This window comes from Candidatus Sodalis pierantonius str. SOPE (assembly GCF_000517405.1).
In the GTDB taxonomy this organism is placed as follows: domain Bacteria; phylum Pseudomonadota; class Gammaproteobacteria; order Enterobacterales; family Enterobacteriaceae; genus Sodalis_C; species Sodalis_C pierantonii.
Map to the genome: position 1 here is coordinate 4,259,995 of NZ_CP006568.1, position 57,671 is coordinate 4,317,665.

Annotated in this window: 39 protein-coding genes, 1 tRNA gene and 21 pseudogenes (2 of these 61 only partly in view); 35 read left to right on the plus strand and 26 right to left on the minus strand. The window is 56.1% G+C overall.

Annotation, left to right across the window (positions count from 1 at the left end):
• The 5 genes and pseudogenes from SOPEG_RS21100 to SOPEG_RS25620 form a co-directional block, all read left to right on the plus strand.
• A protein-coding gene (locus SOPEG_RS21100; protein WP_200867844.1) for a mandelate racemase/muconate lactonizing enzyme family protein crosses the window boundary here: on the plus strand, positions 1 to 15 show its end. 1,158 nt of this gene lie to the left of the window's left edge; the window shows 15 of its 1,173 coding nt (coding positions 1,159–1,173); its start codon lies beyond the left edge, outside the window; the stop codon is at positions 13 to 15.
• A gap of 47 nt (positions 16 to 62) precedes the next feature.
• A complete protein-coding gene (locus SOPEG_RS21105) occupies positions 63 to 962 on the plus strand; it encodes an aldo/keto reductase (RefSeq protein ID WP_071882273.1) in 900 nt (299 codons plus the stop codon).
• 210 nt (positions 963 to 1,172) lie between these two features.
• A pseudogene (locus tag SOPEG_RS30120) lies at positions 1,173 to 2,282 on the plus strand (MFS transporter).
• Between the two features lie 60 nt (positions 2,283 to 2,342).
• Positions 2,343 to 3,170, plus strand: a pseudogene (locus SOPEG_RS21115) (IS5 family transposase); the annotation flags it as partial.
• Positions 3,160 to 3,587: pseudogene (locus SOPEG_RS25620) on the plus strand (transposase); the annotation flags it as partial. The pseudogenes SOPEG_RS21115 and SOPEG_RS25620, both read left to right, overlap by 11 nt.
• A gap of 33 nt (positions 3,588 to 3,620) precedes the next feature.
• Here the strand turns inward: SOPEG_RS25620 and SOPEG_RS21120 are convergent.
• Both SOPEG_RS21120 and SOPEG_RS21125 read right to left on the minus strand, forming a co-directional pair.
• Positions 3,621 to 4,502 (minus strand): annotated as a pseudogene (locus SOPEG_RS21120) (IS5 family transposase); the annotation flags it as partial.
• Between the two features lie 47 nt (positions 4,503 to 4,549).
• Positions 4,550 to 5,239: pseudogene (locus SOPEG_RS21125) on the minus strand (IS5 family transposase); the annotation flags it as partial.
• Positions 5,240 to 5,380: 141 nt separating this feature from the next.
• Here SOPEG_RS21125 and istA point away from each other — a divergent pair.
• Both istA and istB read left to right on the plus strand, forming a co-directional pair.
• Positions 5,381 to 6,931, plus strand: a complete 1,551-nt coding sequence (istA, locus tag SOPEG_RS21135) for an IS21-like element ISSoEn3 family transposase (RefSeq protein WP_081743087.1) — start codon at positions 5,381 to 5,383, stop codon at positions 6,929 to 6,931.
• An 11-nt stretch (positions 6,932 to 6,942) separates the two neighbouring features.
• Complete coding sequence (istB, locus tag SOPEG_RS21140; RefSeq protein WP_025246831.1) at positions 6,943 to 7,698, plus strand: IS21-like element ISSoEn3 family helper ATPase IstB; 756 nt, start codon at positions 6,943 to 6,945, stop codon at positions 7,696 to 7,698.
• A 97-nt stretch (positions 7,699 to 7,795) separates the two neighbouring features.
• Here istB and SOPEG_RS21145 read toward each other — a convergent pair.
• Positions 7,796 to 7,942: pseudogene (locus tag SOPEG_RS21145) on the minus strand (transposase); the annotation flags it as partial.
• A gap of 73 nt (positions 7,943 to 8,015) precedes the next feature.
• Here SOPEG_RS21145 and SOPEG_RS21150 point away from each other — a divergent pair.
• The gene (locus SOPEG_RS21150) at positions 8,016 to 9,224 is read left to right on the plus strand and encodes an IS256-like element ISSoEn2 family transposase (RefSeq protein WP_025244292.1); all 1,209 of its coding nucleotides are present in this window, start codon (positions 8,016 to 8,018) and stop codon (positions 9,222 to 9,224) included.
• 35 nt (positions 9,225 to 9,259) lie between these two features.
• On the opposite strand, the pseudogene SOPEG_RS21155 reads toward SOPEG_RS21150, so the two are convergent.
• Positions 9,260 to 9,709, minus strand: a pseudogene (locus SOPEG_RS21155) (IS256 family transposase); the annotation flags it as partial.
• A 592-nt stretch (positions 9,710 to 10,301) separates the two neighbouring features.
• Here SOPEG_RS21155 and SOPEG_RS21160 point away from each other — a divergent pair.
• The gene (locus tag SOPEG_RS21160) at positions 10,302 to 10,982 is read left to right on the plus strand and encodes a hypothetical protein (protein WP_148297157.1); all 681 of its coding nucleotides are present in this window, start codon (positions 10,302 to 10,304) and stop codon (positions 10,980 to 10,982) included.
• Positions 10,983 to 11,002: 20 nt separating this feature from the next.
• Positions 11,003 to 11,578, plus strand: coding sequence for a hypothetical protein (locus tag SOPEG_RS21165; RefSeq protein WP_025246836.1), 576 nt, complete (start codon positions 11,003 to 11,005; stop codon positions 11,576 to 11,578).
• Positions 11,579 to 11,797: 219 nt separating this feature from the next.
• On the opposite strand, the gene SOPEG_RS21170 is transcribed toward SOPEG_RS21165, so the two are convergent.
• Positions 11,798 to 12,097, minus strand: coding sequence for a hypothetical protein (locus SOPEG_RS21170; protein ID WP_025244882.1), 300 nt, complete (start codon positions 12,095 to 12,097; stop codon positions 11,798 to 11,800).
• An 81-nt stretch (positions 12,098 to 12,178) separates the two neighbouring features.
• Positions 12,179 to 13,316: pseudogene (locus SOPEG_RS21175) on the minus strand (methyltransferase).
• Between the two features lie 147 nt (positions 13,317 to 13,463).
• On the opposite strand from SOPEG_RS21175, the gene SOPEG_RS21180 reads away from it, so the two are divergent.
• The 3 genes and pseudogenes from SOPEG_RS21180 (at position 13,464) to SOPEG_RS21190 (ending at position 16,383) form a co-directional block, all read left to right on the plus strand.
• Entirely contained in the window at positions 13,464 to 14,462 is a 999-nt protein-coding gene (locus tag SOPEG_RS21180; protein ID WP_025246837.1) for a Gfo/Idh/MocA family protein, read from the plus strand.
• Positions 14,462 to 15,199: a glutamine amidotransferase gene (locus SOPEG_RS21185; RefSeq protein WP_025246838.1), complete on the plus strand. Its 738-nt coding sequence runs from the start codon at positions 14,462 to 14,464 to the stop codon at positions 15,197 to 15,199. The genes SOPEG_RS21180 and SOPEG_RS21185 overlap by 1 nt, the downstream gene beginning before the upstream one ends.
• A gap of 237 nt (positions 15,200 to 15,436) precedes the next feature.
• Positions 15,437 to 16,383: pseudogene (locus SOPEG_RS21190) on the plus strand (TerC family protein).
• Between the two features lie 146 nt (positions 16,384 to 16,529).
• Here the strand turns inward: SOPEG_RS21190 and SOPEG_RS21195 are convergent.
• From SOPEG_RS21195 to SOPEG_RS25625, 6 genes and pseudogenes are all read right to left on the minus strand, one after another.
• Positions 16,530 to 17,084 (minus strand): YgjV family protein, encoded by a 555-nt coding sequence (locus SOPEG_RS21195; RefSeq protein ID WP_025246839.1) that lies wholly within the window; start codon positions 17,082 to 17,084, stop codon positions 16,530 to 16,532.
• A 100-nt stretch (positions 17,085 to 17,184) separates the two neighbouring features.
• A pseudogene (locus SOPEG_RS21200) lies at positions 17,185 to 18,604 on the minus strand (UxaA family hydrolase).
• 13 nt (positions 18,605 to 18,617) lie between these two features.
• A complete protein-coding gene (locus tag SOPEG_RS21205) occupies positions 18,618 to 20,069 on the minus strand; it encodes a tagaturonate reductase (protein ID WP_025246840.1) in 1,452 nt (483 codons plus the stop codon).
• A 60-nt stretch (positions 20,070 to 20,129) separates the two neighbouring features.
• Positions 20,130 to 21,098, minus strand: a pseudogene (uxaC, locus tag SOPEG_RS21210) (glucuronate isomerase); the annotation flags it as partial.
• Between the two features lie 106 nt (positions 21,099 to 21,204).
• Positions 21,205 to 21,771, minus strand: a pseudogene (locus tag SOPEG_RS30125) (DNA adenine methylase); the annotation flags it as partial.
• A 332-nt stretch (positions 21,772 to 22,103) separates the two neighbouring features.
• Entirely contained in the window at positions 22,104 to 22,352 is a 249-nt protein-coding gene (locus SOPEG_RS25625) for a DNA adenine methylase (RefSeq protein ID WP_071882274.1), read from the minus strand.
• Positions 22,353 to 22,859: 507 nt separating this feature from the next.
• Between SOPEG_RS25625 and SOPEG_RS21220 the strand changes: the two are divergent.
• Together SOPEG_RS21220 and SOPEG_RS28060 are read left to right on the plus strand one after the other, a co-directional pair.
• A pseudogene (locus tag SOPEG_RS21220) lies at positions 22,860 to 23,784 on the plus strand (IS5-like element ISSoEn1 family transposase).
• Between the two features lie 208 nt (positions 23,785 to 23,992).
• Complete coding sequence (locus SOPEG_RS28060; RefSeq protein WP_148297159.1) at positions 23,993 to 24,310, plus strand: acyltransferase family protein; 318 nt, start codon at positions 23,993 to 23,995, stop codon at positions 24,308 to 24,310.
• 45 nt (positions 24,311 to 24,355) lie between these two features.
• On the opposite strand, the gene SOPEG_RS21225 is transcribed toward SOPEG_RS28060, so the two are convergent.
• The gene (locus SOPEG_RS21225) at positions 24,356 to 25,279 is read right to left on the minus strand and encodes an IS5-like element ISSoEn1 family transposase (protein ID WP_025243865.1); all 924 of its coding nucleotides are present in this window, start codon (positions 25,277 to 25,279) and stop codon (positions 24,356 to 24,358) included.
• Between the two features lie 26 nt (positions 25,280 to 25,305).
• Between SOPEG_RS21225 and SOPEG_RS28460 the strand changes: the two genes are divergently transcribed.
• The 4 genes and pseudogenes from SOPEG_RS28460 to SOPEG_RS28080 all read left to right on the plus strand — a co-directional run.
• Complete coding sequence (locus SOPEG_RS28460; protein ID WP_158382507.1) at positions 25,306 to 26,085, plus strand: acyltransferase family protein; 780 nt, start codon at positions 25,306 to 25,308, stop codon at positions 26,083 to 26,085.
• Positions 26,086 to 26,145: 60 nt separating this feature from the next.
• Positions 26,146 to 27,069 carry an IS5-like element ISSoEn1 family transposase gene (locus SOPEG_RS21230; protein WP_025246842.1) on the plus strand — a complete coding sequence of 308 codons (924 nt, stop codon included), beginning with the start codon at positions 26,146 to 26,148 and terminating at the stop codon, positions 27,067 to 27,069.
• Positions 27,070 to 27,101: 32 nt separating this feature from the next.
• On the plus strand, positions 27,102 to 27,623 hold the full coding sequence (locus SOPEG_RS21235) for an SGNH hydrolase domain-containing protein (RefSeq protein WP_257720398.1): 522 nt from the start codon (positions 27,102 to 27,104) through the stop codon (positions 27,621 to 27,623).
• Between the two features lie 113 nt (positions 27,624 to 27,736).
• Positions 27,737 to 27,877, plus strand: a pseudogene (locus SOPEG_RS28080) (IS5/IS1182 family transposase); the annotation flags it as partial.
• Positions 27,878 to 27,912: 35 nt separating this feature from the next.
• On the opposite strand, the gene SOPEG_RS21240 reads toward SOPEG_RS28080, so the two are convergent.
• Positions 27,913 to 29,121: an IS256-like element ISSoEn2 family transposase gene (locus SOPEG_RS21240; protein ID WP_025246844.1), complete on the minus strand. Its 1,209-nt coding sequence runs from the start codon at positions 29,119 to 29,121 to the stop codon at positions 27,913 to 27,915.
• Positions 29,122 to 29,204: 83 nt separating this feature from the next.
• Between SOPEG_RS21240 and SOPEG_RS21245 the strand changes: the two are divergent.
• Positions 29,205 to 29,963 (plus strand): annotated as a pseudogene (locus tag SOPEG_RS21245) (site-specific integrase); the annotation flags it as partial.
• A 15-nt stretch (positions 29,964 to 29,978) separates the two neighbouring features.
• On the opposite strand, the gene SOPEG_RS21250 reads toward SOPEG_RS21245, so the two are convergent.
• Positions 29,979 to 30,055 (minus strand) — tRNA-Arg (locus SOPEG_RS21250).
• Between the two features lie 183 nt (positions 30,056 to 30,238).
• On the opposite strand from SOPEG_RS21250, the gene folD reads away from it, so the two are divergent.
• Together folD and ybcJ are read left to right on the plus strand one after the other, a co-directional pair.
• Positions 30,239 to 31,111: a bifunctional methylenetetrahydrofolate dehydrogenase/methenyltetrahydrofolate cyclohydrolase FolD gene (folD, locus tag SOPEG_RS21255; RefSeq protein WP_025246846.1), complete on the plus strand. Its 873-nt coding sequence runs from the start codon at positions 30,239 to 30,241 to the stop codon at positions 31,109 to 31,111.
• A gap of 2 nt (positions 31,112 to 31,113) precedes the next feature.
• A complete protein-coding gene (gene ybcJ, locus SOPEG_RS21260; protein ID WP_025246847.1) occupies positions 31,114 to 31,326 on the plus strand; it encodes a ribosome-associated protein YbcJ in 213 nt (70 codons plus the stop codon).
• A gap of 86 nt (positions 31,327 to 31,412) precedes the next feature.
• Here ybcJ and cysS read toward each other — a convergent pair whose 3' ends face one another.
• On the minus strand, positions 31,413 to 32,798 hold the full coding sequence (gene cysS / locus SOPEG_RS21265) for a cysteine--tRNA ligase (RefSeq protein ID WP_025246848.1): 1,386 nt from the start codon (positions 32,796 to 32,798) through the stop codon (positions 31,413 to 31,415).
• A gap of 264 nt (positions 32,799 to 33,062) precedes the next feature.
• On the opposite strand from cysS, the gene ppiB reads away from it, so the two are divergent.
• The gene (gene ppiB / locus SOPEG_RS21270; protein ID WP_025246849.1) at positions 33,063 to 33,557 is read left to right on the plus strand and encodes a peptidylprolyl isomerase B; all 495 of its coding nucleotides are present in this window, start codon (positions 33,063 to 33,065) and stop codon (positions 33,555 to 33,557) included.
• Between the two features lie 10 nt (positions 33,558 to 33,567).
• Entirely contained in the window at positions 33,568 to 34,287 is a 720-nt protein-coding gene (locus tag SOPEG_RS21275) for a UDP-2,3-diacylglucosamine diphosphatase (protein ID WP_025246850.1), read from the plus strand.
• A 139-nt stretch (positions 34,288 to 34,426) separates the two neighbouring features.
• Here the strand turns inward: SOPEG_RS21275 and SOPEG_RS21280 are convergent, their stop codons facing one another.
• On the minus strand, positions 34,427 to 34,849 hold the full coding sequence (locus SOPEG_RS21280; RefSeq protein ID WP_025246851.1) for an ASCH domain-containing protein: 423 nt from the start codon (positions 34,847 to 34,849) through the stop codon (positions 34,427 to 34,429).
• Positions 34,850 to 35,082: 233 nt separating this feature from the next.
• On the opposite strand from SOPEG_RS21280, the gene purE reads away from it, so the two are divergent.
• Positions 35,083 to 35,592: a 5-(carboxyamino)imidazole ribonucleotide mutase gene (gene purE, locus SOPEG_RS21285; protein ID WP_025246852.1), complete on the plus strand. Its 510-nt coding sequence runs from the start codon at positions 35,083 to 35,085 to the stop codon at positions 35,590 to 35,592.
• Positions 35,589 to 36,659: a 5-(carboxyamino)imidazole ribonucleotide synthase gene (gene purK, locus SOPEG_RS21290; protein ID WP_025246853.1), complete on the plus strand. Its 1,071-nt coding sequence runs from the start codon at positions 35,589 to 35,591 to the stop codon at positions 36,657 to 36,659. Before purE ends, purK begins: the two co-directional genes overlap by 4 nt.
• A 111-nt stretch (positions 36,660 to 36,770) precedes the next feature.
• Here purK and SOPEG_RS21295 read toward each other — a convergent pair whose 3' ends face one another.
• The 3 genes and pseudogenes from SOPEG_RS21295 to SOPEG_RS21305 form a co-directional block, all read right to left on the minus strand.
• Positions 36,771 to 39,005 (minus strand): NADP-dependent isocitrate dehydrogenase, encoded by a 2,235-nt coding sequence (locus SOPEG_RS21295; RefSeq protein WP_025246854.1) that lies wholly within the window; start codon positions 39,003 to 39,005, stop codon positions 36,771 to 36,773.
• Positions 39,006 to 39,305: 300 nt separating this feature from the next.
• A pseudogene (ybbP, locus tag SOPEG_RS21300) lies at positions 39,306 to 41,757 on the minus strand (putative ABC transporter permease subunit YbbP).
• Positions 41,754 to 42,355: pseudogene (locus tag SOPEG_RS21305) on the minus strand (ATP-binding cassette domain-containing protein). Before SOPEG_RS21305 ends, ybbP begins: the two co-directional pseudogenes overlap by 4 nt.
• Between SOPEG_RS21305 and SOPEG_RS21310 the strand changes: the two are divergent.
• The 9 genes and pseudogenes from SOPEG_RS21310 to ybaL all read left to right on the plus strand — a co-directional run bounded on the left by SOPEG_RS21310 (position 42,326) and on the right by ybaL (position 51,867).
• Positions 42,326 to 42,859: a GDSL-type esterase/lipase family protein gene (locus tag SOPEG_RS21310; RefSeq protein ID WP_148297204.1), complete on the plus strand. Its 534-nt coding sequence runs from the start codon at positions 42,326 to 42,328 to the stop codon at positions 42,857 to 42,859. The pseudogene SOPEG_RS21305 and the gene SOPEG_RS21310 overlap by 30 nt on opposite strands.
• A gap of 28 nt (positions 42,860 to 42,887) precedes the next feature.
• On the plus strand, positions 42,888 to 43,664 hold the full coding sequence (locus tag SOPEG_RS21315) for an SDR family oxidoreductase (protein WP_025246858.1): 777 nt from the start codon (positions 42,888 to 42,890) through the stop codon (positions 43,662 to 43,664).
• Positions 43,665 to 43,715: 51 nt separating this feature from the next.
• Positions 43,716 to 44,570 carry a co-chaperone YbbN gene (locus SOPEG_RS21320; RefSeq protein ID WP_025246859.1) on the plus strand — a complete coding sequence of 285 codons (855 nt, stop codon included), beginning with the start codon at positions 43,716 to 43,718 and terminating at the stop codon, positions 44,568 to 44,570.
• A 256-nt stretch (positions 44,571 to 44,826) separates the two neighbouring features.
• A pseudogene (locus tag SOPEG_RS21325) lies at positions 44,827 to 45,746 on the plus strand (SPFH domain-containing protein).
• Positions 45,746 to 46,165 (plus strand): annotated as a pseudogene (locus SOPEG_RS31240) (NfeD family protein); the annotation flags it as partial. The pseudogenes SOPEG_RS21325 and SOPEG_RS31240, both read left to right, overlap by 1 nt.
• 93 nt (positions 46,166 to 46,258) lie before the next feature.
• Positions 46,259 to 48,378 (plus strand): annotated as a pseudogene (locus tag SOPEG_RS21335) (HAD-IC family P-type ATPase); the annotation flags it as partial.
• Positions 48,379 to 48,437: 59 nt separating this feature from the next.
• Positions 48,438 to 49,238, plus strand: a complete 801-nt coding sequence (locus SOPEG_RS21340; protein WP_025246861.1) for a TraB/GumN family protein — start codon at positions 48,438 to 48,440, stop codon at positions 49,236 to 49,238.
• 78 nt (positions 49,239 to 49,316) lie between these two features.
• A pseudogene (gene ybaK, locus SOPEG_RS21345) lies at positions 49,317 to 49,798 on the plus strand (Cys-tRNA(Pro)/Cys-tRNA(Cys) deacylase YbaK).
• 380 nt (positions 49,799 to 50,178) lie between these two features.
• A complete protein-coding gene (gene ybaL, locus SOPEG_RS21350) occupies positions 50,179 to 51,867 on the plus strand; it encodes a YbaL family putative K(+) efflux transporter (RefSeq protein WP_025246862.1) in 1,689 nt (562 codons plus the stop codon).
• A gap of 125 nt (positions 51,868 to 51,992) precedes the next feature.
• Here ybaL and hemH read toward each other — a convergent pair whose 3' ends face one another.
• The 6 genes from hemH to dnaX all read right to left on the minus strand — a co-directional run.
• On the minus strand, positions 51,993 to 52,958 hold the full coding sequence (gene hemH, locus SOPEG_RS21355; protein WP_025246863.1) for a ferrochelatase: 966 nt from the start codon (positions 52,956 to 52,958) through the stop codon (positions 51,993 to 51,995).
• A gap of 629 nt (positions 52,959 to 53,587) precedes the next feature.
• Positions 53,588 to 54,232, minus strand: coding sequence for an adenylate kinase (gene adk, locus SOPEG_RS21365; protein WP_025246864.1), 645 nt, complete (start codon positions 54,230 to 54,232; stop codon positions 53,588 to 53,590).
• A gap of 367 nt (positions 54,233 to 54,599) precedes the next feature.
• Positions 54,600 to 56,501 carry a molecular chaperone HtpG gene (gene htpG / locus SOPEG_RS21370; RefSeq protein WP_200867845.1) on the minus strand — a complete coding sequence of 634 codons (1,902 nt, stop codon included), beginning with the start codon at positions 56,499 to 56,501 and terminating at the stop codon, positions 54,600 to 54,602.
• Positions 56,502 to 56,643: 142 nt separating this feature from the next.
• Positions 56,644 to 57,210 carry a recombination mediator RecR gene (recR, locus tag SOPEG_RS21375; protein ID WP_025246866.1) on the minus strand — a complete coding sequence of 189 codons (567 nt, stop codon included), beginning with the start codon at positions 57,208 to 57,210 and terminating at the stop codon, positions 56,644 to 56,646.
• Positions 57,210 to 57,539 (minus strand): YbaB/EbfC family nucleoid-associated protein, encoded by a 330-nt coding sequence (locus SOPEG_RS21380; protein ID WP_025246867.1) that lies wholly within the window; start codon positions 57,537 to 57,539, stop codon positions 57,210 to 57,212. The genes recR and SOPEG_RS21380 overlap by 1 nt, the downstream gene beginning before the upstream one ends.
• A gap of 59 nt (positions 57,540 to 57,598) precedes the next feature.
• Positions 57,599 to 57,671 carry the 3' end of a DNA polymerase III subunit gamma/tau gene (gene dnaX, locus SOPEG_RS21385; RefSeq protein WP_025246868.1) on the minus strand. 2,336 nt of this gene lie beyond the right edge of the window, so the window shows 73 of its 2,409 coding nt (coding positions 2,337–2,409); the start codon falls outside the window, past its right edge; it ends in the stop codon at positions 57,599 to 57,601.

Here is a 57,671-nt window from a genome sequence, read left to right on the forward strand (position 1 = left end):
AGGATAACAACATGAAAATGGTAACGTTGGGAGGCACGGGAATTTAGGTTCCCCTGCTGGCGATGGGCGCCGCGTCACTTGGCAGCATCTATCACCCGGTTTCGCAACGCCAGGCCGATGAAACGGTCGCGGCGGCGCTGGCTCACGGCGTCAATTATTTCGATGTTGCCCCCTATTATGGTTTAATCAAAGCGGAAACCGCACTGGGTATCGCACTACAAGGCGTAGTGCGACGCGACTATACGCTCGCCACCAAAGTGGGACGCTACGGCTACAGCCTATGGGACTTTTCCCGTGCGGCGACCCTGCAAAGCGTTGAGCAAAGCTTGGCGCGCCTGAAGGTCGACTATATCGACGTGATCCAATGCCACGATGTCGAATACGGCAATCAACATCAATTGCGGGAGGAAGCGTTACCCACGCTGCGCGAATTACGCGCCAGCGGCGTGGTGCGCCACATCGGTATCACCGGCTACCGGCTGGATCTGCTGGAGCGGCTGGCCGTTGACCAAAATGTCGATACTGTTATGGCCGATTGTACTTGGACGCTGCAAGATCGCCGGCTGGGCGCTGTCGCCCGCCGCCTACAACAGGCGGGCATCGGCGTATTGAACGCCTCACCGCTGTCGATGGGGCTGTTAACGCGAACGGGGGCGCCTGACTGGCGCCCGGCGCATCTGGATGTACAACATGTCTGTCACGCGGTATCCGCTCTTTGCGATCGACAAGGGATCAATCTCGCCCAGGTCGCGTTGCAGTTCGCCCTGACGACGGCGGCGGAGCAGGGCATTGCCACCACCGTCATCGGCACCGCCAGCGCTGAAAATATGCTGGAAAACATACACTGGAGTGAACAACCGATGGATGCAGCGTTATTACGGGAAATCGAAGCCATCATGGCGCCAGTGCTGAATATCGGCTGGGACGTGCTCCCCGGCAACGGCGGCAAGACGCAAAAATGAACTAGCCCGGCGATCTTCGTTCCCCGCGTAAAGAACGGACAGCGCCCTTATGACGCACTCGCGACGCCCAGGGCGCCTGGGGCAGTTGGGTCTGCCCTCTGCCCCCAGCGTTTGCAGCGCTAGCGCCAGGAACAAGAGCTCTTCATAACGAAGCGGGATGTCGTTTATTTCAACCTACCCTACTGCATTACAATAATAGAGGAAATAAGCATGTCTGATAACAGTAATACCCTATACCCGGCAAACCCGACGGGAGATGACAGCGCGAGCCACGTCGATCATGTCCTGACCGTCACCGGCGGCAAAAAAAGCCTGTTGCTGGCGTCGTTGTTTACCAATTTCTTTGTCTTATTGGCGCTCTATTGCGGTGTCATTTCCGTTTTATTGCCCAACCACATCGCGCAAATCGACCCGGCGAATAAAGCCAACAACCTGGCGATCGTCATGACCTCCGCGCTGCTGTTCACCATTTTCGCGCAGCCGATTGCCGGCGCGCTTTCCGACCGTTGCCGTTCTACCTGGGGCCGCCGTTCGCCGTGGATCGTCGGCGGAGCGTTGATCGGCGGTCTGGCCATATTCGGTATTTCCATGATGACGACCGTAGCAGGGATTGCCGTATTCTGGTTGATGGCGGCGGTGTCGCTCAACTGTATGAATGGTCCGTTAGCCACGGTGGTGGCCGATCGTTTTCTACCTGAAAACCGCGGTATCGCTTCAGGTTTTGTGGGGGCTGGCTCCACGGCCGGCGGCACCGTCGGCATTATCGTCGCCGGCTATCTCGCCTAGAACTTACAGCTCGGTTACCTGGTCTTCGGACTGGCTATCGCCGCCTGCTGCCTGGCTTTCGTACTGTTAAATCGCGAACCCTCCACCCGGTCGCTGGCGATGGAGCCGTTTAAATGGGGCCGTTTTTTCAAAAACTTTTGGGTAAGCCCGCGCCAGTATCCCGATTTTGGCTGGGCCTTCTTCGGACGTTCCGCCATGTTCCTAGGCTACCAAGGCGTGGTGACCTACCAATTGTATATTTTGCAGGACTATATCGGCTTGAGCGTTGCGCAATCCAATCATGCCATCGGGACCATCTCTGTTATCACTCTCGCCACGCTGCTGTTCTTCGGTCTGGTTTCAGGCTATTTATCGGACAAACTTCAGCGACGGAAAATATTTGTCTTTACCTCCAGCGTATTAATGGCCATCGGACTGATAATCCCGCTCTTTATGCCTACGCTTACGGGAATGTATCTGTATGCGGCGGTTCTGGGCCTCGGTTATGGCGCCTTCACATCCATTGATATGGCGTTAATGGGCTTTGTTGAATAAATCGAACTTTTAGGTGACTGGCGGCTCTGATCACTACATTCGTTTCAACATCAGGTCCCCATGGCAAAGCAAAAGTTTAAAATCACCCACTGGCCCGCATACAACAATGCGCTCAGGCAGCGGGGGGACCTGACAGTATGGCTTGATGAGTCAGCCATTGCTGCATGGACTGAGAGTACGCCACCTGAACATCGTGGCCGGCCGCTTCACTACACCGATATGGCCATTGCCACGGTTCTGATGATAAAGCGCGTGTTTAACCTTTTGCTCCGGGCGTTACAGGGTTTCGTTGACGCGATTTTTAAACTGATGGGGCTGTCGCTGCGCTGCCCAGATTACTCTCTGGTCAGCCGGCGAGCAAAAACCGTCGACATCAGCATAAAAACGCCAACCCGCGGCGAAATCTCACACCTGGTCATCGATGGCACCGGCCTGAAAATCTTCGGCGAAGGCGAATGGAAAGTCAGGTAGCATGGGGCTGAGAGGTGCAGAGTATGGCGCAAGCTTCATCTGGCAGTAGATAGCGCGACACATGAAATTATCTGTGCCGATTTATCGCTAAGCGGTACGACAGATGCGCAGGCGCTGCCCGGGCTGATTAACCAAACGCACCGGAAAATCAGGGAAGCGTCGGCTGACAGTGCTTACGATACGCGTTACTGTCATGATGCTCTGCTGAGGAAAAAAATAAAGCCGCTTATCCCACCGCGAAGTGGTGCGCAATATTGGCCAGCTCGATACCATGAGCGTAACCATGCGGTGGCAAATCAGCATCTGAGCGGCAATAACGATACCTGGAAAAAGAAAGTAGGTTATCACCGGCGTTCACTGGCTGAAACGGCCATGTTCCGGTTTAAAACACTTCTGGGTGGTCATCCTGCGGTTCGTCTCCTGGAAGGACTACAAGGCCGTCACCCGCGACCTGAAAGCTATCTATCAGGCCCCTACGGAAGAAGCCGGCTTGCAGGCGCTGGAAGCGTTCTCCAGTGCCTGGGACATCCGCTACCCGCAAATAAGTCGAAGCTGGCAGGCAAACTGGGCCAATCTGGCCACGTTCTTTGCCTACCCAACGGACATCCGCAAGGTGATCTACACGACCAACGCCATCGAGTCGTTAAACAGCGTGATCCGGCATGCCATCAAAAAGCGCAAGGTGTTCCCGACCGACGACGCAGTGAAAAAGGTGGTGTGGCTGGGGCGATACAGGCGGCCTCACAGAAATGGACAATGCCTTTGAGGGACTGGCGCATGGCAATGAGCCGCTTTATTATCGAGTTCGGTGACCGCCTGGACGGTCACTTCTGAGAAAAGGCATTTACACAGAATCGTGTACAGGGTCCGGTTAAGTGCTTTAACCATTGCCATTGCCTCACCTACCTGCGCGTCATAGTCATGCAGACTCAGATGACCACCCAGAAGTGTTTTAAACCGGAACATGGCCGTTTCAGCCAGTGAACGCCGGTGATAACCTACTTTCTTTTTCCAGGTATCGTTATTGCCGCTCAGATGCTGATTTGCCACCGCATGGTTACGCTCATAGTATCGAGCTGGCCAATATTGCGCACCACTTCGCGGTGGGATAAGCGGCTTTATTTTTTTCCTCAGCAGAGCATCATGACAGTAACGCGTATCGTAAGCACTGTCAGCCGACGCTTCCCTGATTTTCCGGTGGGTTTGGTTAATCAGCCCGGGCAGCGCCTGCGCATCTGTCGTACCGCTTAGCGATAAATCGGCACAGATAATTTCATGTGTCACGCTATCTACTGCCAGATGAAGCTTGCGCCATACTCTGCGCCTCTCAGCCCCATGCTGCCTGACTTTCCATTCGCCTTCGCCGAAGACTTTCAGGCCGGTGCCATCGATGACCAGGTGTGAGATTTCGCCGCGGGTTGGCGTTTTTATGCTGATGTCGACGGTTTTTGCTCGCCGGCTGACCAGAGAGTAATCTGGGCAGCGCAGTGACAGCCCCATCAGTTTAAAAATTGAGTCAACGAAACCCTGTAACGCCCGGAGCGAAAGGTTAAACACGCGCTTTATCATCAGAACCGTGGTAATGGCCATATCAGTGTAGTGAAGCGGCCGGCCACGATGTTCAGGTGGTGTACTCTCAGTCCATGCAGCAATGGCTGACTCATCAAGCCATACTGTCAGGTCCCCCCGCTGCCTGAGCGCATTGTTGTATGCGGGCCAGTTGGTAATTTTAAACTTTTGCTTTGCCATGGGGACCTGATGTTGAAACGAATGTAGTGATCAGAGCCGCCAGTCACCTAAAAGTTCGATTTATTCAACAAAGCCATGCGGACGCTGTTTGGCATTCCTAACAGCGTGATCCGGTTAAGCGCTTTGACCATTGCCATAGCCTCACCTACCTGCGCGTCATAGTCATGCAGACTCAGATGACCACCCAGAAGTGTTTTAAACCGGAGCATGGCCGTTTCAGCCAGTGAACGCCGGTGATAACCTACTTTCTTTTTCCAGGTATCGTTATTGCCGCTCAGATGCTGATTTGCCACCGCATGGTTACGCTCATGGTATCGAGCTGGCCAATATTGCGCACCACTTCGCGGTGGGATAAGCGGCTTTATTTTTTTCCTCAGCAGAGCATCATGACAGTAACGCGTATCGTAAGCACTGTCAGCCGACGCTTCCCTGATTTTCCGGTGCGTTTGGTTAATCAGCCCGGGCAGCGCCTGCGCATCTGTCGTACCGCTTAGCGATAAATCGGCACAGATAATTTCATGTGTCGCGCTATCTACTGCCAGATGAAGCTTGCGCCATACTCTGCACCTCTCAGCCCCATGCTACCTGACTTTCCATTCGCCTTCGCCGAAGATTTTCAGGCCGGTGCCATCGATGACCAGGTGTGAGATTTCGCCGCGGGTTGGCGTTTTTATGCTGATGTCGACGGTTTTTGCTCGCCGGCTGACCAGAGAGTAATCTGGGCAGCGCAGCGACAGCTGCTGGTTCCGGTCACATCCGATCACTGATTCCGATTTCACCCGATCACTGATTCCGGTCGCCCGATCAGCGATTCCGATTCTGTCCGATCGCTCATCTTCTGTTCCGCCATACTCTGGAGACTTTTAGCTTCCGGGGGCATGGCACGTAAAAAGAAGAAAGCGAGAACGGAAATGTGCATCTATATTAATGTGTTACGTATGAAATTCGAGCAGCGTCGCTCGAATCGCACTATCGCAGCAGCGCTCGGCATAGGCTGTACTACCGTGCACGATATCCTCGGCCGATTCACGGTAGCTAACCTGGTCTGGCCATTGCCGGCGGAACTGTCCCCCGTCGACCTCGACCGCCTGCTCTATCCCGGCAAATCCGGAAAAGTTATCAATACCTTACCCAGCTGGCTTGATATCGATACCGAGTTAAGCCGCAAGGGCATGACCAAGCAGCTGCTCTGGATGGAATATCAGTCCGCCGTGGGCGGTGATGCCCTCGGTTACTCACAGTTTTGTGCACTGTTCCGTGACTGGAAAAAGAAGCAGCGGCGTTCCATGCGCATGGAGCACAAGGCTGGCGAAAAGCTCTTCATCGACTTCTGTGGCCCCACCGTACCTATCGTCAACCCTGCGACCGGTAGCGTACGCCAGGTCGCTATCTTCGTCGCTGCCATGGGCGTGTCAGGCTATGCGTATATCGAAGCCTGCGAAGGCCAGGACATGGCATCGTGGCTCAACGCCAATAGCCGCTGCCTGCACTTCATGGGTGGGGTTCCGGAGCTGATGATACCTGATAATCTGCGCAGCGCTGTCAGCACCCCTGACCGCTATGAGCCGGTCATAAACCAGAGCTACCAGGCGCTGGCAAATCACTATGAGACAGTGGTGCTACCGGCGCGCCCGAGAAAACCGAAAGACAAGGCGAAGGCAGAATCAACTGTGCAGCTGGTAGAACACTGGGTTTTGGCCCGGTTGCGTAAACGTAGGTTCTACTCGCTGGCCGAACTCAACCAGGTGATACGAGAACTCAATCATGAGTTGAATTTGCGCCCGATGCGTCATTACGGCGGACAAAGTCGCCTTGAACGCTTCGAGCAGCTGGACAAACCGGCTCTTGGGCCTCTACCGCCCACACAATGGGAATACAGTGAGTATCTCGTTGCTCGAGTGGGACCTGATTACCACATAGACTACGGCAAAAACTGGTACTCGGTGCCGCATCCGCTGGTTGGCGAGCGCGTTGACGTCATCGCCACCCAACGGCTGGTGCAAATCCACCATAAGGGCGTCTGCGTGGCTACGCACCCTCGCAGCGATAACGCCTATAGGCACACGACTCAGGCGGCGCACATGCCGGCTAACCATAAGGGGCAGAGTCAGTGGACGCCGGAAAGGCTGTGCAGTTGGGCGCTGTCGGTGGGTGTGTGCACACTGAAAGTGGTCGAGTCCATCCAAAAGAGCAAAGCCCATCCGGAGCAGGCTTACCGCTCCGTGCTGGGGCTACTCAATCTGCAACGGCGCTATGAGACGACGCGACTGGAGAAGGCCTGCGCGCTGGCGTTGGAGAAAGGGTGCATTAACCGCTCTTTCATAGCCAACGTATTGAAACACGGTCGTGAAAGTGAGGTCACCCAGGACGGAGCCGGCGTATCAATGCTGGTTCACGAAAACCTCCGAGGTCCGGACAGTTATCACTAAGGAGAATAAATATGGATACACTGTTAATGGCTCTGCGAGAGCTGAAGTTGTCGGCAATGGTCCAGGCGTTGGAGACGCAACGCGAACTCCCGGGGAGTTATGGGGAGCTGGGGTTCGAGGAGCGGTTGTCGCTGATGGTAGAAGCGGAGAATTTGCATAGAAAAAACAATCACATATGCCGTCTGCGACGGCAATCGCAAATGCGCTTGCAGGCAAAACCGGAAGATATCCGCTATATCCCTAGCCCTAGCCGAGGAGTGACACCGGAACAGATGCGAGATCTGCTAGGGGGACAATATCTGAAATATCAGAAAAGCATACTCATCACGGGGCCAACAGGTACGGGCAAAACCTGGCTCAGTTGTGCGCTTGGTGAGCAGGCATGCCGGCAGCAATATAGCGTGCGTTACTGGCGAGTGGGTCGGTTGCTGGCCCATCTTCACCAGTGCCAGGTAGACGGGACCTATCTAAAACAGCTTAAGCAGTTAGAAAAAATAGAGTTACTGATCTTGGACGACGTGGGCCTAGAATCAATAAGTCCGATGCAGGCAACGATGCTGTTGGAGGTGATGGAAGATCGCTACGACAAAAGCAGCAGCATCCTGATCAGTCAACTGCCGGTGAAAAAATGGTATGGACTGATAGAAAACCCCACGACAGCTGACGCGTTACTCGATCGGTTAGTACACCCCAGCTATAGACTGGAACTTAAAGGCGAATCACTACGCAAAGAGCAAGGAGTAGCCAGCACAGGAAAAATAGACTAAACCCGAGTCAGAAGATGAGCGAACACGTGAACGAATATCACTGGAATGGGTGATCGGAAAATATCGGAATAACTGATCGGATGTCGCCGGAACAGCTGATCGGATACGTCGGAATCTGCAACAGCCCCATCAGTTTAAAAATCGCGTCAACGAAACCCTGTAACGCCCGGAGCGAAAGGTTAAACACGCGCTTTATCATCAGAACCGTGGTAATGGCCATATCGGTGTAGTGAAGCGGCCGGCCAGAGCCTGTTTAGAAATTTGTGTATTTGCCTGATTTTGATATGTTCAATCCAACATCAAAAACAGATTAATTTATGGACGAAAAACAGTTGCAGGCTCTGGCTAACGAACTGGCCAAAAATCTCAAAACCCCTGAAGATCTCAGTCACTTCGATCGACTGCTGAAAAAAATCAGCGTCGAAGCAGCTCTCAATGCCGAAATGACCCATCACCTCGGCTACGATAAAAATCAGCCTAAACCGGGGACCAACGCCCGCAACGGCTATTCCACAAAAACCGTTACCACTGGCGATGGCCCGCTGGCGCTGCGTACTCCGCGCGATCGTGACGGTTCCTTTGAACCGCAACTGGTGAAGAAGAACCAGACCCGGATTACCGGGATGGATAACCAGATTTTATCGTTGTACGCCAAAGGGATGACCACCCGCGAGATCGCCACCGCGTTCAAAGAGCTGTATGACGCCGATGTCTCGCCGGCGCTGGTCTCAAAGGTCACCGATGCGGTCATGGAGCAGGTTGTCGAATGGCAAAACCGGCCTCTGGATGCAGTCTATCCCATTGTTTATCTTGACTGTATCGTTCTAAAAGTCCGGCAGGACAGCCGCATCATCAACAAATCTGTGTTCCTGGCGCTGGGCATCAACATCGAAGGCCAGAAAGAGTTGCTAGGTATGTGGCTGGCCGAAAATGAAGGCGCAAAGTTCTGGCTGAACGTGCTGACAGAGCTGAAAAACCGCGGCCTGAACGATATCCTTATCGCCTGCGTAGACGGGCTGAAAGGTTTCCCTGACGCTATTAACGCGGTGTATCCGGAGGCGCGGCTCCAGCTGTGTATCGTGCATATGGTGCGCAACAGCCTGCGGTTCGTCTCCTGGAAGGACTACAAGGCCGTCACCCGCGACCTGAAAGCTATCTATCAGGCCCCTACGGAAGAAGCCGGCTTGCAGGCGCTGGAAGCGTTCTCCAGTGCCTGGGACATCCGCTACCCGCAAATAAGTCGAAGCTGGCAGGCAAACTGGGCCAATCTGGCCACGTTCTTTGCCTACCCAACGGACATCCGCAAGGTGATCTACACGACCAACGCCATCGAGTCGTTAAACAGCGTGATCCGGCATGCCATCAAAAAGCGCAAGGTGTTCCCGACCGACGACGCAGTGAAAAAGGTGGTGTGGCTGGCGATACAGGCAGCCTCACAGAAATGGACAATGCCTTTGAGGGACTGGCGCATGGCAATGAGCCGCTTTATTATCGAGTTCGGTGACCGCCTGGACGGTCACTTCTGAGAAAAGGCATTTACACAGAATCGTGTACAGGGTCATTCGACAACCTGCTCCATGACCGCATCGGTGACCTTTGAGACCAGCGCCGGCGAGACATCGGCGTCATACAGCTCTTTGAACGCGGCGGCGATCTCGCGGGTGGTCATCCCTTTGGCGTACAACGATAAAATCTGGTTATCCATCCCGGTAATCCGGGTCTGGTTCTTCTTCACCAGTTGCGGTTCAAAGGAACCGTCACGATCGCGCGGCGTACGCAGCGCCAGCGGGCCATCGCCAGTGGTAACGGTTTTTGTGGAATAGCCGTTGCGGGCGTTGGTCCCCGGTTTAGGCTGATTTTTATCGTAGCCGAGGTGATGGGTCATTTCGGCATTTAGAGCTGCTTCGACGCTGATTTTTTTCAGCAGCCGATCGAAGTGACTGAGATCTTCAGGGGTTTTGAGATTTTTGGCCAGTTCGTTAGCCAGAGCCTGCAACTGTTTTTCGTCCATAAATTAACCTGTTTTTGATGTTGGATTGAATATATCAAAATCAGGCAAATACACAAATTTCTAAACAGGCTCCTTTTGACTGCGACTTACAAGATATCCGCATCCTTGCCCGAGTGATAACAAGTTGCATATAACCGCTAAAGGGCCCCTGCCAGTCTCAGATCCTGATTCTTCCACTACCGATGGGTAAGCCGCGATAGTTTAACGTATCGACCATACACCTAAAAATTTTTACCCTCAAGACATTTCGTTGGAAGTGCCACTTTCATCGTTTCTCCTTTACGCATCTTGAGCCGGTTTGCGGTAAATGACCATCCGCGTTAATTTTCACCCTCATTTTTGTTTATCGCGACAATAGTCGCGGTAAAAAATAAGCCACGTTAAAGATGAGAAAAACAGGCGTGACAGGGGCCAATCGGTATCAAATACGTTATTAACTCAATATAAATTGCGTAGAAAGTTATTCACTGCATGCGAAAAGACAAATCTCTTTTTTTGCTTATTATGTTTGCTTTCTCTGTTAAAGGGTTGCCAAGCGAAACACATAAACACCGCCAGGATTCACCCGTAATCAGGTGGGACGGGTTTTGCATTGGCTTATTCATCCATTCAATCAGGGCCGCGTTTTATGCAACCCACTCTTTTCGCTCCCACTATTATCACCGCTAAAATTTTTCCGCCGCCCCCCTACGAGGAGCAGGCGCTGCAACGCCGTTTGGAGGACTATTTCAACCGATTTACCCCCGCCGACAAAGCGGATGTCATTGCTCAACTGTGGGCCACGCCACCTGAACCCGGCGGCGCGCTCAAGGGCCTAGCACTGTGCGATCGCATGGCGCAAGACAGGGAATACACGACGGTACAGCACCATCTGGCGTACGCGGCCCATAAAGTTCTTTTCTCCATCGCCTCGGGCGCGATGCCGGTGCCGCACCCGCCGCTGAAACACTTGGCGCGTTTGTGTCATATGGCGTTGAAATGGCAAATAATACAACCGACGGTGGCCGGCGAAGCCGCACTTAACTATGTGTGGCAAAATTTCTGTCAATTGGCCCAGTTGCCGGCGGAATTTAGCGCCATCGCGCTGGCGAGGGAACAGGTCGATTGGCATGTGCTGCATCAGAGCATTTCGCTGCTGTGCGCGCCCCATGACAATGTGGTGGTGAGCCCAACCGTGCTCTACAATCCGATACACCAGGACAGCATCAAGGATGTTGCGCGCTACCTGCGCGATGAATTGACGCTGGGCCTCACCTGTCGCGGGAGAAGTTAAAACAGCAGCTGGAGGGGCAGATGCTGCTGTTGCCGATGATGTCCGTCCCCATTTGTCCTTATGAAGGAACCGTGCTAACCGGGCATTTCAGCGCGGTCGTCGCGGTGAAAAAAGATGAGTATTGGCATTTCGCCATTTTCGACAGTCTTGACGACAGCGACACTGAGCCGCTAAAAGAAGCGGTACTCGCTCAGTTAGTGCCCAAAAAGCGCGGGCGCTATTATTTTTTCCAGCAACATTTTCAGCAGCGCAACGACTGTGCCATTCATGCCTTTAATTTCTTCAGCCGCTGTCTCACCTTGAAGGAAACGTATTGGAGCGGACCGGAGCAATGGGGGCAGCTCTTTGATGATTATTGCCAAGAGACCGCGGACTTGACGCTAATGCTGGGCGAAGATAGCACCTTAAGCAGCACGATGTTGCGCCGCTATTTTATGCTGGAGTACCTAATAAACGACTATCGTCCCGACGAATGGGCAATGGTGCAAAATGAACCGGTTTTGCGGCGCGAGCCTAGACGCGGTCTGAGTTTGTCGCACTCTTTCCGTCATTTGTTGGACTGTACCGGCCACTATCGGCGGCTGGAAGACAATTAAGCGTAGTGCGCCGAGGCAAAATCTCGGGCGTTAAGGGAGGGCGTCGACGCCAGTTTGTGGGTGCGCCACCCGGGATATCACAAAACGCACCACCGCGGCTGGCATGGCATGCCAGGGTTCACTGTAGCGCGGCGCCGCGGGTGAAATGAATAACGCTGCACGCGGCACGGCACAGGTGCGCCACCGGTCGGGAATCGGACAAAGCGCCTATCCCGCCCCTCAGTGCTGGCATGACTGGCGAAACGCCGCGGCCTCTTTCGCTAACGCATCAATATGCGCGCTGATAATTTTTATCTTGTGAAGCAGGGGATTGCGATCCGGCGAGCTGTCCAGGCTATTTAGTTTGCCCACCAGCATAGCGTTATGCTCCCGCAGCCGCGCCTCACGCGCCAGGCATTGCTCTAACTGGTGCTGCAACGACTGGTACTCCTGCCGCCACACATGCTGGCGCTGTATTACACTGTTTTCCAGCAGTGAAAAGGCCGCATTTAAACGCGTCTCTAACTCTTGCAACAACATGACTGTTCCTTTCCTCGGTCTTTGGCGCAGTATAATGATTGTCCAGCGCGGCAACAAACCCATTATGGCGCGGGCCGCCTGTCAGCGCCCCTGGCGCGTCTTTACGCTTTTTAGCACCACAAATTTCTGATTGGCGCCCAGGGCCTGGCAGTTGCCAAACAAACGTTTAAGTTGACGAAAATAATCCAAATGACGATTGGCCACGATGCGCAGCTCGCCGCCCTGCTGCAGGCTGCGCCGAGCATCGCGGAACATTTGCCGGGCGATGTGATCCGTTATCGCCTGCTGTTGGTGAAAAGGCGGATTGCAGACAATGGCCTGTACACTGTCCGCCGCGACGCCCGCCAAGCCGTTGTCAACCTGAAACCGGCAGCGCGGCAGATCCGCCGGCCGGTTTTCGCTTATATTAAGCCGGCTGGAGGCGATTGCCATATAGGACTCATCGACAAAATGTATCTCGGCCCGCGGGTTGGCCGTCAGCGCCATCAACCCCAGGATACCGTTGCCACACCCCAGATCCACCAGCGTACCCTCAACCTCTTGCGGCAAATAGGACAGAAAAAAACGCGCGCCGATATCCAGCGATGTGCGGGAGAAGACGTTGGCGTGGTTGTGGATCCGATACGGCGTGTGCTCCAGCAGCCAGATGCAGGGCGTTGGCGGCAATGACGGCGCCTGCTCGGCCAAGGTGCTGTAGATGAGCCGCGCCTTTTTTTTGCGCCAGCGAGGTGTGGGTCGGGCCGATAATGTCGCTAAACAGCGCCAGCGTGGAACGATGGATCTCGCGTACCCTGCCGGCGGCAAGGAAAAGGGTGTCAGGGCCCGCCACCTGACGCACGGCGTGCAGTTGATGTTCAAGCAGTGCGAGGGTTTTGGGCACTTTTAACAGCACCAACCCGGGCGACGGCGGCAAAGGCGCCAGACTGTCCAGCAGGGTGACCTGTTCCACCTGTGTATTTTGCGCCAGGTTATGACGGGTGGCGAGCTGGCTCAGGTACGAATCGCTGACGCAAAACGGCGCGCGCCCTTGCAGCGCGCAGGCCAGCGCGCCGAAGGCGTCATTGAAAATCAACGTCGGTCCGGTTATCGCCTGCGCCGACGGGCACGCCTGTAGCAAATATTCATCCGCGGCGTCCCAGGCCTGTAGGGTGTCATTGGCCGCGCCGGGCGGATAACGTTCCAGCCGCATTGCGCCGAACGGGTGCTCAAAAAGGCTCATACGCCCTACCTGATGATTAAATGATGCGGTTAAGCGGTAATAAGGGCGGCAGTATACTGTTTTTTTACCCGGTGCAGGAGACTTGCCTTGCCGGATGGGCATGTTACTCTGCTGTTATCCTCCCTTACCTGCAGGTTGTCGGTTCAGATGATTCGTTTCGCAGTCATAGGTACCAATTGGATCACCCGTCAGTTTATCGATGCCGCTCATGAAAGCGGTAAGCTAAAACTGACCGCCATTTATTCGCGCCAGCTGACCCAGGCCGGCGCCCTGGCGGCAGATTATCCGGTCGAACAGTGTTTTGATTCTCTGGAGCAGCTTTCCACCTCCGACCTGATTGACGCGGTGTATATCGCCAGCCCCAACGCCCTGCATTGTCAGCAGAGCCTGCTGTTTATGCGCCAGGGTAAACACGTGATCTGTGAAAAACCGCTCGCTTCCACGCTAGCTGAGGCGGAACAGATGATTGCCTGTGCCCTTGAGCATCAGGTGGTGCTGTTCGAGACGTTCAAAACCGCCTATCTGCCCAATTTCCAGGCGCTCCAACGGGCACTCCCGAGCGTCGGGCGACTGCGTAAAGGGCTTCTGAATTACTGCCAGTACTCTTCGCGCTACGACAAATATCTTGCCGGCGAGAATCCCAACACCTTTAATCCCCATTTCTCCAACGGCTCGATCATGGATATTGGCTTTTATCCGCTGGCGACCGCGGTGACCCTATGGGGGGAACCGGAACGGGTGCAGGCCAGAGCGTCGCTGTTGCCCAGCGGCGTGGACGGCCACGGCACGGTCATTCTCGATTACGGCGATTTTGACATTACCCTGCTGCACTCCAAAGTGAGCCAGTCCGCGCTGCCGAGCGAGATCCAGGGCGAGACCGGGTCGCTGCTTATTGAGAAAATAGGCGAATGCCAGCGCCTGACGCTGGTTGCCCGCAACGGCAATCAGCAAGATCTGAGCCAACTGCAGCATATCAACAGTATGCTGTATGAGGCGCATGCGTTCGCCGATCGGATAGCGCAACGGCAAAGCGAACATCCCGCGCTGGCGATAACCCGCAGCACGGCGCGGCTACTCACCGAAATCCGGCGGCAAACCGGGGTCGTTTTCCCTGCCGACACGTCAGCGCAAGGTGAGACAAGCTAATGCAAAATAGTAATCACTTACTTATCTTGCAGACCGGCGATGCCCCCGAATCGGTCAGGCGCGAGCACGGCAACTTTGACCGCATGTTCATACTGGCCGGTGAAGTCAATGAGGCGCGCGTTCAGGTGGTTTATCTGCCCGGTGGCGAGCGGCCTGAAGCGCCAGAAACCTATGCTGGCGTCATGATTACCGGCTCCGAGGCGATGGTGACGGACAAACTGCCCTGGAGCGAGTACGCCGCCGATTGGCTACGCCGGGCGGTGGCGGGGAACACGCCCGTTTTCGGCGCCTGTTATGGTCATCAGTTGCTGGCCTATGCGCTGGGCGGTAAGGTGGATTATCACCCCGACGGCATGGAGCTGGGCACTCAGGCCATCGAACTGCTGCCGGCGGCGGCGGATGACGTGCTGCTGACGGCGCTACCCCGGCGTTTCGGCGCCAATTTGGTGCACTCGCAGTCAGTGCTTACTTTGCCTTCAGGCGCTACGGTGCTTGGCCGTTCCGCTCATGATCCCCACCAGATCCTGCGCTATGGGCTCAACGTTATCACTACCCAGTTTCATCCTGAGTTCACCGCAGCCATCATGCGCAGCTATTTGGTGCGCATGATGGCGCAAGAGCCGAAACGGCGCGACAATTACCAGCATCTGGAGGGTCAAATCGTCGCTACGCCCCACAGCCAGGGTCTACTGGTGCGCTTCGTGCGCCGCTGTTTGCGCGGTGATGTTACGGTTTGATATTGACGGTTGCATTTTTTTACATTAGCATGGTTCACAGCAAAGGGGAGTAACTTTCCGCCGGCCAGCCGTCAATACGATGCCAAAGCATCCGGTAGCCGGGCAACTGCAGAATTTTCATGCGGGTTGTAAGTGAGACCTTGCCGGAAGGCGAGACTCGCTTATAGCTCAGACCGTGAACAACGGTCTGGCGCCTTCTGACGGCAGCCGTTGTTCGTTGTGGAAGGACTATCTCAGATGCATACCGTCGGAAATCCCTTGCTGTGGGGCAGCTTTGCTGTCGTGGTGATAATCATGCTGGCCGTGGATTTATTAATGCAGGGCCGCGCGGGGGACAAACCCCCGTCGATGAAACAGGCGGCGCTATGGTCGCTGCTGTGGGTCGCGCTGGCGCTGGTGTTTAACGCCCTGTTCTGGGCCTATTTGCTCCAGACCGAAAGCCGGGCGGTGGCCGATGTTCCTTACCGACTACCTGCTGGAAAAAACCCTGGCGGCCGATAATGTGTTCATCTGGCTGATGCTGTTTAGCTATTTTGCCGTACCGTTTTCGCTACAGCGCCGCCTACTGACCTGGGGCATTCTGGGCGCCATCGGGCTGCGTGCCGTCATGGTGTTCGCCGGAAGTTGGCTTATCAGCGAATTCCAGTGGCTGTTGTATGTCTTCGGCGCGTTTTTGCTGTTCACCGGCATCAAGATGGCCCTGCCCGGCCATAACGAACAGGATATCGGTAACCGCCCGCTGGTCCGCTGGCTCTACCGCCATTTGCGGGTGACGAATGAACTGCACGGCGAGCGTTTTTTCATCCGCCGCAATGGTCTGCTGTTCGCCACCGCCGCTCTTGCTGGCGCTGTTCATGGTGGAATTCAGCGACGCCATTTTCTCTCTCGACAGCATACCGGCGATCTTCGCCGTCACGACCGATCCATTTATCGTGTTGACCTCCAATTTGTTTGCCATCCTGGGGCTACGGGCAATGTATTTTCTGTTGGCCAATGTGGCCGAACGTTTCTCGCTGCTGAAATACGGGCTGGCGGTGATTTTGGTCTTTATCGGTATCAAAATGCTCATTGTGGATATCATCCATATTCCGGTCGCCGTATCGCTGGCCATGGTCGCGCTCACGGTGACGCTGATGCTCAACGCCTGGGTCAATCGGCGGCAACGCCGAGTCAGGCAACGGTAGCGGCGGCGGAGCTAGCGCGCCGGTGCGCGTGGGACGGGGTCATTCCGTCGGGGTTATGCGCCAGCGGCGCGCTTAAATAGGCAGGTCAGCGGCGGTGCGCCGCAATAGCACCAGGATCATGCCGGCGGGAGCACCAAAGGCGTCGCTCAACGGCCGGGGACCTGAACCGGCAGCGCGCGGTTTTCCGTGACGAAGGGGTCAATACCCTGCTTGATAAGCCGGTGAAAACGCACAATCGCCAGGCCATTCATGATAAGAAAGCTGCCCTCTATCAATGAACCGCCGATGGAGCCGAGCCAGATATTGTGGGTAACCCAACATGCGGTCGAGCACCACATCACGCAGCGTGTGGTCAGGCCGCTACAGCGAAACAGCGCCCAGGTACTGGCCACCGTGCCAACGATCGGCAGTAATTCGACCCCATAGCGGACTTTCGGCAAACCGAGCCCCAGCGTTAAAGCGATAAATACCAGCATGGCCCAGACACTGCGGGTGCGCGTGGAAACCAGCGTGCGCAGCGTATTCAGTACGGCGCTCATGCCGGCGGCATTAGCGCCCATTAAAAAGAAATGCAGGCCGATTATCAGGCTATAGAGCGCCAGTTGCAGCTTAAACCGGCGCTCGTTGCGGTTGAAAAAAGTGGTGATGCCGACGACGAACGCCAGCCCGCCTACCGCTTGGGCAAACCAATACAACGTCATGAGGGAAAATCTCGGTCAAGAGAATGGGAAAGTCAATGAAAACGGCGTTTCATAATACGAAACGCCGTTCCCCGGCCGCAAAAAAAACCGTTAAAAAAAATTACAAGGTCACGCCGCTTTTGAAAATCGCCAGTTCGCGAAAATCGTTGATCTCGTTTCGGGTTTGCTTGCCGTTGGCAAAGGCGACGATAAGATCGACAAACTCGGTTAACACCGCATCCATACTCATACCGTGGATCAACCGCCCGGCGTCGAAATCGATCCAGTGCGGTTTTTTCGCCGCCAGCTCGCTGTTGGTCGCCAATTTCACGGTCGGCACAAAACCGCCGTAGGGCGTACCGCGACCGGTGCTGAACAGCACCATGTGGCAGCCTGCACCGGCGAGGGCGCTGGTGGCCACCGCATCGTTGCCCGGCGCGCTCAGGAGATTCAGCCCCGGTACGCTTAACCGCTCACCGTATTTCAACACGTCGACCACCTTGCTCTGACCGGCTTTCTGCGTGCAGCCAAGGGATTTCTCCTCAAGCGTTGTGATACCGCCGGCTTTATTGCCAGGAGAGAGGTTTTCATAAATCGGCTGCTGATGGGCGATAAAGTACTGTTTGAAATCGTTGACCATATGCACGGTCTTTTCAAAGGTGGCTTCATCACGGCAGCGGCTCATCAGGATCCGTTCGGCGCCAAACATTTCCGGGACTTCCGTCAGCACGGTGGTGCCGCCGTTGGCAATCAGATAATCCGAAAAACGTCCGAGCATGGGGTTGGCGGTAATCCCCGACAGGCCGTCCGAACCGCCGCATTCCAGTCCAAATTTCAGTTCGCTGAGCTTGCCCGGTTCGCGATGGTCGTCGCGCATGCGCTGATAAAGCGCGCGCAAACATTCCAGTCCGGCCTCCACTTCATCATCCTGCTGCTGGCAAATCATGAAGGTGACCCGCCCGCTATCGAACTCGCCGAGGGTGGTGCGAAACACATCCACCTGATTATTCTCGCAGCCCAGCCCGATGACCAGCACCGCGCCGACGTTGGGGTGGCGCACCATGTTTTGCAGCATGGTGCGGGTGTTCTCATGGTCTGCCCCCAGCTGCGAACAGCCGAACGGGTGGGTGAACAAATGCACGCCGTCGATATCTTCCGCGCCAAAGGTCTCCTTGAGGAACCGCTGCTGGATCTGGCGGGCGATGCCGTTGACGCAGCCCACGGTCGGGCATTTGCGGCGGCAGCGCGGGGAACGCGGGCTGATATTGATATTCATCCAGATCACTGAGATTGGTTTTCGCGTTCTGTGAGTGAATATGTTCGCCCGGCTGGATGAGGCTTTTGGCGTGCCCGATGGGCAAACCGTATTTGATAATCATGTCCCCTTCGCCGATGGGCGTTAGGGCAAACTTATGGCCGCGCGCAACGGGCTGACGTAGTGTAACGCGGTCATTACCGACAGTTACCGTCTCGTCAGCCGGCAGGTCTTGCAGGGCGACCGCCACATTGTCAATGGAATGAATTTTAATAATATTCATGATGAACCTTTGGGTTTCAGCAATAGGCGGCAACGGCGTCCCGCATGCCCCGGTCAAGGATGGCCTGCAGTTGCTGTTCAACCTGTTTCGCCAGACTGGGTACCTGCAGCAGATCCTGCTGCCAGTGTCCGGTATCGCTCAGTACGGTTTCGACCAGTTTGCCAAGCGGGGTGGTGCCGGCCATCACGCCGCTCCATAGCGTCTGGTAACGATCCAGCCATGACTTATCATCTTGCTGTGGATAAGACTCGCCGTTGCGTTCGCCGCGATAAAACGCGATAAGCGCCGCCAGCGCGAAAGTCAGCCGTGCCGGCAGTTCACCATGCTGTTGCCGGTAGGCTAGCAGCTGCGGCAGGATCCGGGTGCGGAATTTGGTCATACCGTTGAGCGCGATGGACAACAGTTGATGCTGGATAAACGGATTGCGAAAACGCCCCTGTACCGCCTCGGCAAAAGAGATAAGTTCGTCGTGAGGCAGATCCAGCACCGGCACGATTTCTTCGGCGATGGCTTTTGCCACGAACGCACTGATCTGCTCGTCGTTCATCGCCGCGCCCACGGTATCCAGACCGGCCAGCCAGGCTACCGGCACCAGTGCGGTATGCGCGCCGTTCAAAATGGCCACTTTGCATTCTTTATAGGGTTTGATGTCGTCGACGATGCGGATGTTCAGGTTGAGCTGATCCAAACGCAACGCCTGGGCCAGCCAGGCCGGTCCCTGAATAACGAACAGATAAAAATATTCGGCGGTGTCGAGGAAGGTGTCTTGATAGCCGAGTTCCGTTTGCAGCGCCTGCACTTCATCGCGCGGGTAACCCGTGACGATGCGGTCCACCAGCGTCGAGCAGAAGGTATTGCTATCGTTCAACCAGTGGACAAATTCCGCCGGCAGCGCCCACAGGTCGGCATAGCGCAGCACCATTTCGCGCAGCGCGTCGCCGTTATAATCGATAAGTTCGCAGGGGATAAGCACCCATCCTTTATCCGCCGCGCCGTCAAAATGGCAGAAACGTTCGTACAGCAAACGCGTCAGTTTGGCGGGGTAACTTTGCGGCGGCGCATCTTGCAGTCGGTCGCCGTCGTTAAAGCTAATGCCGGCCTCGGTGGTGTTGGAGAAGACAAACTGGATGTTGGCATCATGAGCCAGCGCCAGATAGTCATCGAACTGGCGGTAGACATTAATCTCGCGGTTGACCGACCGGATAACGCGCGACTGGCGCACCGCGTCGCCCTGTTCGTTCAGGCCGCGGATAATCGTGGTGTACAGGCCGTCCTGGGTCGACAACGACGGGGGGAAATCGGTATCGATAGGGCGCACGACGACGACGCCGGCATCAAGATCGGTGTGTTCGTTCAGCAAGTCCAGTTGCCAGTCGACAAAGGCGCGCAAGAAATTCCCTTCGCCGAACTGAATAACGCGGTCGGTATACTGGCGACCGGGAAAATTTTGACGATTTAGCGTTTGCATTCGGGAGTTACCTTCAATATAAAGCCGTTCACGGGCGGGCCGTCGGCCCGCCCGGCTTAATCAGAGTTCAATGGCAAAGTAGTTTTTGGCGTTGTCGAAGCAAATGTTTTTCACCATTTCGCCCAACAGCTTTATGTCCGCCGGTGCTTCGCCCTGCTCGACCCAGTGACCGATCATCCTGCATAGAATGCGGCGGAAGTATTCGTGACGGGTGTAGGACAGGAAACTGCGGCTGTCGGTCAGCATGCCGACAAAGCGGCTGAGCAAGCCGAGGTTGGCCAGTTGGGTCATCTGACGCTCCATGCCGTCCTTCTGATCGTTAAACCACCAGCCAGAACCAAACTGCATCTTGCCGGGCATGCCTTCGCCCTGGAAGTTGCCGACCATGGTCCCGATGGTTTCGTTGTCGCTCGGGTTCAGGCAATAAAGGATGGTTTTCGGCAGCGCATCGTTTTTCGCCTGTGCGTCCAACAAGCGGGAGAGGTTCTGGACCACCGGCTGATCGTTGGCGGAATCGAAACCGGTATCGGGGCCGAGCAGTTTCAGCATGCGGCTATTGTTATTGCGCAGCGCGCCAATATGGTACTGCTGTACCCAACCGCGGCGGGCGTATTCTGCGCCGAGGAACACCAGCACCGCGGTTTTGAACTGCGCGATTTCCTCGGCATTCGGCAGCTTACCGTCCAGGCGACGGGCCAGGATGCCATCGAGCGTGTGGGTATCGGCTTCGCCATAGACCACCACATCAAGCGCGTGGTCAGAGACGCGGCAGCCGTGGGCGGCGAAATGGTCCAGACGTTTCGACAACGCGTCGCAAAGCGCGCTGAATCCGCTAATGGCGGTGTCCGAAGCACCCTCGAGCTTCTTCAGATAATCCACGTAACCTTCGGCTTCAATATTGAAGGATTTATCCGGGCGCCAGCTGGGCAGCACTTTGATGGAGAAGCTGCTGTCTTGCGCGACGGCTTTATGATGGCACAGGTCATCGATCGGATCATCGGTGGTGCCAACCATTTTCACGTTCATCTGTAGCGATGCAAAATATTTTGGACTAATTTGCAAGCAATTCTGGACTCCTTTAAACCACTAAAAAATGGCCATTTTGGACAGTCCAGAATTGTTTGCAAAAAGGAAATCAGGCGAAATTACGAATGATCAACTCGCGTCTGCTATGAGGGTTGTTGCCTAATGAGTATTTTAGGTCAACAACGTCGATATGAAGGTTTTTGAAGATGCTCCTCATTTCTGGGATATCATTAACTGAAATAACCATTCTTCCTGTTATCGAATGAGCCAGGCTATCAATGATGCTGTATTGCTCCAGGCCAAACGCCACGCCATAGCCTTGAGTCTTCCAGTAAGGTGGATCAAGGTAGAACAATGTATGTGGCCTATCATATTTTTCAATACAAGCCTGCCAACCAAGATGCTCTATGGTTGCCTGAGATAAACGCAGATGAGCCTGTTATAGCTGCTCTTCGATTCTTAGAAGGTTCAATGACTGTGATCGCACAGCGGAAGTACCAAAGTTCTGCCCGCTCACTTTGCCACCAAATGTGAGTTGTTGAAGATAGTAAAACTGGGCGGCTCGCTGTATATCGGTCAGCGTTTGTGGTGGTGTTTCTTTTAGCCAATCAAACAGCTGCCTACTGCTTAAAGCCCACTTAAACTGACGTATAAATTCCTCCAAATGGTACTTAACTGTCACTACCAATTGAAAAGTGATCCACCCTGCTAAGTAAAATAGGCTTTTTTGTTAAAATCAGTGGTTATTAATACGCCATTATGCCGAAGGCATGCGAGGCGCGAAAAGTACTTATAAACGCGCTCTGAAGCTTCTGCGCACCGATACGTGAGCGAAGCGAACTTGTACTGGCATAGCCCCGGAAACCGCGTCAGCGCCCTGCTTGCGTTTTTTTCGATGTAGAGATCGCGCATATGGATGCGATTATGTCCACTTGTCGAACTGTCTTATAGTTTTCAAATATCCAAGATTATTTTTGTTAGCTTCCTCTTAAAAGAATAGTGATTTAATTAGCATAATGGATCAGATTTAAACCGGTGGTGACACTTAACCACCCGATAGAGGTTTATCAAATCGCCATTGATATCGTTCAGCACTTCGACTGTGGATGGTTCCTTGCTGAAAAACAGCGCCGCTCCCCCACAGAATGGTTCAACGTAGCATTTGTGCTCAGGAAAGTACGATAGAAGACGTTTAGCCAGCCGCCGCTTTTCTCCCACCCAAGGTACGATTGGCGTACTCATTAATGCAATCCTCATGCATTACTATAATTTTTACCGATCAATAATCAGTAATTAATCGTCAAGATAATTATTAGTTGTAACTCGTAGATACTGACTGAGGGGTAGTGGCTATAAGTAATAACACGGGAAGAGAAATATTTTAATTTAAAATCAAAATGTTAACCTGTAATGGCTAAAGAGGTAATCCAGCATTGATTAATCTGTCGGCATAAATATTAAGCTGGGAGTTCCCATAAACGAGTGTATTTAACAATGATGCAAAATACGTTAGGGTAAGGCTGCAGATGAGCTGCAATGAACTGTTTTTTATTATAATTAATTAAAAATATAGGTTTTTATGAAATACCTCTATATGATATCGATGGTCTAAGGGCAATAGCCATCATTTTTGTGCTGGCTTTTTATGGTGGATTGACGGTTTTTCCATCAGGTTTTATCGGTGTGGATGGCTTTGTTGAATAAATCGAACTTTTAGGTGACTGGCGGCTCTGATCACTACATTCGTTTCAACATCAGGTCACCATGGCAAAGCAAAAGTTTAAAATCACCAACTGGCCCGCATACAACAATGCGCTCAGGCAGCGGGGGGACATGACAGTATGGCTTGATGAGTCAGCCATTGCTGCATGGACTGAGAGTACACCCCCTGAACATCGTGGCCGGCCGCTTCACTACACCGATATGGCCATTACCACGGTTCTGATGATAAAGCGCGTGTTTAACCTTTCGCTCCGGGCGTTACAGGGTTTCCGTTGACGCGATTTTTAAACTGATGGGGCTGTCGCTGCGCTGCCCAGATTACTCTCTGGTCAGCCGGCGAGCAAAAACCGTCGACATCAGCATAAAAACGCCAACCCGCGGCGAAATCTCACACCTGGTCATCGATGGCACCGGCCTGAAAATCTTCGACGAAGGCGAATGGAAAGTCAGGCAGCATGGGGCTGAGAGGCGCAGAGTATGGCGCAAGCTTCATCTGGCAGTAGATAGCGCGACACATGAAATTATCTGTGCCGATTTATCGCTAAGCGGTACGACAGATGCGCAGGCGCTGCCCGGGCTGATTAACCAAACCCACCGGAAAATCAGGGAAGCGTCGGCTGACAGTGCTTACGATACGCGTTACTGTCATGATGCTCTGCTGAGGAAAAAAATAAAGCCGCTTATCCCACCGCGAAGTGGTGCGCAATATTGGCCAGCTCGATACCATGAGCGTAACCATGCGGTGGCAAATCAGCATCTGAGCGGCAATAACGATACCTGGAAAAAGAAAGTAGGTTATCACCGGCGTTCACTGGCTGAAACGGCCATGTTCCGGTTTAAAACACTTCTGGGTGGTCATCTGAGTCTGCATGACTATGACGCGCAGGTAGGTGAGGCTATGGCAATGGTCAAAGCGCTTAATCGGATCACGTTGTTAGGAATGCCAAACAGCGTCCGCATCATGTAACAATCGCCCTGATAGGGAGGAAGTCGTCACAAATTTCGGATTTATTCAACAAAGCAATGTTTTATTCACCTCCCTGCTAGCCGCGTTATTTTATTTGCCTAGTGATTTCATTGATTATGTAAACAGTGCGAGATACACAATCCTTCTTATTTCAAATCAGTTTTTTAAGCGTTCGACAACAGGTTATGCTGCTCCAGAGGCAACATATTTGCTGCTACTGCATACCTGGTCACTTTCTATAGAATGGCAATGGTACCTGCTGTTACCTGCAAGCATTATTTTCATGCATCGCTATCTATCTGATAAATCAATAAAAACCGTTACATTATTATTAGTTGTGATAACAACAATATTATCAATAGCACTTTCTGCTAAATATCCTGATAAGAGTTACTATTTTTTTACATCACGTATTTTTGAATTTCTGATTGGCAGTAGCTTGGTAATTTTAGGGTGTGAAAAATATAAGCCAGGAAAAACAATATGTTACTTGTTCGGAATCACATCATTTCTTACGCTTTGTTGAATAAATCCGAAATTTGTGACGACTTCCTTCCTATCAGGGCGATTGTTACATGATGCGGACGCTGTTTGGCATTCCTAACAGTGTGATCCGGTTGAGTGCTTTAACCATTGCCATTGCCTCACCTACCTGCGCGTCATAGTCATGCAGACTCAGATGACCACCCAGAAGTGTTTTAAACCGGAACATGGCCGTTTCAGCCAGTGAACGCCGGTGATAACCTACTTTCTTTTTCCAGGTATCGTTATTGCCGCTCAGATGCTGATTTGCCACCGCATGATTACGCTCATGGTATCGAGCTGGCCAATATTGCGCACCACTTCGCGGTGGGATAAGCGGCTTTATTTTTTTCCTCAGCAGAGCATCATGACAGTAACGCGTATCGTAAGCACTGTCAGCCGACGCTTCCCTGATTTTCCGGTGGGTTTGGTTAATCAGCCCGGGCAGCGCCTGCGCATCTGTCGTACCGCTTAGCGATAAATCGGCACAGATAATTTCATGTGTCACGCTATCTACTGCCAGATGAAGCTTGCGCCATACTCTGCGCCTCTCAGCCCCATGCTGCCTGACTTTCCATTCGCCTTCGCCGAAGACTTTCAGGCCGGTGCCATCGATGACCAGGTGTGAGATTTCGCCGCGGGTTGGCGTTTTTATGCTGATGTCGACGGTTTTTGCTCGCCGGCTGACCAGAGAGTAATCTGGGCAGCGCAGCGACAGCCCCATCAGTTTAAAAATCGAGTCAACGAAACCCTGTAACGCCCGGAGCGAAAGGTTAAACACGCGCTTTATCATCAGAACCGTGGTAATGGCCATATCGGTGTAGTGAAGCGGCCGGCCACGATGTTCAGGTGGTGTACTCTCAGTCCATGCAGCAATGGCTGACTCATCAAGCCATACTGTCAGGTCCCCCCGCTGCCTGAGCGCATTGTTATATGCGGGCCAGTTGGTAATTTTAAACTTTTGCTTTGCCATGGGGACCTGATGTTGAAACGAATGTAGTGATCAGAGCCGCCAGTCACCTAAAAGTTCGATTTATTCAACAAAGCCCATTTCTTACTCTGATGTACTGTGCCACAAGAGTAAAAATTGTGCTGGGGTATCCCGATTATCATGCTCTAATGGCCTGTCTAGCAACTGCATTACTGATATGGGTGGGAATTCCAGCCAATAGTATAGTATCGCGTCTACTGTCTCTACCACCATTAGTCATCCTAGGAAGGCTTTCTTACTCATTATACCTTTGGCACTGGCCTATTTTTGCTGTGGGACGTTACCTGGGGTTCAAAGAAAACCTTGTTTTTACTATTACATGTTATACACTAACTTTACTGCTCTCCTGTATTTCTTATTTTTTTATTGAAAAACCATGTAGAAAAAAAAGCAACTCTTTGCCAACATCTTTTTCAATCCTCGTGTTAATATCAATAATTATTTTTGTAGCACTATACTCATTGACCGAACGATACAATGGGTTCAGTGGGCGCTTTGGTGCAGATTATTTGCGTATAACATCTACGCTGGACAAATATGAGTCGCCCTATAGAGAGTCATGTTTGAACGATAATGAGGACGGAAAAAATAACGATTGTATCATTGGTGATACAGACGCCCTCAAAAAGGCACTACTGATCGGAGACTCACATTCTAATCATTTTTGGAATTTTATAGATTTATTGGCTAAGGATGCGCATGTCTCTGTGATGGTACAGGGCACATCGACGTGTTTAGTGTTACCCGGTATTTCTCAGTTTGATTGGAGGCGCGGCTTTGTTGAATAAATCGAACTTTTAGGTGACTGGCGGCTATGATCACTACATTCGTTTCAACATCAGGTCCCCATGGCAAAGCAAAAGTTTAAAATTACCAACTGGCCCGCATATAACAATGCGCTCAGGCAGCGGGGGGACCTGACAGTATGGCTTGATGAGTCAGCCATTGCTGCATGGACTGAGAGTACACCACCTGAACATCGTGGCCGGCCGCTTCACTACACCGATATGGCCATTACCACGGTTCTGATGATAAAGCGCGTGTTTAACCTTTCGCTCCGGGCGTTACAGGGTTTCGTTGACTCGATTTTTAAACTGATGGGGCTATCGCTGCGCTGCCCAGATTACTCTCTGGTCAGCCGGCGAGCAAAAACCGTCGACATCAGCATAAAAACGCCAACCCGCGGCGAAATCTCACACCTGGTCATCGATGGCACCGGCCTGAAAGTCTTCGGCGAAGGCGAATGGAAAGTCAGGCAGCATGGGGCTGAGAGGCGCAGAGTATGGCGCAAGTTTCATCTGGCAGTAGATAGCGCGACACATGAAATTATCTGTGCCGATTTATCGCTAAGTGGTACGACAGATGCGCAGGCGCTGCCCGGGCTGATTAACCAAACCCACCGGAAAATCAGGGAAGCGTCGGCTGACAGTGCTTACGATACGCGTTACTGTCATGATGCTCTGCTGAGGAAAAAAATAAAGCCGCTTATCCCACCGCGAAGTGGTGCGCAATATTGGCCAGCTCGATACCATGAGCGTAACCATGCGGTGGCAAATCAGCATCTGAGCGGCAATAACGATACCTGGAAAAAGAAAGTAGGTTATCACCGGCGTTCACTGGCTGAAACGGCCATGTTCCGGTTTAAAACACTTCTGGGTGGTCATCTGAGTCTGCATGACTATGACGCGCAGGTAGGTGAGACAATGGCAATGGTTAAAGCACTTAACCGGATCACACTGTTAGGAATGCCAAACAGCGTCCGCATCATGTAACAATCGCCCTGATAGGAAGGAAGTCGTCACAAATTTCGGATTTATTCAACAAAGCGTGGAGGCGCTACAAAAACAGTGTTTATAAAGATTGCCATGACAATGTGGCTCGCTATTATGACAAGATACAAAAAGAGAAATTTGATTATGTCATCATTGGTGAAGTCTGGAACCATTATACAAGTGACAATATCATAAATAAACTCGGGGATGCGCGTTCAGAGGCGTTGTCCAGACAACGCATTGAAGTCGTGATGAGAAAGGCGATGGGTATCATAATTAAATCAGGCGCAAAGCCCGTTATTATAAAAACAATCTATATTGCACCCAAAGAATACGTACCATGCTTTTATCAAAACGTCAAATTAAGAGCACACAATAAAGACGCATCTTGTGAACGTGGTGTATGGAATGGTGATGGTAGTGACTGGTTCAATCAGCTTTTTAAGCAATTAAAAACTGAATATCCTTCCCTTATTATTATTGACCCGAAGCGCGTACAATGCTCGGGGAAAAACTGTGTAACAGAAATTGATGGGATCCCTATTTACCAGTGATTACTGGCATCTTACAGATCACGCTTCTTTTATTTTTGGGCTTTGTTGAATAAATCGAACTTTTAGGTGACTGGCGGCTCTGATCACTACATTCGTTTCAACATCAGGTCCCCATGGCAAAGCAAAAGTTTAAAATCACCAACTGGCCCGCATACAACAATGCGCTCAGGCAGCGGGGGGACATGACAGTATGGCTTGATGAGTCAGCCATTGCTGCATGGACTGAGAGTACACCACCTGAACATCGTGGCCGGCGACCCTGTACACGATTCTGTGTAAATGCCTTTTCTCAGAAGTGACCGTCCAGGCGGTCACCGAACTCGATAATAAAGCGGCTCATTGCCATGCGCCAGTCCCTCAAAGGCATTGTCCATTTCTGTGAGGCCGCCTGTATCGTCAGCCACACCACCTTTTTCACTGCGTCGTCGGTCGGGAACACCTTGCGCTTTTTGATGGCATGCCGGATCACGCTGTTTAACGACTCGATGGCATTGGTCGTGTAGATCACCTTGCGGATGTCCGTTGGGTAGGCAAAGAACGTGGCCAGATTGGCCCAGTTTGCCTGCCAGCTTCGACTTATTTGCGGGTAGCGGATGTCCCAGGCACTGGAGAACGCTTCCAGCGCCTGCAAGCCGGCTTCTTCCGTAGGGGCCTGATAGATAGCTTTTAGGTCGCGGGTGACGGCCTTGTAGTCCTTCCAGGAGACGAACCGCAGGCTGTTGCGCACCATATGCACGATACACAGCTGGAGCCGCGCCTCCGGATACACCGCGTTAATAGCGTCAGGGAAACCTTTCAGCCCGTCTACGCAGGCGATAAGGATATCGTTCAGGCCGCGGTTTTTCAGCTCTGTCAGCACGTTCAGCCAGAACTTTGCGCCTTCATTTTCGGCCAGCCACATACCTAGCAACTCTTTCTGGCCTTCGATGTTGATGCCCAGCGCCAGGAACACAGATTTGTTGATGATGCGGCTGTCCTGCCGGACTTTTAGAACGATACAGTCAAGATAAACAATGGGATAGACTGCATCCAGAGGCCGGTTTTGCCATTCAACAACCTGCTCCATGACCGCATCGGTGACCTTTGAGACCAGCGCCGGCGAGACATCGGCGTCATACAGCTCCTTGAACGCGGCGGCGATCTCGCGGGTGGTCATCCCTTTGGCGTACAACGATAAAATCTGGTTATCCATCCCGGTAATCCGGGTCTGGTTCTTCTTCATCAGTTGCGGTTCAAAGGAACCGTCACGATCGCGCGGAGTACGCAGCGCCAGCGGGCCATCGCCAGTGGTAACGGTTTTTGTGGAATAGCCGTTGCGGGCGTTGGTCCCCGGTTTAGGCTGATTTTTATCGTAGCCGAGGTGATGGGTCATTTCGGCATTGAGAGCTGCTTCGACGCTGATTTTTTTCAGCAGCCGATCGAAGTGACTGAGTTCTTCAGGGGTTTTGAGATTTTTGGCCAGTTCGTTAGCCAGAGCCTGCAACTGTTTTTCGTCCATAAATTAACCTGTTTTTGATGTTGGATTGAACATATCAAAATCAGGCAAATACACAAATTTCTAAACAGGCTCACATTGGTGATTATACGCCAGAGCCAGTTTCTACTTCAACAAAAGCCAAGCACCTTGTATTGATGAAATCAATCATGCGGGCCGCTGAACGTGAATGGAAGTGGATAGAAAAATCACCTGTTATCAAAGTTCCACAAGAGAAAAATAAGCGGGTACGGTGGCTCGAACCCGCAGAAGCCCAAAGGCTAATTGAAGAATGTCCTGAACCTCTGAAGTCTATCGTAGAATTCGCATTATCAACAGGTCTTCGCCGTTCTAACATTGTCAATCTAAAGTGGCAGCAGATAGATATGCAGCGCAAAGTCGCTTGGGTGCATCCGGAAGAGAGTAAGTCAGGGCGAGCTATCGGAGTTGCGTTGAATGATATGGCGTGTGCAGTGCTGAGGCGACAAATAGGACATCATCATAATTTGGTGTTCGTCCATACGACAGCAGTTAAAAGAAATGATGGCACGACTACAGCATCAGTACGAAAAATGCGTGTTGATTCAAATACAGCTTGGAGAGCGGCGCTGAGACGTGCAGGAATCGAAAACTTCCGGTTTCATGATCTGCGTCACACCTGGGCAAGCTGGTTAGTTCAGTCAGGGGTGCCCCTGTCTGCATTGCAGGAAATGGGAGGGTGGGAGTCTATAGAAATGGTACAGCGTTATGCGCACCTAGCCCCGAACCATCTTACAGTGCATGCACGGCAAATTGATGCGATTTTTGACGGTCGCGTCCCAAATCCGTCCCACTGCGAAAAAGTGGTCATTGAGAAAAACAGCTAACTCATTGATTTTAAATGGTACGCCCTACTGGACTCGAACCAGTGACCTACGGCTTAGAAGGCCGTTGCTCTATCCAACTGAGCTAAGGGCGCACAACGGAAACCGCGGCGGTGAATGCGGTTTGGATTATACGGAGGTAAGCGTTTGAGTCAATGGCTTTTCTGTCCGTTGTTCTGTTGGTAAAAGGTCAGGATGCATTCTGTGCCTGACAGCGGGGTGCGCTTCTGCCAAAATAGCGCCCTCAGCCCGATTACAATGACGGATTTCCGATTCAGATGGTAGCGAAAATAATTGATGGTAAGGCCGTTGCCCAGCAGGTCAGAAGTGAAGTGGCCGCGCGGGTACAGGAGCGCCTCAAGGCGAGCAAGCGTGCGCCCGGACTGGCGGTAGTGCTGGTCGGCGGCGATCCCGCCTCGCAGATTTATGTTGCCAGCAAACGCAAAGCCTGTGAAGACGTCGGTTTTATCTCCCTTTCCTATGATCTGCCGAGCACGGTCACGGAGGCGGAATTACTGGCGCTGATTGATCGGCTGAATGCCGACCGCCGCGTGGACGGCATATTGGTGCAACTGCCGCTGCCGGCGGGGATTGATAATATCAGCGTGCTGGAGCGTATCGCGCCAGATAAAGATGTAGACGGTTTCCATCCCTATAATGTCGGCCGTCTGTGCCAACGCGCGCCGCTGCTGCGACCCTGTACCCCGCGCGGCATTGTGACGTTGCTCGAGCGCTATCGCATCGATACCTTTGGCCTCAATGCCGTTGTGGTTGGCGCGTCCAATATTGTCGGCCGGCCCATGAGTCTTGAGCTGTTGCTGGCGGGCTGTACGGTAACCGTCACCCACCGTTTCACGCACGATTTACGGCATCATATCGAAAATGCCGATCTGCTGGTGGTGGCGGTGGGCAAAGCGAGCTTTATTCCCGGCGAGTGGATCAAACCCGGTGCGGTAGTCATGGATGTCGGGATTAATCGTCTGGACAGCGGCAAAGTGGTTGGCGACGTGGATTATGCCAGCGCCGCCGAGCGCGCCGCCTACATTACGCCGGTGCCCGGCGGCGTGGGCCCGATGACGGTGGCCACGCTGATTCAGAATACCTTGCAGGCCTGCGAGGATTATCATGATACGTCTGCGCCGGAGGCTTAACCATGACGACGTTTTCCCTTGAAGGGCACCCCTATATCGCATTATGCGATCTTCTGAAAATTTCGGGCTGGTGCGATAGCGGCGCGGCGGCCAAGTTGGTCATTGATGAGGGCCGGGTCACGGTAAACGACGTGGTGGAAACCCGCCGACGCTGTAAGATCACCGCCGGGCAGCGCGTCGCCTACGCCGGTCAGCAGGTCACGATCGCGGACTAACCGGCGGGAGAAGCGTTATAGCCGGTCCCCGCTGTCCAAGTAGGGGAACGGCGCGGGCCGTCGAGGGCCAGCGCCGGCCTATACCTTTAACCGCGGCGCCAGGTCGTACCCTGGGGGCCGTCTTCCAGCACGATGCCCAGCGCGGTAAGTTTATCCCGGGCCTCATCCGCCAGTGCCCACTGCCGGGCTTTGCGCGCGTCGTTGCGCTGCTGAATTAACGCGGTTATCTCGGCATTCTCATCCACGTCGCCGCCGGCGCCCTGCTGCAAGAAGGCGGCGGGGTCCTGCTCAAGCAGCCCCAGCACGCCGGCCAGCTGGCGTAACGTCGCCGCCATACCCTGCGCCGCCGCCGGCTGCTCGCTTTTCAAGCGGTTCACCTCGCGGGCGATGTCGAACAGGACAGAATAGGCTTCCGGGGTATTAAAGTCGTCATCCATCGCCGCAGTAAACTGCGCCACGAAGTTTTCACCGCCGGCGGGCGCAGCTGCCGCATCGGTGCCGCGCAGGGCGGTATACAGGCGCTCAAGGGCGGCCCGCGTCTGTTTGAGATTCTCTTCGCTGTAATTAAGCTGGCTGCGGTAATGGCCGGACATCAGAAAATAGCGCACCGTTTCGGCGTCGTAATAGCGCAGGACGTCGCGCACGGTAAAAAAGTTGCCCAGGGATTTGGACATCTTCTCTCGATCGACCATCACCATCCCGGCGTGCATCCACACATTGACATAAGGGCCGTCGTGAGCACAGGTGGACTGTGCGATTTCATTTTCATGATGCGGGAAAATCAGGTCCGAACCGCCGCCGTGGATGTCAAAATGATGGCCAAGCTGCCGGCTGTTCATGGCCGAACACTCAATGTGCCAGCCAGGCCGGCCGTCGCCCCACGGCGATGGCCAACTCGGCTCGCCGGGCTTCGACATTTTCCACAGTACGAAGTCCATGGGGTTGCGTTTTACTTCGGCGACTTCGACGCGAGCGCCGGCCTGGAGCTGCGCCAGATCCTGGCGAGACAACAGGCCATAATCGCTGTCGCTGTCCACGGCGAACATCACATCACCGTTGGTGGCCACATAGGCATGTTCTCTGGCGAGAAGCTGCCCCACTAGTTCAATAATCACGTCCATATAGTACGTGGCGCGCGGTTCATGATCGGGACGCAAAATATTCAGCTGATCGAAATCGAGATGCATCTCTTGGATCATGCGATCGGTAAACTGATGAAAGGGCTCACCGTTTTCCGCGGCGCGGCGGATAATTTTATCTTCAATATCGGTAATATTGCGGACATAATTGACCTCATAACCACGATAGCGCAGATAGCGGGTAACGACGTCAAAGGCGACGAAAGTGCGCCCATGGCCGATGTGGCAGAGGTCATACACGGTAATGCCGCACACATACATACCGACTTTACCGACATGGATAGGTTTAAATTCCTCTTTTTGGCGTGTCAGGGTGTTAAAAATCTTTAGCATCGAAAATCATTCCATGTGTCTGCGGATTGCGCATGTAGAGCGGCCAGCGGTAAAGGTCAATAAACCTAACGGGGTATTGAACCCTGAAGCCGCAGCTATTGCAAGGGTATGCCCGGAATTCCCCGCGCTTGACGCGGTGCTGTCATTCGGCGGACGGAGGGAAACGGGGGACGATGCTGACTCTATGCCAGAGTTATGCTATAAAACCCCTCTGCCCGTACACTTTGTATGAATGCAATTCATCAGACTTTCAGGACATTAAATATGGTTACTTTACATACCAATCACGGCGATATCGTTATCAAAACCTTTGCGGAAAAAGCGCCGTTAACCGTTGAGAATTTCCTCAATTATTGCCGCAGCGGGTTTTATGACAACACCATTTTCCGTCGCGTGATTAATGGTTTCATGATCCAGGGCGGCGGCTTTGTCCCCGGTATGGAACATAAGGCGACCCAGGCGCCGGTAAAAAACGAAGCCAATAATGGTCTGAAAAACAATCGCGGTACGCTGGCGATGGCCCGTACCAACGATCCGCATTCTGCCACCGCGCAATTTTTTATCAACGTGGTGGATAATGACTTCCTGAATTTCCGTTCTGAGCGTCCCGACGGCTGGGAATATTGTGTCTTCGCCGAAGTGACCGAGGGTCTGGACGTGGTGGATAAAATCAAAGGCGTCGCGACCGGCCGCAGCGGGATGCACCAGGATGTACCGAAAGACGACGTCATCATTACCCATGTGACGATCGCGGAGTAACCTTAGCCGCATGTCAACGCTGTTCGTCGCGGATATTCATCTTTGCGCACAAGAGCCGGCGATTACCGCCGGTTTTCTGCATTTTCTACGTACCCGCGCCCGCGCCGCGCAAGCATTGTATATTCTTGGCGACCTGTTTGAGGTGTGGATAGGCGATGATGATCCCAATCCGCTGCATCACGAGATCGCCGTCGCACTACGGGCGCTGGGTCAACGCGGTATTCCCTGCTATTTCATTCACGGTAATCGTGATTTCCTGCTTGGCCAGCGCTACGCCAGCGCCTGCGGTATGACGCTGCTGCCCGCGCAGCAGGTTATGCAGCTTGACGGGCTTCGGGTGGTGATATTGCATGGCGACACGCTGTGTACCGACGATAGCGATTATCAGCGTTTTCGCCGCCGGGTGCATCAACGCTGGCTGCAGCGGCTGTTTCTGTCGCAGCCGCTGCGGCTGCGGCTGCGCATCGCCGACAGGATGCGCGCCAATAGTCTCCATGCCAACTCCGGGAAAACCGCCGATATCATGGACGTCAACGCGCAGGCGGTCATGACGGTGCTGGCGCACACCGGCGCGACGGTGATGATCCATGGCCATACCCACCGGCCGGCGATACATGAGCTGCCGGGGGAGCGCCGTCGCGCGGTGCTTGGCGCCTGGCACCTCCAGGGGTCGGCCATTGAGGTCACGGCCAAGGGCGTCACGCTGCACGAGTTCCCTTTTGGCGGTTGAGATTTGGCGCGCACCCGGCGTCATCTTTTCGAACACGAGAGGCGCTTATCCCCTCAGCGCAGCCACCGGCACCCTCTGCCGCCAGGGTTTCCCGCTCAACCGGGGGGCTCGTAGGGCGCCAGGCCACCTCTGCACAGGTCTATAAGGTTGCCACCAGCATAAACTCTTCCACCACCAGCGCCATCTCTTCCGACCAGTGGCCGGCACGTTCAAAAAACGCCCGGTGGGTTTCACGCCAGTAGGCCAGGCTAAGATCGCCCTCGCCTTCTTTGGCCGCCATTTCCGCCGTGACGTCGCAAAAACGCAGCAGACGCAAGGCGGTGGTACGGATAACCGCCAGCGGACGCTCCCGGCCATTGAGGATCACGCTGTAGTCGCCAATGCGCGGGGAGCTGGCATCCTGTTGGTAGGCCTGCAGCGAGCAGCAGGTGGCGGTTTTTATGCCCCCTACCACGAGTGCGCCCAACTCGTCGGCCATTTGCGGGCTATCGCCGAAGGCCCAATATGCCGCGCCCGGGTAGGTTACCGTAAGCGGCGCGCTTTCCTTTGGTGTGGTTTCCATCGCTGATATCCCGTTGAGCCCCGCCAGCGCCGGCCAGGGCAAGCTATTCAGTTAAAGCAACATTTCGGTGCAGTATAATCCGCACAGCGCATTTTTTCCTTCGCCGCGCACGCCGCCGGTGGCTACGCAACCGTTTTCCTCTACCGGGACCCATGATATGCTCTACGCCCGGTTAGCCAGGCCGCAGGGTCTGTTAAGAAAAACGACATTATGACCACAGGAGCACGACGCGTATGCATTCCAACCACGCCACGGCAAAGATCGCGATTGTCATGGGTTCCCAAAGCGATTGGAGCACCCTGCAATTTGCCGCGGAAATTCTCACCGCGCTAAACGTTCCCTTTGAGGCGGAAATTGTTTCAGCCCACCGTACCCCTGATAAGTTATTCCGCTTCGCCGAGCAGGCGGCCGACAACGGTTATGCGGTGATTATCGCCGGCGCGGGCGGCGCGGCGCATTTGCCGGGCATGCTGGCGGCCAAGACGCTGGTACCGGTACTCGGGGTGCCGGTTCAAAGCGCGGCGCTGAGCGGCGTGGACAGTCTCTATTCCATTGTACAAATGCCGCGCGGTATTCCGGTCGGCACCTTGGCCATCGGCAAAGCCGGCGCCGCCAACGCCGCCCTGCTGGCCGCCCAAATTTTAGCGCTGCATGACGCGGCGCTGGCCAATCGCCTGAGCCAGTGGCGCCAACGGCAAACCGATGAGGTCCTGAGCCATCCCGATCCAAGGGAACAGGCATGAGGCCGGTCTGCGTACTGGGCAACGGCCAGTTGGGTCGTATGCTGCGGCAAGCCGGCGAGCCGCTGGGTATCGCGGTGTACCCGGTCGAGCTGGACGCCGAGCCCAAATCGGTGCCTTTCGGCCAAAGCGTCATCACCGCCGAAATCGAGCGCTGGCCGGAAACCGCCCTCACCCGCGAATTGGCGCGTCACCCCGGCTTCGTTAATCGCGATATTTTCCCCAGGCTGGCCGACCGGCTGACGCAAAAGCAGCTGCTGGACCAGTTGCGTCTGGCCACCGCCCCCTGGGCGCCGCTGGCGGGTGCCGCCCAATGGCCGGAGGTGTTTGTTTCCTTCGGCAATTTGGCCATTGTGAAACGCCGGGTGGGCGGCTATGACGGTCGCGGCCAATGGCGGCTCCATCCGGGCGAAGAGGCCACCCTACCGCAGGAGTGCTACGGCAGTTGCATCGTCGAGCAGGGCATCGCCTTCGATGGGGAAGTATCGCTGGTCGGCGCCCGATCCGCCGATGGTGCCCAGGTCTTTTATCCGCTGACCCATAATTTCCATCAGGAAGGTATTCTGCGCGCCAGCGTCATCTTTCCCTCTCCGGATAGCGGCCTGCAACAGCAGGCGGAAAATATGCTCGGCGCTATCCTGCATGAGCTGGACTATGTCGGCGTGATGGCGATGGAGTGCTTTATTGGCGGCGATCGGCTGCTTATCAATGAACTGGCGCCGCGGGTGCATAACAGCGGCCACTGGACGCAAAATGGCGCTTCCATTAGTCAATTTGAACTGCATTTACGCGCTATTCTGGCGCTGCCGCTACCGGTACCGGTCGTCAGCGCGCCCGCGGCCATGGTGAATATTATAGGCAGCGACGTTAATATCGATTGGCTGGCGGACTCGCTAGTGCATTTGCACTGGTACGAAAAAGAGGTGCGCGCGGGGCGCAAGGTCGGACATCTGAATCTTACCCATCCTGATAGCGTGACACTCAGCCGCAGCCTGCAGTGGTTAGCAACGCTACTGCCGGCGGAATACCAACACGGGATCGACTGGGCAAGGCAGAAACTGGCCGGTTGAGATTGAGCAGGCGCGGCTCGCACTGTCCACAACATTGCCAACGAATTGCCCCCCTGCGCTGACACCGGGCTGACCGGCGCAGGAGCCGGTGCGTGCCGGACAGGGGCTGCCTTAGGCGCCCACCGCCTGTAGCGCGCCGTTGAGGGTGGCGCTGGGGCACATGGCTTTGCTGGTCAGCGCGGGATCCGGATGATAATAGCCGCCGATATCCACCGCGTTACCCTGCACCTGATTCAGCTCCGACACAATTTTCTGCTCATTATCAGCCAACGTGCGCGCGAGCTCGGTGAACTGCTGCTTTAACGCCGTGTCCTCGTTCTGCTCCGCCAGCGCCTGCGCCCAGAACAGCGCTAGATAGAAGTGACTGCCGCGGTTGTCGAGCTCACCGACTTTACGGGAAGGGGATTTGTTAGCGTCGAGGAACTTGCCGGTTGCCTGATTCAGCGTTTTCGCCAGCACTTTGGCCTTGCTGTTGCCGGCGGCGATACCGACGTGCTCCAGCGAGGCGGCCAGCGCCAGGAATTCCCCCAGCGAATCCCAGCGCAGGTGGTTTTCCTGCACAAACTGTTGAACGTGTTTGGGGGCGGAACCGCCGGCGCCGGTTTCAAACAGGCCGCCGCCCGCCATCAAAGGCACGATGGAGAGCATTTTGGCGCTGGTACCCAGCTCCATAATCGGGAAGAGATCCGTTAAATAATCGCGCAGCACGTTGCCGGTGACCGAAATAGTGTCCTTGCCCGCGCGGATCCGCTCGATGGAAAAACGCGTGGCGTCGACCGGGGACAGGATACGGATATCCAGCCCGCGGGTATCATTCTCCTGCAAATAACGCTGCACTTTCTCAATCATGCGCGCATCGTGCGCACGGGCCGGATCGAGCCAGAATACCGCCGGCGTATTGGATTCACGGACGCGGTTGACCGCCAGCTTCACCCAATCCTGAATCGGCGCATCTTTAGCCTGGCACATGCGCCAAATATCGCCCGCCTCTACCGGATGGGCCAGCAGCACGTTGCCCGCCTCATCGGCGACCTGCACCACTCCGTCGGCGGGGATCTGGAAGGTCTTGTCATGAGAGCCGTATTCTTCGGCCTTTTGCGCCATCAACCCCACGTTGGGCACGCTGCCCATGGTCTTGGGATCAAAAGCGCCATGCTGCTTGCAATCTTCAATTACCGCCTGGTAAACGCCGGCATAGCAGCAGTCTGGAATGATGGCCTTGGTATCATGCAGTTGACCATCGGGCCCCCACATTTTGCCGGAATCGCGGATCATTGACGGCATCGACGCATCCACGATAACATCGCTAGGCACATGCAAGTTGGTAATGCCTTTGTCGGAATTCACCATGGCAAGCGATGGCCGCTCGGCATACAGCGCCTTGATGGCTTGTGTGATTTCCGTCTGTTCAGCGGCGGGCAATTCTTTGATTTTGGCGTATAAGTCGCCAATACCGTTGTTGGCGTCGAAACCCAGCGTTTTCAGTTTATCGTTATAGCGGGCCAGCACCTCTTTATAGAATTCAGACACCACGATACCGAACATAATCGGATCGGACACCTTCATCATAGTCGCTTTCAAATGCAGCGACAGCAGCACGCCCTGCCGTTTGGCATCGGTGATCTGCTGCGCGATAAAGCTGCTCAACGCCTTTTTGCTCATGACCGCGGCGTCGATGATTTCGCCGGCGTTCACCGCCGTTTTGGCTTTCAAAACCTGCTTGGCGCCATCGCGGCCTACGAGAGTGATACTGACGTTACCATCGCGTTCAATCAGCGCCGATTTCTCGCTGCCGTAGAAATCGCCCTCGTGCATATGGACAACGTGGGATTGAGACGATGCCGACCATTCTCCCATGCGGTGCGGGTGTTTGCGGGCGTAATTCTTCACCGACAGCGGCGCGCGGCGATCGGAGTTGCCTTCGCGCAGAACTGGGTTAACCGCGCTACCTTTGATTTTGTCGTAGCGGGCCTTGGCCTCCTCTTTTTGCGCATCCGTGTTCGGCTCGTCAACGTAATCCGGCACCGCATAGCCCTGCGTTTGCAGCTCTTTGATGGCGGCTTTCAGCTGCGGCAGCGAGGCGCTGATATTCGGCAGCTTGATGATATTGGCTTCGGGCGTCACCATCAGTTGGCCCAGCTCCGCCAGGTGATCCGACAAGCGCTGATCCGATTGCAGATGTTCGGGGAAATTGGCGAGAATGCGGCCCGCCAGCGAGATATCGCGGGTTTCGACGGCGATCCCCAGGGATTGGGTGAACGCACGGATGATCGGCAGCAGCGAGTAGGTCGCCAGCACTGGGGCTTCATCGGTGAGCGTATAGATAATCTTGGACGTCGTAGTCATTTATTACGTTAACTCCTCTCTCTCTCATAGCGATTGCAACTATCGTGAAGAGTGCCGAACCGTTGCGTTCACCGTTGACACCCGTTGGGAGCATAAGCGGAAACGCGGGTTTTCCGGATAACACTGCCTGGTGCTAAGTGGGCAGAGTGGATCTGCGAAGTGGCTGAGATATCTGGCTGATAACCTCTGCGTTGTTGGCGGACCTATTTACATTGTAGTGTGACGCCAGGCCGTTACTGTGCAGCAGGAGTCCGGGCCCTGTCAACCCGGTTGTCACTATGCTGATTATCTTTTGTTGCATTAATGTTCCCATTTTGTAAACAATTGCATCCAATCCTGTCCCAGCCGTCCCTTTCTTTGCACCAGACGGGCGCCAAGCACGGTCCCCAGCAGTGATAACAGCAGCATACCCCCGAGGGGCAGCTCCCACCACAAATAAGGATCCGGTCGGACGGGGAAATCGAATACCCGCCGCTGCAACAGCATCAGCGCCGCCTCGGCGCCGATCGCGGCCACCGCGCCCGCAACTAGCCCGAGTAAGGCAAATTCATTCCACAACGTCCAGCGCAGCAGTTTGCGGCTAGCGCCTAATGTCCGGTAGACCACCAATTCCTGCTGGCGCTGACGCATGCCGACCTGCACTTGCGCCATCAGCAACAGCCCGCCGCACATCAGCACCAGAATGACCATGATTTCCAGCGCCCGGCTTACCTGTTGCAGTACCTGCCCTACCTGCCGCAGCATGGCGCCGATATTCAACAGGCTCAGCGTGGGGAACTGACGTGTAAGCGCCGTCACCAGCTGCTCGTTTCCATCATAACGAAAGCTGGTCAGCCAGGTTTGCGGCTGTCCTTCCATCCCTCCGGGCGGAAAGATGAAGAAAAAATTCGGCCGCAGACTCTCCCAATCCACCTGGCGCAGGCTGGATACCGTGGCGCTAAACGACAGGGTATCGCCGGTGAATGTCAACCGATCGCCGATACCGACCCCCAGATCTTTCGCCACACCTTGCTCCATTGATACTTCGCCCGCGCGCGGCGGCCAATGGCCTGCCAACAGCGGATTATGATCGAGCAAGTCGCGCAGCCAGGTCAGGTTGAGTTCCCGGTTAACCGTGGGGCCGCCCGGATCGTCGGGCTTGATGATGTCGGTCGCGCTTCGATCGTTGATGGCGGTCAGCCGGGCGCGCACCATCGGATAGAATACGCCGGGCGTCACACCGCACTGCCGCAGGAAGCGATTGACGGTGTCCACCTGCTCATCGGTCATATTCAACAGGAAATAGTTAGGGCTTTCCGGCGGTAGTTGCTGCTGCCATCGTTGCAACAGGTCGCCGCGCATCACCAACAGCAGGCCCAGCAGCATAAACGACAAAGAAAACGCCGCCAGCTGACTCTGCGTCACCCAGGGCTGGCGCAGCAGGCGATTGACCGCCAGCCGCAGGGTCAGCCGGCGCAGCGTCAACCGCCGCAATAGCAGCAGCGCCCCCCACCCCACGACGGCCAACAGCAGCGCCCGCACCGCCATACCGGCTACCACCGACCAGAGCAGCGGGCTTGGCCCCACCAACCACAGCAGGAGCCCCAGCAGCAGCGCCAGCACCGCCGGCAGATAATAGCGCAGTGGCCAAACGGTCGATAACACATCGCGGCGCAGGACGCGCAGCGGGCGGGTGGCCAGCAGTTGGCGATAGGGGCGCACCCCAACCAGCAGGGAAATGACCACCAGCGATCCCATCGACCAGAGCCAGGGCCACACGCCGGCGGGGGGTAGCGTAGCCGGCAACACCGGCGCTAACAGTTTTATCAGCACCGCCTCGAACGCCAGCCCCGCCAGCGCGCCACAGACGACCGAGAAGGCCAGCAGCGCCAACCACTGGCCGATTATGAGCTTTATCAGCGACAGCCGGCCGGCGCCCAGGGTTTTTAGCACCGCCACCAGCTCAGCGCGGCTGCGGCAGTAGTGTCCCACCGCCACCGCAGCCACCGACAAGAGCAGCGTCAACAGCTCCGAAAGCAGCAGAAAATATTGTGAACGCTCCATGGAGCGATTCAGGGCACCGCTCGACTCCTCTGGACCGTTCCAGCGTTGATCGGCTTTTAACTGCTGCGTCAGCCAGTTCTCGAAACGTTGGAGCTCTTCAGGCTCGCCGGCGAACACGGTAACGCCAAGTGACCCGGCCGCCGGGCTGCACGGCGCCGGTTTTCTCCACGTCGGCGGTGTTGATGATAATGCCGGAAGCGGTTTGAAACGGATTGAAACCGCTGTCCGGTTCGCGCAGCACTTCCCCCGCCACCCGCAACGTCGCGTCGCCCACCTCCAGCGAATCGCCCGTCTTCAGTCCCAGCAGCGCCAGCAACCGCGGCGCGACCAGAGCCTCTCCCGCCCCCGGGCGCAGATTGGCCGGCCAGGTGATCAACTCGCCATACAGCGGGTAGTTGCCGTCGGCGGCTTTGACCCTGGCCAGTTGCGCCGCGTCGCCGGCGAACGTCATGTTCATAAACGTCAGTTGGCGGCTGAGCGTCAGTCCGTCAGCCTTGGCCTGCGAGAGCCAGCGTTCATCCACCGACCGCGCCGCGCGCAGCACCCGATCGGCCGCCAGGAATTCGCGGCTTTGCTGGTTAAGCCCTTTTTCCATCCGATCGCTCAGGTTACCCAGCGCCAGCACGCAGGCCACCGACAGGGTAAGCGCCAGCCAGACGATCAGCATGGAGGGGGTTCGCCATTCGCGCCAGAACCAGCTTGCTATCATGCCACTTCCTCCAGCCGGCCGTCCTGCAAACGCAGACGGCGTTCACAGCGCGCGGCCAGTTGCCTGTCGTGCGTCACCAGAATCAGGGTAGTGGCGAAATCCCGGTTCAGGCTGAACAGCTGATCGGCAATGCGATCGCCGGTGGCGCGGTCCAGATTGCCGGTCGGCTCGTCGGCGAATAAAATCTGCGGCCGGCCGCTGAACGCGCGCGCGCCAGCGCGACCCGCTGCTGCTCGCCGCCGGAGAGCTAGGCGGGCAAATGGGACAAACGTTGCCCCAGCCCCAACTGCGTCAACAGGGTCACCGCCTGTTCGCGGCTTTGGCGCTCGCCCTCCCCTCTCAGCAGCGCCGGCAATTGCACATTTTCCAACGCCGTCAGGTCGTGCCCCAGCAGATGTACGGCGCCGTCGCTACCGTCGTCGAGCCCGGCCAAGATCCCCAGCAGGGTGGATTTCCCCGATCCGGACTCGCCGATAAGCGCAATCGTCTGCGCGGGTTTGACAACCAGCTCAACTCCGGTAAGGATGGAGATATGGTGTTCACCTTGACCGACGTGCTTACTAAAATGATGAACTTCAAAAACGTTTTCCGCTGGCATTTTCTTTTCCTTATTCTGTTAAGTCTGGTAAGCGTTCGGGCGCTGGCCGCCGATACGCTCTTGGTTCTAGGCGACAGTCTAAACGCCGGTTACCGCATGCCCGCCGCACGGGCCTGGCCTGCGCTGCTGCGCCAGCATAAGCCACGCTGGGTGGTCATCGAGCTGGGCGGGAATGATGGTCTGCGCGGTTTTCCGCCGTCGCAGATTGAACAAGATTTGGTCAAAGCCATTACCTTAAGCCAACAGGCGGGCGCGCAGCCCCTGCTCATGCAGATCCGCCTACCGCCGAATTACGGCAAGCGCTATACGGAAACCATCAGCGCCATTTATCCGGCGCTGGCGAGCCGGTACGCCGTTCCCTTACTGCCGTTTTTTATGGAGCAAGTTTATCTGCGGCCGGAGTGGATGCAAGATAACGGGATACATCCCAATCCGGACGCCCAGCCTTTCATCGCGCAATGGATGGCGGACCGCCTGCTGCCTTTACTTAAACATGAATCATAGGCAAGGAGAGCGCAATTTGGGTAAAGTTATGCAAAAAGCCGTGCTGATTACCGGTTGCTCCAGCGGTATCGGCCTGGTGGCGGCCCGCTATCTGCGCGCGCGCGGCTACCGGGTGTTGGCCGCCTGCCGCCAAACCCGTGATGTAGCGCGGCTGGCGACGGAGGGCTTTGAGGCCGTGGCGCTGGATTTGGACGACCCGCAAAGCGTTGACGCCGCCGCCGATGAGGTGTTGCGGCTGACCGGCAACCGGTTGTACGGACTCTTCAATAATGCGGGCTACGGTATGTATGGCCGACTTGACACGTTAAGCCGGAGTCAGCTGGAACAGCAATTTTCCGCTAATCTGTTCGGTATTCATCAATTGACCCGGCGACTGCTGCCTGCCATGGTACCTCATGTCGAGGGGCGGATTATCCAGACCAGTTCGGTCATGGGGCTGGTGTGCACGCCGGGCCGGGGCGCCTATGCTGCGTCCAAGTTTGCCCTGGAGGCATGGTCGGACACGCTGCGCATGGAGCTGCACGGCAGCGGCGTGCAGGTCAGCCTGATTGAACCGGGTCCCATCGCCACGTCATTTAGCACTAACCTGACCCACACCCGGACCGATCAGCCGGTGACCAATCCGGCTATCGCCCGACGTTTTACGCTGCCGCCGGAGGCCGTGTTGCCGAAACTGCGCCATGCGCTGGAAAGTCCTCGGGCCAGATTACGTTATCCGGTTACCCTGGTGGCGCACGCGCTAACGGGGTTGCGTCGCCTCCTGCCAGGGCGCTGTCTGGATTGGCTTTTACGCGGCAAGCATTGAAGTGCGGCACGCCCGCCCCCATGTATTGCCAAAACCATTGAGAGAAATTGCATGTTAAACGCCACGGTAGTTGAAATTAACGAAATCAACCTGCAGCAAACGCTGGAACAATCCATGCAGGTGCCGGTGCTGTTCTATTTCTGGTCCCAGCGCAGCCCGCATTGCGAGCAGCTAACGCCGGTGCTGGACAAGCTGGCGCAGGAATACGCCGGGCAATTTGTGCTGGCGAAGGTAGACTGCGACGAACAGCAGCATGTCGCCGCCCAATTCGGCCTGCGCGCCATCCCCACCGTGTATCTGTTCAAGGAGGGTCAGCCGCTTGACGGTTTTCAGGGGCCCCAGCCGGAAGAGGCGGTACGCGAGTTGCTGACCCGCGCCTTGCCGGATCCCGCCGAGCTGCAATTGCAGGAAGCCACGGCGCTGGTGCAGGCGGGGGATTTCGCCGGGGCGCTGCCGCTTTTGAAAGCGCTGTGGCAGGAACCCAAGCCCGCCAGCGAAGCCGGCCTGTTATTGGCGGAAACCTATCTGCAACTCAATCGTGCCGATGATGCGCAGGCGGTGCTGGACCAGTTCCCGCTACAGGATAAAGATACGCGCTACCAGGGTTTACTGGCGCAGATCGAGCTGCTGCACCAGGCGGCGGATACGCCGGAAATTCAACAGTTGCAACAACAGGTGCAACTTGCGCCGCACGATACCGCGCTGGCGGTACAGCTAGCCCTTCAGCTCCATCAGGTGGGCCGTAATGAGGAAGCGCTGGAGCTGTTGATGGGCCATTTGAAAAACGATCTTGGCGCCGCCGACGGCGAAGCGCGTAAAATCTTAATGGATATTCTGGCGGCACTGGGCACCGGCGATGCGCTGGCGGGTAAATACCGTCGCCAGCTATACTCCCTGCTGTATTAAACCTTTCTGCACGCCAGGCGCGCCATGGCGAACGCTTGTCCTCTTTTGCCGTCCGGCCTCATGCGCCGGTGGCGAAGATCGCAAAAAACGCGCCTGGCGTCGCTTAACGGTAACGATCCGGTCCCTTTTATTGCGTGAATCACTGTAACCTTGCGCGCTTTGTTGTATCTTCTCTTCTATAACACCAGTCCCGCCGCAGAGCGCAGACGGGTTGCCCGGCGCGTTATTCTCTGGCACTGAAAAGGAGTCTTCACTTATGTTAATGGTCATTCCCGTTCTGGTCGTGCTCGCCTTGATCGTGGTCGCGGCGGGTATCAAGATTGTACCGCAGGGCTATCAATGGACGGTTGAGCGATTCGGCCGCTTTACGCAGGCGCTGAAACCCGGCCTGAATCTGGTCGTGCCGTTTATGGACCGCATCGGACGTAAAATCAATATGATGGAACAGGTATTGGATATTCCTTCCCAAGAGATCATCTCCAAGGATAACGCCAACGTCACCATTGACGCCGTCTGTTTTATCCAGGTGGTGGACGTCGCACGCGCCGCGTATGAAGTCAGTAATCTCGAGCAGGCGATCCTCAATCTGACCATGACCAATATCCGCACCGTTCTGGGCGCCATGGAGCTGGATGAAATGCTGTCGCAGCGCGATAGCATCAACATCCGGCTGCTACAAATCGTGGATGAAGCGACCAATCCCTGGGGCATCAAGGTCACCCGCGTCGAGATCCGCGATGTGCGCCCACCGGCGGAAATGATTGCCGCGATGAACGCCCAGATGAAAGCGGAGCGAACCAAGCGCTCCGATATTCTGGAGGCGGAAGGGGTACGCCAGTCGGCCATCCTGCGCGCCGAAGGGGAGAAACAGTCGCAGATCCTGAAAGCCGAGGGCGAGCGGCAGTCGGCGTTTTTGCAGGCCGAGGCCCGTGAACGCGCCGCCGAAGCGGAAACGCGGGCCACGCAGATGGTTTCTGACTCCATCGCCGCCGGCAATATCCAGGCCGTCAACTACTTCGTGGCGCAAAAATATACCGACGCGCTGCAAAAAATCGGCTCCGCCGGCAACAGTAAAGTCATCATGATGCCGCTGGACGCCAGTAATCTGTGCTTGGCGCCATTGGCGGCATCGCTGAACTCGTCAAAGAAAGTCAGTCCGGCCGGAGCAAAGGATGATAGTAGAGGCGATACGTGCACACCCGCACAATTTTTGGCTGATCCTGGGCGGCCTGCTGCTGGCGCTGGAAATGCTGGGGGCGAGCGGCTATTTGCTATGGAGCGGGATCGCCGCGCTGCTGGTGGGGCTACTGACGTGGCTGGTACCGCTTGGCTGGGAGTGGCAGGGCGCGATTTTTGCCGTGCTCACCGTGGGCTAGGCCTGGCTGTGGTGGTATCGCCTGCGCGCTGGGGATCGCACGCGTCCGGCATCGGCGTTGAATCAGCGCGGCCAGCAGCTCATCGGGCTACGCACCCGGCTGTCCGAGCCTCTCATCAACGGGTTCGGCCGATTACGCGTGGGCGACAGCACCTGGCGCGTCCAGGCCAGCGAGGATTTACCGGCGGGTACCTGGGTGGAAGTGTACGCGACGACGGGAGGGGATTACGCTGCGCGTGCGCCGCGCCGTTTCACAATAACTTCGTTCTGGCTGTCGAGGTCGCATCGCGGCGGCACGGCGAAAACGGTTTTGGCGCACTCCAGCTCGCCACCGGCAGACTCCCGCGAGCGGTCGCCGGCGGACGATAGCCTGCAATTACTTATCGACGGCATGAGCTGCGCCAGCTGCGTGACGCGGGTCGAGCGCGCGTTGGCGTTGGTGCCCGGCGTGACGCGGGCGCGGGTCAATCTGGCCGAGCGCAGCGCGCTGGTCATGGGATCGCCGGCCCCTCACGCCTTGCTCGCGGCGGTGCAACAGGCCGGCTACGGCGCCGAAGTGGTCCAGGATGAGGACGAACGCCGCCGCCGGCAACAGCAAACCGCTGAGCGGGCGACGCGGCGCTACAGCCGACAGTCGGCGCTGGCGCTCGGTGTACCGCTGATGGCCTGGGGGTTATTGGGCGGCAGCATGGCGCTGACGCCCACCACCCGCCTACCCTGGTTGGCGGTGGGCCTGCTAACGCTGGTGGTCATGGTCGTCGCCGGCGGCCACTTTTACCGCAGCGCCACCAACAGTTTGCGCAACGGCAGCGCGACGATGGATACGCTGGTCGCGCTCGGGACCGGCGCCGCTTGGCTTTATTCTATCAGCGTGGTGATCTGGCCGCTGGCGTTTCCCACCATGGCCCGGCACCTCTATTTTGAAGCTGGCGCCATGATTATCGGTTTGATTAATCTAGGCCACGCCCTGGAGAGCCGCGCGCGCCAGCATGCGTCCGGCGCGCTGGCGCGGCTGTTGGATCTGACGCCGCCCAGCGCACGGGTCGTGGTGGACGATCGGGAGCATTTGACGCCGCTGGCGCAGGTAGCGCCGGGTATGACGCTGCGTCTGACCAGCGGCGACCGGGTGCCGGTGGATGGCGATATTTTCCAGGGAGAAGTCTGGCTGGATGAGTCCATGCTGACCGGCGAGCCGGCGGCGCGGCATAAACAGGCCGGCGATCGGGTGCATGCCGGCACCGTCGTGGCGGACGGCAGCGTGTTATTCACCGCCCAAGCTACCGGGAATCAGACCACGCTCGCCAGAATCATCCGGCTGGTGCGGCAGGCGCAGAGCAGCAAACCCGCCATAGGACAACTGGTCGACCGGATTTCAGCGGTGTTTGTACCCGTCGTGGTAGCTATCGCGCTGGCGAACTCCGCCCTCTGGTGGGTGGCCGGATCGGAATCGCGCATTGCCTATTCGCTGGTGGTCGCCACGACGGTGCTCATCATTGCCTGCCCCTGCCCCTGCGCGCTGGGCCTGGCAACGCCAATGTCCATTATTGCCGGCGTCGGCCGCGCCGCGGAATTCGGCGTGCTGGTGCGCGATGCCGATGCGCTGCAACAAGCCAGCCAAATCGATACGCTGGTATTCGATAAAATCGGTACCCTCACCGAGGGTCGGCCCCAAGTGGTGGCTATCGAGCCCTTTAGCGGCTGGGAGAGCCAGCGCGCCCTGATGCTGGCCGCGGCGGGCAAAGCGCGGCGGCGTTACTGGGCGCAACAGAGCGCCACGCCGGTCCTGTTGGCGGTGGACGGCAAATTGGCGCGCTGTTGGCGGTGCATGACCCTCTGCGCCACGATAGCGCTGAGGCCCTACAGCGGCGGCGGGCGACGGGATATCGGCTTGTCATGTTAACGGGCGATAACGCCGACACCGCCCGGACGGTCGCCGATAAGGTCGGCATCGACGAAGTGATTGCCAGCGTTCTGCCCGACGGGAAAGCGACGGCGATCGTCTCGTTGCAGCGCCAGGGGCACCGGGTGGCGATGATTGGCGACGGTATCAACGATGCGCCCGCTTTGGCGCAGGCGGAAGTCGGCATCGCCATGGGGAGCGGAAGCGATGTGGCGATCGAAACCGCCGCCATCACCTTAATGCGCGCCAGCCTGCACGGGGTGGCCGATGCGCTGGCGCTGGCCAACGCCACCTTGCGCAACATGAAACAGAACTTGCTTGGCGCGTTCTCTTACAACGCGCTGGGTATTCCCATTGCCGCCGGGATTTTGTTTCCTTTTACCGGCACGCTGCTCAGCCCGGTGGTAGCCGGCGCGGCCATGGCGCTCTCTTCCATTACCGTGGTGAGCAACGCCAACCGACTCATCCGCTTCAAACCCACCACCGCCGTCGACGCCGGCGCGCGGGTGAAACCGGCGGCGGCAGATTCCTGACCGTCCCCCCGGTGCTTCATGCTACCCTTAGCAAACAAATGAGCACCGGAGCGATAGGCATGGGAAAGGTATTACGGTGCCTGGCGAGTCTGCTGGGCGATTTAACGCCGGCGACGTTTCCCTGGCCAGGTATGGATGTCAGCCTGGCATCGGGGCGACAATTTCACCTGGTGGGCAGTATTCATATGGGAACGTCGGCGATGGCGCCCCTGCCCGCGCGCCTGCTGGAACGCCTTGAACAGGCCCAGGCGCTTATCGTGGAGGCGGACATCACCGTCAGCCCGCCGCTAACGAGCGTCGGCGAGGCGCAAATCCCGCTGGCGAATCGACTCAGCGCTGCCCACTATGATCGCGTATGCCAATTGAGCGAAGACTATCAGTTGGATCTCGCGGCGCTTGACGGTCTGCCCCCCTGGCACGTGGCCCTGCTGCTGCAATCGCGCCAGGCAGAGCGGTTGGGGTTACGCGCCGATTTCGGCATCGATTATCAATTGATCCAGGCCGCGCGCGCCAACGACCAACCGGTTATCGAACTGGAGGGGCCGGAGGAACAGCTGGCGCTATTGCGGCGGCTGCCGGATCAGAGCGTGGCGCTGCTGGCCGATACCCTAACGCATTGGCATACCAACGCGCGCCTGCTACAGGTGATGATCGGCTGGTGGTTGGAGAGTCGGCCGGTGGACGTCCGCCAGGCTTTTCCCTCCACCTTCAGTCACGATCTGTACAGCTACCTGATGACCGATCGCAATCATCGCTGGAAATCCACGCTGCAACAATTGCCGCCGGGCACCTATGTGGTCGCAGTGGGCGCCTTGCATCTTTACGGCGCGGATAATCTGCCGGGTCTACTGCGGCAATGAGCTCTGTCGCGAATCATTTACCCGTTCCGCCGCTTGCGCTACCCTGAACGCCTGAACTTCTGTCATCAGGATCCCGTCATGACGCCCGCGGTCACGTTATTGGAAAAAAAACGAATTCCTTTTATCCTGCATGCCTACGAGCACGATGCCAACGAAACCCATTTTGGCGAGGAAGCGGTGCAAAACTGGGGCTGAGCGCCGATCGCGTTTATAAGACCCTGCTGGTCTGCCTGAACGGGGAAGCGCGGCAGCTGGCGGTGGCGGTCACCCCGGTTTCGCTGCAGTTGGATTTGAAGAAAGTCGCGCGCGCCCTAGGCGCCAAAAAAGCGGAAATGGCCGATGCGCTGCTGGCGCAGAAAACCACCGGTTACCTGGTCGGCGGCATCAGCCCGCTTGACCAGAAAAAACGCCTGCCGACGGTCATTGATGCGCCTGCTCAGGCCTTCGCGACAATGTTTGTCTCGGGCGGCAAGCGCGGCCTGGATATCGAGCTGGCGCCGGCGGATTTGCAAAAGTCGTTGGATGCCCTGTTTGCCGATATAGCCAAACGCGAGGTCTAACCCCAGTTCCTATCCTTCTCCGGCGCAGGCGGCGTCAATGACCGCCGCTCACGCGGCGTCGCCGTTTTAATACCTTGTTGGCGCAGTTAAACGGCGGAAAATCCGCCATTGTGGGCCTGCGCCGCCGAAAAAGCGGCCTTTTTGCTAATCGTAGCGAAATTTTATTGCGCTGCACGCGGCGGCAAAGCAAAATCCGGCCGCAGCGCCAGGCTCACCGGTAGGACGCGACGCAGGATTTGCCTTGAGAAATGGCGCGTTACCGTTTTTTCCTTCATTTCATTTTATTTGTCAATTTTAAGTAAAAAAACGTTCACTCATAGGCAAGATCCCCTAAACTGAATATGTAACACTTTGTATCAACCGATGACAGAGGAGTCCTGATGCATCATGCCACACCGCTCATCAATACCATTGTAGGAGGGCTCGTCCTGGCATTTTTGCTCGGGATAGCAGCAAATCGGTTGCGTATCTCCCCGCTGGTGGGATATTTGGCCGCCGGCGTGCTGGTCGGTCCCTTTACTCCCGGGTTCGTCGCCGATACTTCGTTGGCGCCTGAGCTGGCAGAGCTGGGGGTGATCCTGTTGATGTTCAGCGTCGGGCTCCATTTCTCCTTAAAAGATCTCATGGCGGTGAAGCACATCGCCATTCCGGGCGCCATCGCGCAAATTGCGGTGGCGACGCTCCTGGGCATGCTCTTTTCCTCCGTCATGGGCTGGACGTTACTCAACGGTCTGGTGTTTGGCCTGTGCCTGTCCACCGCCAGTACCGTAGTACTGCTGCGCGCCCTGGAGGAACGGCAGCTGATTGACAGCCGCCGCGGCCAAATCACCATCGGTTGGCTTATCGTTGAAGATTTGGTCATGGTGCTGACGCTGGTGCTGTTGCCCGCCTTCGGCGATATCCTCGGCACCCAGGGTACCGGCAGTGCGCAACTCTGGCGCGAGCTGGCGTTGACTATCGGTAAAGTGGTCGCCTTTATTACCCTGATGATCGTGGTGGGCCGCCGGCTGGTGCCGTGGGTGCTGGCCAAAAGCGCCAGCACCGGCTCCCGTGAATTGTTCACCCTCGCCGTACTGGCGCTGCTGGCTCTGGGCATTGCTTTCGGCGCGGTAGAGCTCTTTGGCGTCTTCTTTGCCCTCGGCGCCTTTTTCGCCGGCGTGGTGTTAAACGAATCCGAACTCAGCCATCGCGCCGCTCACGACACGCTGCCGCTGCGCGACGCTTTTGCGGTATTGTTTTTTGTCTCGGTGGGCATGCTGTTCGACCCCACTATTCTGCTGCGCGAGCCGCTAGCGGTGCTGGCGACCCTGGCCATTATCTTGCTGGGAAAATCGGCCGCGGCCTTCGCGTTGGTCAAGCTGTTCGGCCTGTCGCTGCGCACCTCGTTAACCATCGCCGTTAGCCTGGCGCAAATCGGGGAATTCGCGTTTATTCTCGCCGGTCTGGGTATCGCGCTCAACATGCTTTCCGAACAAGGGCGCCATTTAGTCCTGGCCGGTGCCATTCTGTCAATCATGATCAACCCGCTGATGTTCGCCCTGTTGGAGCGCTATCTGACCCGCTACGATAATGAAAGCGATGCCAGTGAACCACAGCAGGAGGAGAATGCCCCGTTACCGCCGTCGATAAGCCACCACGCGCTGCTGGTGGGCTATGGCCGCGTGGGCAGCCTGATTGGAGCAAAGCTGCTACAGGCGGGCGTGCCGATGGTGGTGGTGGAAAATACCCGCGCCCGCGTGGATGCGCTGCGTGATCAGGGGATCAATGTGATGCTGGGCAACGCCGCGCGGACCGAGACTATGGCGCTGGCGCGGCTGGACACCGCCCGCTGGCTGCTCGTGACTATTCCCAACGGTTTTGAGGCGGGAGAAATTGTGGCGCTGGCGCGCGAACAGCACTCCGATTTGACCATCATCGTCCGCGCACATTACGACGATGAGGTGGACTACATCACCGAGCGCGGCGCCACGCAGGTAGTGATGGGGGAGCGGGAAATCGCCAACAGTATGATTGCCCAGCTGCAGCGGGAAATGGAGCAAACGCCCCTGCAGCCTTCCTGCGCGGTTTAGGGCCGCGCGGGCGAGCGCAGGTGGCAAGCATCGACAGCCGCAAATGCGAGCTGTCTTTAGCCGCAAGCACGAGCATCGGCAGCCGCAAACATGGGCTGCATGCGGCCGCAGGCGTCCAGGGACAGTTATCGCAGCTCCGCCATAACCAGCTGACGCAGCATCTCCACATGGGCCGCATCGTCGTTCAGCGCCGGAATATAATGGAACGCGCTGCCGCCGGCATGTTCAAATATTTCCCGATTTTGTACCTGAATCTCTTCCAGCGTTTCCAGGCAATCGGCGGCGAAACCGGGGCAAATCACCTGCACCCGCTTCACCCCCTGCGACGGTAGGCTTTTCATCGTTTCATCCGTGGCGGGCAGTAACCACGGATCGCGGCCGAAGCGCGACTGAAAAGTCATCAGCACCTGTTCGGCCGGATAATCCAGCGCCGCGGCCAGGGCCTGGCGCGTGACATCGCACCGCTGCGGATAATCATCTCCCTCTTCAGCGTAGCGCTGCAGTATACCGTGGAAAGAGAGCACCAGGCGATCCGGCCTGCCGTGCCGTGCAAACACGTGCGCAACTCTGGCGCTCAGCGCGGCAATATACGCCGGATGCGCCGCGTAATCGCGAATGAAGCTTATCGACGGTAAGCGGCGGTAACGCTTCAGGCTGCGCGCTACCGCATCCCAAATCGCGGCGCTGGTAGAACAGGAATATTGCGGATACAGCGGCAGGATGATAAGCCGGGTGATGTCTTGGGCGATAAGCCGCGCCAGCGCCTGCGGCAGCGCCGGCTGGCCATAGTTCATCGCCAGTTCCACCGCGACATCCGGCAGGCTGGCGGCCAGCGCCTGCTGCTGACGACGGCTGTAAACCAAAAGCGGCGACCCTTCTGCCATCCAAATGCTTTGATACAGTTTTGCCACCCTCGGCGAACGCAACGGCAGGATCACGCCGTACAGCAGCGGTAACCACAGCGCGCGCGGTGTATCCACCACGCGCCTGTCGCTGAGAAATTCGGCCAAATAGCGCTTGACCGCCTTGGGGGTGGGGGCTTCCGGCGTGCCCAGATTGACCATCAATACGCCGTATTTTTCCTGCCTCATTGCCGTTTCCTTATCAATTCGTCGCTGGCGCTAACTCCATGAATTTATCAGGGTTACACCCGCTGTCGGAGAAGGTATTGTAGCGGAAAAGCGGCCTTTGAGAATGGTTATCATCCATTATCATTGCAATAGGTGATGTCTGATGCAACGTACTCTGGATGTCGCCGGCGCGCAGGAGCGTCGTACGCGATGGCGTCATTCCTTCGCGGACGCACCGTTCGCGGGTCGTAGGGTGAGAGTGCGTCGTTCGAGGGTAAGACGTGGGAAAGCGGGTCGCCAGCAAAACGCCCAGACCAGCGCCTGTCGGCTCATACCGACGGCACGCTTCGCAGCTAACCAGCTTACGGCCCGCGCCCGAGCATAAGCAACACTGCCGCCGTGCCCGGCGCCGGCCAGTGGCCTCGATCGGCCCGGTAAGCGAGACAATCGCCCGGCAGGCTCACTGCCGTCCTTGCATCAGCCGATATCAACGGCCCGCACGGCGAAAAGGGGGACTGCCGTAGCGGCCATTCAGGCCCGTGCGCCAGCCGAGCACAGCGGACGGCGCGCAAACTATCGACGTCGGCCACCGTTTCCGCACACGCCGCTGCTTGAAGAGGGCAACAACGGCCTAAAAATTCGGCGGTGAATCAGCCGAGGATAGCGGCCAGCTCGGCGCTGACCTCGTTCACATTGCGGGTGCCGTCAATGGTGAAATAGCGGGTATTGCCTGCATCCACTTCTTTACGGTAGTAGTTGATCAGGGGCGCGGTCTGTTGATGGTATTCCACCAAACGCTTGCGTACGGTGTCTTCCTGATCATCCTTGCGGGTGGTCAACGGCTCGCCGGTGACGTCATCCTTGCCTTCCTGTTTGGGCGGATTAAACTTCACATGATAAACCCGACCCGAAGGCGCATGCACCCGGCGACCGACGATACGGTCGATGATAAGCGAATCCGGCACCGTGAACTCCAGCACATAATCCACCGCGATGTCCGCCTCTTTCATGGCATCCGCCTGGGGAAAGGTACGGGGAAATCCATCCAGTAAGAAACCCTTGCGGCAGTCGTCTTGTTTAATACGTTCTTTGACCAGCGCGATCACCAGCTCGTCGGTCACCAGTTTGCCGGCATCTATGAGCGCCTTGGCTTGCTTGCCGAGTTCGGATTGCGCTTTCACCGCGGCACGTAGCATATCGCCGGTGGAAATCTGCGGAATGCCGTACTTCTCCATGATAAATTGTGCCTGAGTGCCTTTACCAGCACCCGGAGCGCCCAGCAGAATGATACGCATTGCGTCAATCCCCTTGCTAATCCAAAAGTATTTTTAAAATCTGAAAAAAAACGATAAACCATACCACTACCGGCACGCATTCCTCAAGCAACCGATATCGTTGGCGGCGGTTGTTCGCGACTTTCGGATTTGCCTGAGGAAAACGGCCCACCGCTGGCGCATCCGATCATAACGCAAAACCGTGCTGGTGGCGCGGAAATATCGTGGCAAAGGGAAACTTTTAGCGCCTATCAGCCAGGGAAAACCACCCGCGAGACCAGCAGGAGGCGTGTTCCGCGCGGCCTAAGCGCGTACGCGGCTAAAACGCCCGTGGCGCGCAGAGAAAGCGGCAAATCCGCCCTTAATCGGAAGATTTGCCGCGCTAACGTTAAGCGTTCAACAGTTGGTTCATACGGCGGATGAACTGGTTAGGATCCTCAAGGGTACCGCGCTCGGCCAGTAACGCCTGATCCAGCAGCAGCTCTACCCAATCGCCAAACGCGCCGTCATCGGCCAGATCGGCGGTGCGTTTTACCAGCGGGTGCTCCGGGTTCAGCTCGAAGATATACTTGATCTCCGGCGCGGCCTGGCCTGCGGCGGCGAACAGTTTGGCCATTTGCGTCGTCATATCATTGGCGTCAGTGGTGACGACCGCAGGAGTATCGGTCAAGCGATGCGTCAGCCGCACCTCTTTGATGCGCTCGCCGAGATAGCTCTTCACGCGCTCAACGAAAGGCTCAAGCGCTTTTTCGGCCTCTTTTTGCTCTTCGTTTTCCTCATCGGCCAGTTTATCCAGCGAGGGATCGGCTTTGCTGACAGACTGGAAAGCTTTACCATCAAACTCCGTCAGATAGCTCATCATCCATTCATCGATACGATCGGAGAGCAGCAGCACTTCGATGCCTTTCTTACGCAGTAGCTCCAGATGCGGACTGCTCTTGGCGGCGGCATAGCTGTCGGCGGTGATATAGTAAATTTTCTCTTGCCCTTCCACCATGCGGCCAACGTACTCTTCCAGCGCGACGGTTTGCGCCGGGCTATCGCCGTGAGTCGAGGCGAAACGCAGCAGTTTGGCCACCGCTTCACCGTTGGCGGGATCCTCGCTCGGCCCTTCTTTCAGCACCAACCCGAACGCTTGCCAGAACGATTGATACTGTTCAGCGTCGTCTTTGGCCAGCTTTTCCAGCATCGACAGAGTGCGTTTGGTCAGCGTACCTTTTAGATTCTGCGTAATCCGGCTGTCTTGCAAGATTTCCCGCGACACGTTCAGCGGCAGATCGTTGGAATCAATTAACCCCTTCACGAAACGCAAATAGTTCGGCATGAATTGTTCGGCATCATCCATGATGAATACGCGCTGCACGTAGAGTTTAAGCCCGTGTTTGTGCTCACGGTTCCACATATCCCAAGGCGCCTTTGCCGGGATGTAAAGCAGGCTGGTGTATTCCTGTTTCCCTTCGACGCGGTTGTGGCTCCAGCTTAACGGGTCGCTGAAGTCATGAGACAGATGCTTATAAAATTCTTTATATTCCTCGTCGCTGATATCGGCCTTGTTACGGGTCCACAGCGCCTGCGCTTTATTGATTTTTTCCCAGGTCACGACCTCTTCGTCGCTGCCTTCTTCGTCACTGCCTTCCTCGTCGCTTTTAGTCCGCGTCTCGATTTCCACCGGCAGCGCGATGTGGTCGGAGTATTTGCCGATGACGTTTTTAAGGCGCCAGTCGTCGAGGAATTCGTCCTCGCCCTCGCGCAAATGCAGGGTGATCTCCGTCCCACGCTCCGACTTAACGATATCGGCAATGGTATAATCACCCTCGCCGGCGGATTCCCAAAACACCCCTTCGTCGGCATTCGCGCTGGCGGCCCGGGTGCGTACGGTGACTTTGTCCGCCACGATAAACGCCGAATAGAACCCGACGCCGAATTGGCCGATAAGCTGGCTGTCTTTTAGCTGATCGGATCCCATCGATTCAAGGAAAGCCTTGGTGCCGGATTTGGCAATGGTTCCCAAATTGTCGATCACTTCGTCACGGCGCATGCCGATACCGTTATCGCTGAGCGTGATCGTGCGTTTCTCTTTATCGCAGGACAGACGAACGCGCAAATCGCCGTCCCCTTCGTATAAATCCGGCTGCGACAGAGCGCGAAAACGCAGTTTATCCGCCGCATCCGATGCGTTGGAAATCAATTCGCGCAGGAAGATCTCTTTATTGGAATAAAGGGAATGGATCATCAGGTGAAGCAGCTGCTTTACTTCCGATTGGAATCCGCGGGTTTCTTGTCCTTTCATACTCATGTTTTACCTCAATCCAAATGCGACCAAACAGACGGTTAAAGACGGCAATGATGAACAAATGGGGTTAAGACGAAGGGATTTCAAGCGGTAAGAAAAAAAAGCGCGCCAACGACCGGCGAACCGGCCTGAGACGAGGTTAGAATTTAATCGGGTGGCGACCGGCCAGCGTGGTGCCGTCCACCATTTCAAACTCGCCGCCAACCGGCACGCCGTAATGCGCGCACAGTTCGGCGATATAATTGGCGGTGGCTTCCCCCTCCACCGTCGGGTTGGTGGCGAGGATCACCTCCTGGATGCGCTCGCTCTCAAGCCGCTCCTGCAGCCGGCTGAGACCGATATCGTTCGGGCCGATACCGTCAAGGGGCGACAGGTGCCCCATCAGCACGAAATAGCGCCCGGCGAATTGGCCGGTCTGCTCAATGGCGTGAATATCCGCCGGGCTTTCGACCACGCAGATCTGGCCGGACTGCTGCCGGCGGGGATTCACGCAAATAGTGCAGATCGCTTGTTCGGTGAAGGTACGGCAATCGGCGCAGTGGCCGATTTCCGACATCGCGCGGGTCAGCGCCTGCGCCAGGCGCATCCCGCCGCTGCGATCGCGCTGCAACAGGTGGAAAACCATACGCTGCGCCGATTTCGGCCCGACGCCCGGCAGGCAGCGCAAGGCCTCCGTTAATGCCTCCAGTAATGGACTGATTTGCATCAGAACGGCATTTTAAAACCAGGAGGAAGCTGCATGTCGCTGGAGACGGCGGCCATCTTTTCCTTCTGGGTTTCAGCGACACGGCGGGCGGCGTCGTTGAACGCTGCGGCGATCAGATCTTCTAGCATGTCTTTATCATCTTCCAGCAGGCTGGGATCGATTTCGACACGGCGGCAATTGTGCGCGCCATTGATGGTGATCTTGACCAGGCCGGCGCCCGACTCACCGGTCACCTCCAGCTGCGCGATCTCTTCTTGCATGCTCTGCATTTTTTCCTGCATTTGCTGGGCCTGCTTCATCAGATTGCCCATTCCGCCTTTACCAAACATAGTCTTCTCTCTCAGTTGCGTCGGGCCGCACTGGCGGCATGCTGCCGCAGCGCGGCGGGTTATACGGGTCGGATACTGTCTTCATCCAACTCGGCGTCAAAAAAGCGCCGCAGCATTTGAATGTGCGAATCG

Bases quoted from the DNA above. Each gene is read 5' to 3' on its own strand.
- SOPEG_RS21105 (WP_071882273.1), top strand. From the start codon at position 63: ATGGGCGCCGCGTCACTTGGCAGCATCTATCACCCGGTTTCGCAACGC.
- istA (WP_081743087.1), top strand. From the start codon at position 5,381: ATGGCACGTAAAAAGAAGAAAGCGAGAACGGAAATGTGCATCTATATT.
- istB (WP_025246831.1), top strand. From the start codon at position 6,943: ATGGATACACTGTTAATGGCTCTGCGAGAGCTGAAGTTGTCGGCAATG.
- SOPEG_RS21150 (WP_025244292.1), top strand. From the start codon at position 8,016: ATGGACGAAAAACAGTTGCAGGCTCTGGCTAACGAACTGGCCAAAAAT.
- SOPEG_RS21165 (WP_025246836.1), top strand. From the start codon at position 11,003: ATGCTGCTGTTGCCGATGATGTCCGTCCCCATTTGTCCTTATGAAGGA.
- SOPEG_RS21170 (WP_025244882.1), bottom strand. From the start codon at position 12,097: ATGTTGTTGCAAGAGTTAGAGACGCGTTTAAATGCGGCCTTTTCACTG.
- SOPEG_RS21180 (WP_025246837.1), top strand. From the start codon at position 13,464: ATGATTCGTTTCGCAGTCATAGGTACCAATTGGATCACCCGTCAGTTT.
- SOPEG_RS21185 (WP_025246838.1), top strand. From the start codon at position 14,462: ATGCAAAATAGTAATCACTTACTTATCTTGCAGACCGGCGATGCCCCC.
- SOPEG_RS21195 (WP_025246839.1), bottom strand. From the start codon at position 17,084: ATGACGTTGTATTGGTTTGCCCAAGCGGTAGGCGGGCTGGCGTTCGTC.
- SOPEG_RS21205 (WP_025246840.1), bottom strand. From the start codon at position 20,069: ATGCAAACGCTAAATCGTCAAAATTTTCCCGGTCGCCAGTATACCGAC.
- SOPEG_RS25625 (WP_071882274.1), bottom strand. From the start codon at position 22,352: ATGAGGATTGCATTAATGAGTACGCCAATCGTACCTTGGGTGGGAGAA.
- SOPEG_RS21225 (WP_025243865.1), bottom strand. From the start codon at position 25,279: ATGGCAAAGCAAAAGTTTAAAATTACCAACTGGCCCGCATATAACAAT.
- SOPEG_RS21230 (WP_025246842.1), top strand. From the start codon at position 26,146: ATGGCAAAGCAAAAGTTTAAAATTACCAACTGGCCCGCATATAACAAT.
- SOPEG_RS21240 (WP_025246844.1), bottom strand. From the start codon at position 29,121: ATGGACGAAAAACAGTTGCAGGCTCTGGCTAACGAACTGGCCAAAAAT.
- folD (WP_025246846.1), top strand. From the start codon at position 30,239: ATGGTAGCGAAAATAATTGATGGTAAGGCCGTTGCCCAGCAGGTCAGA.
- ybcJ (WP_025246847.1), top strand. From the start codon at position 31,114: ATGACGACGTTTTCCCTTGAAGGGCACCCCTATATCGCATTATGCGAT.
- cysS (WP_025246848.1), bottom strand. From the start codon at position 32,798: ATGCTAAAGATTTTTAACACCCTGACACGCCAAAAAGAGGAATTTAAA.
- ppiB (WP_025246849.1), top strand. From the start codon at position 33,063: ATGGTTACTTTACATACCAATCACGGCGATATCGTTATCAAAACCTTT.
- SOPEG_RS21275 (WP_025246850.1), top strand. From the start codon at position 33,568: ATGTCAACGCTGTTCGTCGCGGATATTCATCTTTGCGCACAAGAGCCG.
- SOPEG_RS21280 (WP_025246851.1), bottom strand. From the start codon at position 34,849: ATGGAAACCACACCAAAGGAAAGCGCGCCGCTTACGGTAACCTACCCG.
- purE (WP_025246852.1), top strand. From the start codon at position 35,083: ATGCATTCCAACCACGCCACGGCAAAGATCGCGATTGTCATGGGTTCC.
- purK (WP_025246853.1), top strand. From the start codon at position 35,589: ATGAGGCCGGTCTGCGTACTGGGCAACGGCCAGTTGGGTCGTATGCTG.
- SOPEG_RS21295 (WP_025246854.1), bottom strand. From the start codon at position 39,005: ATGACTACGACGTCCAAGATTATCTATACGCTCACCGATGAAGCCCCA.
- SOPEG_RS21310 (WP_148297204.1), top strand. From the start codon at position 42,326: ATGAACTTCAAAAACGTTTTCCGCTGGCATTTTCTTTTCCTTATTCTG.
- SOPEG_RS21315 (WP_025246858.1), top strand. From the start codon at position 42,888: ATGCAAAAAGCCGTGCTGATTACCGGTTGCTCCAGCGGTATCGGCCTG.
- SOPEG_RS21320 (WP_025246859.1), top strand. From the start codon at position 43,716: ATGTTAAACGCCACGGTAGTTGAAATTAACGAAATCAACCTGCAGCAA.
- SOPEG_RS21340 (WP_025246861.1), top strand. From the start codon at position 48,438: ATGGGAAAGGTATTACGGTGCCTGGCGAGTCTGCTGGGCGATTTAACG.
- ybaL (WP_025246862.1), top strand. From the start codon at position 50,179: ATGCATCATGCCACACCGCTCATCAATACCATTGTAGGAGGGCTCGTC.
- hemH (WP_025246863.1), bottom strand. From the start codon at position 52,958: ATGAGGCAGGAAAAATACGGCGTATTGATGGTCAATCTGGGCACGCCG.
- adk (WP_025246864.1), bottom strand. From the start codon at position 54,232: ATGCGTATCATTCTGCTGGGCGCTCCGGGTGCTGGTAAAGGCACTCAG.
- htpG (WP_200867845.1), bottom strand. From the start codon at position 56,501: ATGAAAGGACAAGAAACCCGCGGATTCCAATCGGAAGTAAAGCAGCTG.
- recR (WP_025246866.1), bottom strand. From the start codon at position 57,210: ATGCAAATCAGTCCATTACTGGAGGCATTAACGGAGGCCTTGCGCTGC.
- SOPEG_RS21380 (WP_025246867.1), bottom strand. From the start codon at position 57,539: ATGTTTGGTAAAGGCGGAATGGGCAATCTGATGAAGCAGGCCCAGCAA.